Here is a 57,450-nt window from a genome sequence, read left to right on the forward strand (position 1 = left end):
GAGTTGACCTCTACTGAGGTTGACGCTGAGGGTGAGGACACTCCGGATGCTGAGAAGCCGAATGAGGTTGCTGAGCATAAGGACATTGATGATGAGGATCAGACGGTAATCTCTGATGATTCTAAGAAGGATCTGAAGCCGGAGATTTCGACGAATGCTGATTTTGCTCAGGGTTCGCATGAGGTTGTTGCTGGTGCTGAGATTGTTGATGAGGTCAGCTATGAGGGCTTGGTTCCTGGTAAGGAATACACGCTGCAGGCTGAGTTGATTAGCAAGGCCGATAAAGAGACTGTTTTGGGTAAGGGTGAGACGACCTTTACTCCGGAGAAGTCTGCTGGCACGGTTGATGTGAAGATCACTGTTGATAGTGATGTGACGGAGCCGGTTGAGGCTGCGGTTGCCTTTGAGGAGTTGACCTCTACTGAGGTTGACGCTGAGGGTGAGGACACTCCGGATGCTGAGAAGCCGAATGAGGTTGCTGAGCATAAGGACATTGATGATGAGGATCAGACCGTAACCTCTGATGACTCCGATGTCCCAGGCAAGCCATCCAAGGGCAAGATTCCTAAGTGGGCCATCCTGATTCCGGGCATTGGCTTGGGAATCGGCTTGGGCAAGATTATCTTCGGCCACCACGATCACGACCACGGCCACCATGATCACGACAAGCCGAAGGATAGTCCTGAGAAGGAGACCGAGGGCCACGGTGAGCACCCAAGCACCGAGGTGAAGGGCCAGGATACGCCGGATAAGGTTGACCAGAACTCCAGCGAAGAGCCTCGCCCCACCGAGGTGAAGGGTCAGGATACGCCGGATAAGGTTGACCAGGGTACCGACAAGGACGATCGTCCGGTCGAGGTTATGGGCCAGGAGCCTGGAAAGACTGGTAAACCGCTACCGTCCGACGCAGGACGTACAAAGATCAAGTCCGTACCGTCCGGTGCGACCGAGCTTGACCCAGGTATGCGGGACTACATTAAGTAGTGTGAGCGTACTGGTCAGGTAACAGGCGATAGCGCCTGGGCACAACATGTCCCCCTTCAGGGTGTCACCGCACACGCTGGAGGGGGCAACCCATCTGATGAACCATCGAGAAGACCACAATGAGGAGATTGGGCAATGTCTGAGGAGACAGGCCGCGAGGAACCCGTAAGCCGGGGTAAGAAGATCGGCTTTATCGTGCTGGTAGTGGCCGTAATTCTGATGTTGATCCAGCTGGCTCTCTACCTCACCACCGGTGGGGAAGATGATGAGGCTAGTGAGGGGGCATCGGAAAGCGTCTCGGCCGTTGACCCCCCGGACGATAAGGGCGATGCCTACGTCGATGATTCCGGTGCGCAGGAGCACGAATTCGAGCCGGCCCCGGGCCAATTCGAAGGCTTCGAAGGCATGTCTGTGGGCATCGACGGTGAGTACGCCGCCGTGGACCCAGTGCAGGTAACTGACCAGGGCGTGCTGCTGCCGCCACACGATGTCTCCCGCTTGGGCTGGTATTCCGCCTCGGCCGTGCCTGGCGATGCCGGCAATGTTGGCTCCAGCGTGATCACCGGTCACGTGAATTACCAGGGCCAGGGCACCGGCTATGCGGAGAAATTCACCCGGCTGCAGGAAAACCAGGAATTCACCGTGGTCATCGATGGTGAGGAGCGCACCTTCCGTGTGACGGAAAAGCCGTACCGCCTGCCCAAGGGCGGGGATTTCCCGGACGTGGTTAATGACACGGACGGTACCAACCGCCTGGTCCTTATCACCTGCGGCGGCAAGTTCGTCGGCGGTGCGCTGGGGTATGAGGACAACATCATTACCGTGGCAGAGCCAGTAGATGCCCCGGTTCCACCAGAGGCACCCCAGGCCTAGCAGTCTGCTTTAGAGCCCAACGAGCGCCCGGTTCGAGGATGAAAATCTTTGGCCGGGCGCTTGCGTTTATGCACTTCACGCATGTGCGCCCGGGGTGCGACGGGCATCTATGAAATAATTTGGGGAAGTATCTGCTGCTCGGAGCGGAATCAAAGGAGCAAAGTCATGGATATTCCAGGCAAAATCGCCGGTCATATCGGCACGCCGCTGACGGGCAATGCCACGAAGGTATTGCTGCTCGGCGCGGGCGAGTTGGGAAAGCAGCTGGCTATTTCCTTCCAGTCCCTGGGCCTTGAGGTGCACGCGGTGGATAAGTACAAGGGGGCGCCGGCGCACCAAGTGGCGCACTATAGCTATATCGCGGATATTACTGACTCCGCGCAGGTATCAGAATTGGTGCAGCAGATTCAGCCGCACTACGTGGTGCCGGAGGTAGAAATCGTCGCGGTGGAGGCCCTCGAGCAGGTTGAGCAGTCCACCGATGCCGTCGTCGTGCCCACGGCGCGTGCCTGCGCGCTCACCCAGGACCGCGAGCGGGTCCGCGCGGTGGCAGAAGACATTGGATTGCCGACCTCCGCCTATCGCTTTGCCTCCTCGGTGGAGGAGCTGGAGGAAGCGGCGACGGATCTGGGGTTTCCGTGCATCGTGAAGCCTGACGTGTCCACCTCGGGCAAAGGCCACATGCTGGCGCGGGATGTGGAAGACGTGCGCGAGGCGTGGGAGACGGTGCGCCGCGTGTCCTCGGACTCGCAGCGCGTGGTGGCGGAGCGCTTCGTGGATTTTGACCTCGAGGTCACGCTGCTGGCCATCCGGTCCATCGATCCGGCCACGGGCAAGCTGGCCACGTGGTTTAGCGAGCCCATCGGCCACCGCCACGAGAAGGGCGATTTGATCGAAGAATGGCAGCCCACCGGCATGAGCGAGATTGCGCTGGAGAACGCGCGCTCGGTTGCGGCGCGCATCTCCAATGAGCTGGGCGGGCGCGGCGTATACGGCGTGGAGCTTTTCGTCGCCGGCGATGATGTTTACTTTTCTTCGGTCTCCCCGCGGCCTTCGGATACGGCGATGCTTACCGCCTATACCCAGCGCTTTTCCCAGTTCGACCTGCACGCCCGCGCCATTTTGGGCTACCCCATCGATGCCACGTTGATAACCCCGGGAGCCAGCATGTTTTTGCACGCGCAGGAGCCGCTTGCCGATGTCGCCTTTACCGGCATCGCCTCCGCCCTCCACTACGCCGAGACGGACGTGAAGCTCTTTGGCAAGCCCGATGCCTATAAGGGCCGGCGCATGGGCCTTGTGACTACGACGGCGGAAACGGTGGAAGAGGCCCGCGACCGCGCCGCGTTGGCGGCGCATAAGGTGAGCGTGACCTCTACGCCTGGCCTGCTCGCGCAGGGCGGTGCGCGCGGCATTGACCCGCAAGCGGACAATGTGCCCGATATCGAGGTTGTTGAATACGAGGGCGGGGTCGAGCTCGACCCCAAGCTGACCTCAGGCGTAGACGATACCGACTAGCCCCGTGCGGCGCGGCGCTGGTTAGCGCTGCGGGGCACTGCCGACCGTGCCAGTCGGCGCCTAGTCAGGCCCGCAGTGCAGCGCTGGTTAGCGCTGCGGGCCGGCGTGCTTGACCATCTCGTCCCACTCGACGATCTTGATGCGCTCGCGGCCGTGCGGTTCGCCGGCGGCCTGCTCGGCGGAGTTGAGGCGGTGCCAGCCGTCCCAGGTCGTGACGGCGATATCGCGGCTGCTGAGCAGGTCGAGGATATCCTGCGGATCGCGCTTGGTGGCGGATTCGAGCTCGCCTGCCTTGTAATCCTCAAGCAGCATGCCGGTGGTGTCCTTGGCGTCGGATTTAGTATTGCCAATCAAGCCCACCGGACCGCGCTTGATCCAGCCGGTGGTGTAGAGGCCGGGTAGCTTGTCGCCGTCGACATTGGCAAGCACGTGGCCGCCGTCGTTGGGCATGGTGGCCGTGTCGTTGTTGAAGGGAATCCCCTCCACAGACTGCGGGTGGTAGCCCACAGCGCGGTAGACCGATTGCACTGGCCATTCGGTGAACTTGCCGGTACCGCTCACGGAGCCATCGCCATTGAGCTCGGTGCGCTCGGTTTTGATGGCGGTGACGTGGCCGGCATCGCCAAGCACCTCTACCGGGGACTCGAAGAAGTGGATGTAAAGCTTGTGCGGGGCATCGCCAGGCTCGCGCATGGCGTAGGACTCCAGGGTCTGGCAGACCAAGTCGGTGGACTTGGCGGCGCGGCGGGCCTCCTCGGAAGCCTCGTCATAGATGATGTCTTCCGGGTCCACGATGACCTCGATGGTGGGGGACTCATCGAGCTCCTTGAGCTCCTTCGGTGTGTACTTGGCCTGCGCTGGGCCGCGGCGGCCAAAGACGTGGACCTCCTTGGCGCGGTTTTCCTTCAGGGAAGCGTAGACATTATCCGGGATCTCCGTCACCAGCAGCTCGTCTGCGGTCTTGGCCAAGATGCGGGATACGTCGAGCGAAACGTTGCCCACGCCCACGACGGCGACGGACTCTGCCGACAGGTCCCAGTCGCGCTCGAAGTTGGGGTTGCCGTCATAAAAGCCCACGAATTCGCCGGCGCCGTGGTTGCCCTCGAGGTCCTCGCCGGGGATGCCCATTTCCTTATCGGCGGTGGCGCCGGTGGCGAAGATGATGGCGTCGTAGTAATCGCGCATCTCTTCGACGGTGATGTCCTTGCCCACTTCGATATTGCCCAGGAAGCGGATGTCTGCCTTCTCCATCACATTGTGCAGCGACTGCACGATGCCCTTAATGCGTGGGTGATCCGGGGCGACGCCGTAGCGAATCAAACCAAAGGGCGCGGGCATCTTTTCAAAGAGATCGATCTGCACGTCCACATCGGACTTTACGAGGAGGTCAGAGGCGTAAATGCCGGCCGGTCCGGAGCCGACCACGGCGACACGCATGGGGCTAGTCATCTGTTTAGGGTGTCCTTTCTTTAGGTTTTTCTCACATTCTACGCGGTGGTAGTGCGATAAATACCACACTGCTCTGAGTTATCTACCCCCAGTTTAGGAGGTTGCGGAAGGGCGGGGGAGGGGGTGATTCACGTACAGTGGAGTCGTCACCACGTGCTAGTAACTGTGATGTACGGCATGATGTTACGGCGCGTGTTCCCAGTGTTCCCGTGACGGCAAAGGAAAGGTAATCCGCATGTCTGCATCCCAGTCCACAGTGTTAAGCTCCATCGGCCGCGGCTTCGACGGCCTCGATATTCCCGCCTTGGCGGATAGCCTTGGCGCTGAACTGCTCCGCTTAGAAGATTTTGATCCCACCGTGGCGGATGTTTTGGCCAACGCGCCCACCGCCACTGCCGATGCCCTCTTGGTCCAAGGCACCGGCGAGATCTCCTTCGATGCGGAGGTCGCCGCCGCGCTGGGCCTGCCACTGGTCATTATCTCCGGCGCCCCAGAGCGCGCCGCGGAGCTGGCACAGCGCAAGGCAGAGTCCCTCGGCGCCACCGTGGCAGGCGTCTTCACCGACCTAGAGGCCGTGCCAGGTGCGTTAAGCGCGGCAGAGGAGACCGCGCCCGTCATGTCCGCAGACCTCTTCCAAAAGCAGCTCATCGACCAAGCCAAGTCGGCTGGATCCCACATCGTCTTGCCCGAGGGCGATGACGACCGCATCCTTGAAGCCGCCGATGCTTTGCTCCGCGATGAGGTTGCCCGGCTGACCATCCTGGGCAAGGAATCCGATATCCAGGCCCGCGCCAAGGAGCTGGGTCTGGATGTCTCGGGTGCCGATATCATTGACCACCTGGAATCGCCGCTTGCAGAGGAATTCGCTGCCGATTTCGCAGAACTGCGCAAGAAGAAGGGCGTGACCCTGGAGCAGGCCCGCGAGACCATGCAGGACATCTCCTACTTTGGCACCATGATGGTGCACAAGGGGCTTGCCGATGGCATGGTATCCGGCGCCGCCCACACCACCGCCCACACCATTAAGCCGTCCTTCCAGATCATTAAGACCAAGCCGAATGCTTCGGTGGTCTCCTCCATCTTCCTGATGGTCATGCGCGGGCGCCTGTGGGCCTTCGGCGACTGCGCCGTGAACCCGAACCCAACCGCGGAACAGCTGGGCGAAATCGCCGTGGTCTCCGCGCAGACCGCGTCCCAGTTCGGCATCGACCCGCGCGTGGCCATGCTGTCCTACTCCACCGGCGCTTCCGGCACCGGCCCGGACGTCGAGCGCGCCATCGAGGCCGTCGAGGCCGCCAAGAAGCTGGACTCCTCGGTGAAGGTGGATGGCCCGCTGCAGTTCGACGCCGCCTGCGATCCCGGCGTTGCCGCAAAGAAGATGCCGGATTCTGATGTCGCGGGTAAGGCCAATGTCTTCGTTTTCCCCGATCTGGATGCCGGCAATATTGGCTATAAGACCGCGCAGCGCACCGGCGGCGCCTTGGCCGTGGGGCCCATCCTGCAGGGCCTGAACAAGCCGGTCAACGATCTATCCCGCGGCGCTACCGTTCCGGACATCATCAATACCGTTGCCATTACCGCTATCCAGGCTGGAGAGAAATAAATGTCATACGTACTGGTCCTTAACTCGGGATCCTCGTCCATCAAGTTTCAGCTGGTGGACCCAACCGCTACTGCCACCGATGATCCACTCGTCTCTGGCCTGGTGGAACAGGTTGGCGAGCCGAGCGGCGCCATTACCATCAAGGTTGGCGGGGAAAAATTCACCGAGGAACTGGAAGTGCCCGACCATTCCTTTGGCCTAAAGCGCGCCTTTGACCTGATGGATGATCATCAGGTGGGCCCGAAGGACGTCGATATCATCGCCGTGGGCCACCGCGTGGTGCACGGCGGCCGCCTCTTTTCGGAGCCGCAGCTCATCGAGGATCAAATTGAATCGATGATCGAGGACCTCATCCCGCTGGCCCCGCTGCACAACCCGGCCAACCTGGACGGCATCCGAGTAGCGCGCAAGATCCTGCCGGATATTCCGCACGTGGCGGTCTTCGATACCGCATTCTTTAATACCCTGCCGCCGGCCGCAGCGCTCTATGCCATCAATAGCGAGGTCGCCTCCAAGTACGATATCCGCCGCTACGGTTTCCACGGCACCTCCCACGAGTTCGTCTCCCAGCAGGTGCCGAAGATTTTGGACCGCGATCCGGAACATACCCACCAGATCACGCTGCACCTGGGCAATGGTGCCTCGGCGGCGGCCATCCGCAATGGCCGTGCCATCGATACCTCGATGGGACTTACCCCACTGGCTGGCCTCGCCATGGGTACGCGTACCGGTGATATCGATCCCGGCATCATCTTCCACCTGGTGCGCCAGGCAGGCATGAGCATCGACGACATCGATAAGCTGCTCAACAAGCAATCCGGTGTCAAGGGCATCGCGGGCGTGAATGACTTCCGTACGCTGCGCGAACACATCGATAACGGCGATGAAGACGCATGGCTGGCGTATAACATCTACATCCACCAGCTGCGCCGCTTCATCGGCTCCTACATGATTGCTCTGGGCCGCGTGGACGCGATTACCTTCACCGCCGGCGTGGGCGAAAACGACACCGAGGTGCGCCAGGACGCGCTGTACAACCTGGATATGTATGGCATCGACTTTGATAAAGAGCGCAACCTCGTCCGCTCCGATGAGCCGCGGGTCATCTCCACCGATGACTCCCAGGTCAAGGTCTTGGTAGTTCCCACCAATGAGGAGCTGGCCATCGCACAGAAGTCCGCAGACGTAGCCGCCAAGGCGCGCGAGGAAGGCCTATTTAAGTAGGCCATCTAAACAGGCGCTAGAAGGTAGTGATGGGGCGGACTTGGTTGGCCAAGTCCACCAGCGCGTAGCGGTGGCGGCTAAACGGGGCCTGGCGGGCAAGAGCCCGCAGGGTCTCGGCCAGGCCGGTGCGAAGGCCGCGCTGGGTAAAGGCGTACTCGAAGAGATCATTCGGCGAGGATGCCCGCGCGAGATCGGCGTTGCGCAGGAAGTTAAGGCCCGCGGAGATGACGGCGATCTTGATTTGGAGGAAGCGCGGCTCGTTGGTGGGGACTTCTTCGAGGCGTCGGGCAGCGCGGCGAATGCGCGACTCCGATAAGTCGTGCACGATGAGCTGCAGCACGGTGGTCAGAAGCGCCATGCGGAAGTGCCGCGAGGCATTGGGCACCTTATCCAAGGTGGCTACGGACAGCTCCACCTGCCCTTCCGCGCGCAATTGGCGGGCAAGCCCAAAGGCGGAGGACACCGTCGTGGGGTTGGTGGCCCAAACGATGCCGTATAGGCGCATGGAATTAAACCGCAGCGCGCCCGGGTCTTGGGTGACGTGCGACCAAATCTCCGGCTGGCCCTCAAAGGCGGAAGAGGGAAGATCCGCCAGGGTGGTGTAGAGGTTGGAGCAGGCGCGGGCTACGGTGGCATCGATAAGCGATGTTTCACTGTAATCAATCTGTTGCAGGATGAGCTCATTGATGGCCGCGATGGCGAGCTTGGGGGCGGCCTCACCGGGCAATAAGTCCAAAACGGTGGCGAAGTACTCTTGGGCATCGACGTAATCATCGTGCAAGAGCTCCGTAATGCCGGCGTACCACTGGTAGCGCCAGTCCTGGCCCAGGCGGCCCTCGATGGAGCCCAACCACTGGCGCGCCTCGTCGGTATAGCCCAGGTCGATCATGGAGCGCACCACGCCGAGGGGAATCTCGGCGGAATGCTCGTATTCCGGGGTGCGCATGGCCTGGCGCAGGGTCTCGAGGGCTTCCTGCGGCTCGGCGTACGAGGTACCTTGCAGCAGGCTGGCGCCGACATCGTCGCGGTCCACCAAGGGCGTCGGCAAGGCAGAGACCACCTCGGGGGCGGTGATTTGGATGGTGCGGTCGATACCATCGATAAGCTGATCCGTGCGAAAGACCAGGTGCTTGGTGCCAAAGGTGGTACGTTGCGGCGAGAAGAGCGAGTGCTGGGAGGGGTACTGGCGGCCGTCGCGGATGGCGAGCACCTCGCGCAGCACGCCGTAGAGCTGGGTGCGCAGCTCCTTGATAGAGCTAAACCGGCGCTGCGGATCGCGGTGAGTGGCACGCAGCAGCAGGCGGTAGAGGGAAAGGAAGCGGCGCAGCTCCGGCTCCTTGGACGGGTTGGGGATACCGGGAAGGAAGACGCCGTCCTCGCAGGGCAGCTTGAGGCACAGCGCGGCCAGGGTGCGGCCGATGGTGTAGATATCGCTGGCGATGGACGGGCCCTTGGACGCGACCTCCGGGGCCTGAAAGCCCTGGGTACCGTAGATAAAACCGAAGGCCCCGATGCCGGAGACCGCGCCCAGGTCAATGAGCTTGACCTGGTCCTCGGTGACGATGATGTTATCCGGCTTCAGGTCGTTATAGACCACGCCGCGCGAGTGCAGGTACTCCAGCGCAGGCAGGATTTCCAGGATATAGCCAATGGCAATGTCAACGGGCAAAAGCTCGTTGGGCTGCTTATTGCGCCTGCTTCTTAGCGATGGCCCGCCCACGTACTCCATGACTATGAAGCCACCCGGCACGCGGTCATCGTCGATGAAGTTAAAAATCTTGACGATGCCCGGGTGGGTAATGTCTGCCAAAAACTCGCGCTCGGCCTCGGCAGCGGCGGTCTCGTCGGCAGACTTTTGGGCCTGCATGCCCTTGAGCACCACCACGCGCCCGGAGACATAGTGGTCATTGGCCAGGTAAATCCAGCCCATGCCGCCGTGGGCGATGACGCCGAGGATTTCGTATTGCTCCGCGACCATATCGCCCGGTTCTAGCTGCGGTGGCGGGACCTTTTTGCCCTTGATCTTCTCTTTCGGATCGATGAGGGCGGCGGTGGGATCGGCCGGGGTAATAAACGGCAGGCGCACCATGCCATCAGCAACCGGCCGCTCGGTGCGCTGCGTGCCGCGGCGCTCGCGGAAGGTATCGATCGCCTGCTGGCGCGAACGTTCCGAGGACTTTTCCTGCGCCGTTTTCTCATCGCGTTCGCTCTCGCGCTGAGCACGGATATTCTCTAAGTCCGCGAGCAGGCTGGAGAGGTGATCCGGGTCGATGGAACCGTCGTCGTCTTCATCGTCATCGGCAAACGGATCGAAGGCCACCGCAGAGGTTCCCGGATCCTCGCGGTGCTCGATGGGTTCGCTGGCGAACGGATCATACGCCACGGCTGCCGTGCCCACTCCGCCGGTGTCGCCGGTATCGCCCGTATCGCCGTCGTCGCTGCGGCCGCCGGGTCCGCCAGTGGTGCCGGTGGTGACTTGATCGTCGCTCGCATTGGCGTCGTTGCCGTTCCGCGCGCCCTGGGCTGCGGTGTCCTGGCCAGCAGCGTTTTGGCCAGCCGTGCTGCCGGGCGCTGCGCGCCTGCCCGTGGCCTCCGTACTCGGGAAGGCAGCGGCGGGGGCCGTGCCGGGAACCTGCGCCGCGGCAGTATCAACATCAGCTTCGCTAGTGCCCTTATCGCTATGGTCAGCGTTGGGGCGAGCAGCGGCGGTATCCGGACCAGCGGGGTCGGCGGCGTCGCCTGTGTTAGCTGCGTCAGGGGAGTCGGCAGCGCCGAGACCTCGGTCCTGGCTGCGGTCTTGGTCAGGGTCTTTGCCGTGGTCAGCGTCGCGGTAAGAAGCCTTGGTGGGCTTTCGGAATTGGCGCTGGGTATCGAGGTTTTCGGGCTCTAGGTACTCGAGCTCGTCTTCGCTGAAATTCGGGTTATGCTTCATGACTTATCTTCCTCGATGTATGTACCCGACGGCAGAGTGGGCTCGTCCAGGTAAGCACCTAGCCACCTGTCAAAGATGTCGGACCATGTCCCGTCGCGGCGGATACGTTCCAAGGTGGAATTAACCTGGCGCAGCAGCGGGCGGGTGTCATGATCTTTGCTGGGGCGGCGCGCGGCAACGCCGTAGTTCTCGGTCTTTAGGGGCTCGCCCACGATGGAGGTATAGGAATCCTGCGCGGCCATGCCGGAAAGCAGGGCATCATCAACCACCACGCCATCGGCCTGGTTGAGCTGCAGCGCCATGAGGCAATCGCCCCAGGAGCGGGTGATGAGGATATCGGACTTGGGGGCGCGCTCGCGGATGGTATCCAGCGCGGTGGAACCGCGCACCCCGCACAGCCTTTTGTCTTCCGCATCATCGATGGAATTCATCCCAGCGCTGGTAAGGACCAGCATGCGGGTCTGCGTGGTCATATAGGGGATGGAAAAGGCCACTTCCTTCTCGCGTTCGGGGCTAATGGTCATGGTGCGCACGATGATATCGACGGTGCCATTATCGAGCACGGCGGCGCGGTCAGAGGATTCGACGAAGCGGAAATCCACCTTATTGGGATCGCCGAAGATATCGCGGGCAATCTCGTGGGCGATATCGACCTCGAAGCCGCGGACATCACCGGAGGCGGCATCGCGGTAGCTCAACAGGTTATTGGAGCGGTCCACGCCCACGATAAGGCGCCCGCGCTTGACGATGTCCGGCACCCGCTCCTTCGCCGTTTTGCCATCCGGCCGGTAGGTGCCTCTGAGTTCGGTATCGTCTTCCTTCTTGGGCGCGGTGCTACCGGCTTCTTCTATGGTGGAGCCCTCCGGCAGCGGCGGGCCGGGGCTGGCATCGAGTGCCTGCTGTTCGGGCGATTCCAGCGGCGGGGCGGAGCGAATATCGCAGCCGGCCAGCGCGAGGACACTGCAGGTGGCAACTATGGCGGTAAGCGGTGCTCGGTAGCGCATTAGAGGTACTCCTGCAGTCGGGGACGAATGCCCAGCCACACCGCGAAGATGGCGCACAGGGTGAGCAGGAAGACGGCGGAGGAGACCGCGGTCATGGCGGTCAGCCCGCGCTCTAAGTAGGTGCGCATGGCGATGCGCGCCTGGCCAATGAGCTCCGAAAGCTCGCTATCGAGCTCGTTGAAGGACTGCGCGGCGGTGGTCTCGCCATCCTCAGGATCGGTGATGGTGGCCTGGTAGACCGCCTCATCGTAGTCGCCCTCGCTCAGCGCCTCCATGAGCTTTTCGTGCGAGTCTTGCCACTTTTCGGTGGCGGCGCGGGCGCTGTGGATGAGCTCGGGATCGTTGACCTCGACGTCATCATCATGCAGCGCGCTTTCATAGTCCCCCAGCGCCTTTTCAATGGAATCTACCGAGCCGGAAAAGCGCTCGAGCGTATCTTCCTCAGACGAGCGCAGCACCAGCGCGAGGGTTTCTGAGGTGCGCGCCTGCTGCGCCTCAATGCGCGAGGCCGTTAGCGAATCCCACGGGCGCGATGCGGTTTCAAAGCCCTGATGGCCGGTGGACCAGGTGGCCAAGTTAGACAGGGCCACCCAAAAAATGGCCAAGAAGAGCAGCACCGTTGCGGTTAAAAAGCCGCGGTTAAACCGGCGGCGCGTCTGGCGCCACAGCCACCATTGCGCGACGATGAGGAAGAAGACCGCGGCCAAAAGGCCAGAGAGCGGCACCCACTGCGGCGAGGTGAGCTTTTGCTGCTGCTGGTTGACCTTCGCGGTGGTCAGCTGGAATAGCTCGGAGGCCGCCGGCAGGATGTGCTCGCGCATGAGCGAGGAGGCATTGGACATATAGGAGTTAGCCACGGCATTGCCGGCGCGGTGGTTCGAGCGCGCCTTTTCAATCATCGCGGTATAAATGGGCAGCTCGCGCTGGATAAAGGTGACAAGGTCGCGCACGCGGGCATCGTCAGGCGTGGTGCCCAGCACGGATTCGGTCGCGGCGATGGAGGCGGCATCGATGGCATCGTTATAGCGCTCGCGGTTGCCCTCTGATTCCACGCCGGCCTGCACAAATCCGGTGGTGGCGATGGTATCGGCCACCGAGAGTGAGCTATAGAGGTGGTGGGCCGCATTGGACATCGGCTCGGTGGTATTAAGCAGCTCGTCGAGGTCGGAGTGGCGGGCGGCGGAAGATTGGGACATCGATAAGCCGGCGGCTCCCAATGCCACCGTGAGGATCAGGGTGACGGTAAAAAGCTTGCCCGGGGTGGTGGAGGCGAAGTAATAAAACCGCCGCAGCAGGCGCGCCGGGCCCGCAAACCATTCCATGGCCCGGTGGGTCAGCCCGCTTAGGGCCGGGCGAGAGGGCGCGGTAACCTCATCCAGCCAGTGATCGCTGGGGTGAGCGTCCTCTTCGCGCTCTGACTCTACCCGCACTGCCTGCTCAGTCATTTACTTAGAATAACGCCCCCAGTGTGCTGGGCGCCACCATTTACCCGCGTGTGTGGCTAGGATAGGAAATATGCATAACCCTCACAGTGGAGACGGCTGGGCGGCGGGCCCCAGTGGCATTCGCGTATGGGGAAAATTCGGTGCCGCCGGCCTCTTCCTCGTCGCCGGGCGCGAGGTGCTGCTGCAACACCGCGCCGCGTGGACCAATAACGGCAATACCTGGGGGATTCCCGGCGGCGCGCGGGACCTACAAGAAAGCCCCACTCAGGCCGCGCTGCGGGAAACACACGAAGAATGCGCCATCGCGCCTGCCGATGTCGAGGTGCTCGACACCCAGGTAACGGCTGGGCCCTATCCTCCAGCGGGGGATTTGCCGGGGGAGTGGACCTATACCACCGTGCTGGCGCGCACCCGCAGCGGCCTGCGCCTGCCCACCACCGCCAACGAGGAATCGCACGAGCTGCGCTGGGTGGGCCTGGATGAAGTGGAAAACCTGCCGCTTATCGCGCCATTTCGCCACGCCTTTCCCGCCCTGCGGCAGCGAGTGGAAAAACTGTACCGGTAAAGTATCCAAAATTATGGCACTGTAGTGCTCATGATTGAAGTACAGGGACTGACTAAGGATTACGGGTCTGTCCGCGCCGTTGAGGATCTCACCTTTCAGGTAAAGCCCGGTGTGGTCACCGGCTTCTTGGGGCCCAATGGTGCCGGCAAATCCACCACCATGCGGATGATTGTGGGCTTGGACGAGCCCACGGCGGGCCAGATTCGCGTAAACGGCAAGCACTACCGCGACCTGGAGCACCCGCTGCGCGAGGTGGGCGCGCTTTTGGATGCAAAGGCGGTACACCCCAACCGCACGGCCGCGAATCACTTGAAGTGGATGGCGGCGTCCAATGGCATTCCCGCCTCCCGCGTGGATGAGGTACTGGGGCTGGTGGGGCTTTCCGATGTCGCCGGTAAGAAAGCCGGCGGCTTTTCCCTCGGCATGGGCCAGCGCTTGGGCCTTGCTGGTGCTCTATTGGGTGATCCCGGAATCCTCATCCTGGATGAGCCGGTCAATGGCCTGGATCCAGAGGGCATCCGCTGGGTGCGTCAGCTCGTGCGCGCGCTAGCCGCAGAAGGCCGCACCATTTTGATTTCTTCCCACCTCTTGTCCGAGATGGCCCAGACCGCAGACCACCTCGTGGTCATTGGCAAGGGGAAGATGGTTGCGGATAAGCCCACCCACGAGTTCGTCCGCGGCCACTCGCAGTCCTTGGTGTATGTGCGCTCTAACCACCTCCCGGAATTCGGTGAGGCCCTAAAGAAGGAGGGCGTGTCCTTTACCGAATCTAAGGATGAGGAGGGCCGCCCGCGGCTCGAGGTCATCAACCAGACCACCGAGTTCGTGGGAGATCTGGCCTATTCCACCGGGGTGCCGCTGCACGAGCTCACCCTGAAAAGCGCATCGCTGGAGGATGCCTTCATGGATCTCACCGGCGATGCCGTGCAGTATCACGCAGGCACGCCTGGTGCCTCGGGCGCGCAGGCAGGCCAATCCGGTGGGTTCGCCCGCCCCAACGAGCAGGAGGTTTAATCCGCCATGTTGAATATCTTGAAATCCGAGTGGATTAAGCTGCGCACCACCCGTTCCTTCTGGTGGACCACCGCGCTATTCCTTCTGTTTTCGTGGGGTTGGGCTGGTGTCACCGCAGCGTTTACTGAGCCGCTCGATCCGGAAGCCGTTGATATGGGCTTTCAGCCTATTGGGGCCGAGTTCACCGTCGTATTCCTGGTAACCCTGGGCCTGCCGGTGCTGATGATTCAGGCCATCATGCTGGTGACCACGGAATACCGCTTTGGCACCCAAGCCATTACCTTCATGGCCTCCCCACGGCGCTGGAGCGTGGCCGTGGCCAAGCTGGTCTTATACGCGGTCATCGCGGCCGTACTGACCTTCATCGGTGTGGTGGGCGCGTACCTGCTTACGGATCTGCTTGCTGATAGCTCCATTTCCGCCACCTTTGACCCCTGGAACGATGAAGTCGGCCGCGAGCAGCTGTGGAAGTACCCACTGGCCGCGGTCCTCGTGGTGGCCTTTGCCCAAGGCATCGGCATGCTCATTCGCCAGACTGCGGGCTCTGTGGCGCTAGGCCTTATTTTGTACTTGGGCGTGGATCAAATCGTCAGCATGATGCCCGTGGTAGGCGATAAGATCGGTAGCTTTATGCCCTTTACCGCTTTCCAGAACTGGCTATTCAATGTCCCAGTGGATAACGCACTGTGGACGGAATCCGCAGGCAGCGGCATCGTATTCTTCATCTGGGCCGCAGCGCTGTGGGCCCTTGGCGTGTTGGTGCTGCACAAGCGCGATGCTTAGGCGAGGGTATCGTGTTTGTAGAGAGGAAGCTCTAATTAATCTGTGGACCCTCCGGGCGAAGTTATTCGGGTTCGCCCAGCGTGGGTAGGTCTGTTGTTTGAGACATGACTGGTAACCGGCTGATTGTGATCAGCCGGTTATTTTTATTGGTGGTGGTTAATAGCTCGCTCGGAAAAGCAGCCTTTCCGGATGGGAATCTATCCGAGATCCCGAAGGAAAGGGCACACCGCAGATTAAAATCTTGGCACCATTAAATATAATTTAAGTATATCGGAAATTCAGTTTAAATATTGTCTATACACTGACAATATTTTTCTTTTGCGTTAGGGTTGGAGGTGAAGAAAAAGAAATTGTGTAGAGCAATTTAGTCAAGTTCATCCGAGGGAGTGGTAAGCGTGTCCAATGAAATGCTTCCAGATTCTGTTGAAAAGTTTGTAGCCCCGACTATCGCGGGCGCAGCATTAGTGGGAGGAGGGGTAGCCGCAACTACCCCTCCAGCCAAGGCGCAAGGACCTATCGGTAACGCTTCTGAAGTGGTTAGCAACATGAAACCTGACGGGGTGCGTGCGCACTCTATTGTTAACGAAGTCAATGCAGCAAGGGCGGATCATGGTTTAAATCCCGTGACAGAAAACCCTGCGTTAAACAATATCGCTCAAGACTGGGCCGACCATTTGGTGGGAACAGGGGATTTGCAGCATCGGCCAAATCACTGGGAAACCTATCCGGATAGTATTCCTGCCGGTGGCGAAAACGTCCTTCAAGCATGGGACGATTTCGCAGATGCGAAGCTGGTGAATATGTGGCTGAATTCTCCCAGCCACAGGAAGATTTTGCTAGACCCAGAAGCGAAAACGGTTGGCACGGGCGTTGCCGTTGGGGCGAACGGTGAGCTTTTTGCCGTACAGAATTTTGGACGTTAAAGCAGCGCCTTTTAATAATCCTCTTCGGAATAGGCGCGATATGATCACTCTTGTATTCCCTAAGCTTTTGATACGCTCTCGCGCATAGGCAATGTCAGAAGCTAGGATCAGGCTTTACAGTAAAAGCAATAGACAAGAGGGAAATCTGCGGAGAATCCGGCGTATCTTTCGCAATTAGTTCCAATAATGAACGCCGAGCCGGAGTCAATTAAGTAGGCTACAAACTCATCTCTGCGGTAACACAGTGCGCGGTTTAATGCGCGGTGTTTTATCCTGGCTCTGCAAAAGAAAGCTTGTGTTTAGGTAGCCTATGAGCGGGCTATTGGGGCATCGGCAAGCAAAGCTTATTGCAGGGCCGAAGTTAGCCGCATGACGTTATCGACGTAGCGGCGGACAAAACCGCGCTGGTTCCACTCCTCGAGGGTGAGCTCATGGCACACCGCGCGGTAATTGGCGGCGAGCTGGTTGAACTGGGCGAGGAGATCGCCTTTGGCCACGAGCATGGTGGTCTCATAGTTGAGGCCGAAGGAGCGCGGATCCATATTGGACGAGCCGAACATGCACAGCGGATTGAACTCCTGGTCATCTGGATCCGTGATGATGAACTTGGAGTGCAAAACGTAAGGGTAGGGGAATTGGTAGATATGCACCCCGGCCTCAAGCAGTGCCTGGTAATACGAGGACTGGGCGTGGTTGACCATGAATTGGTCTGCGGTATCGGAGACATAAAGCTCCACATCCACCCCGCGGTAGCAGGCGGTGGTCACGGCCTCTAAGAGGGATTCATCCGGCACGAAATACGGCGAGCACAGCACCAGGCGCTGCTTGGCGTGGTGCACCAGGGAGTTAAACATGCGCAGGTTCGGCTCGGTGGTATAGCCGGGGCCGGAGGGAATCATCTGCAGGTAGTTGGCATCGACGGTTTGGGCATCGTCATAGGGCAGCTCATCTAGTGGGAGGTTCTCGCCGGATTCGGTGTACCAATCCACCGCGAAGACCGCGTTCATGGCGGTGACAATGGGCCCGGATAACTCCACCATGTAATCGATCCAAAAGCGGTCAGTGGTTTTATATTGGCGCTTGATCAGGTTGATGGAACCGATAAAACCTACCTCGCCATCGATGATGACGAGCTTGCGGTGGTTGCGCAGATCCGGGCGGCGGAAGCGGCCCTTGTGTAGCTGGATGGGCAGCATGAGGCGCCAATCCACGCCGATTTCTGTGAGCCTATCCCCCAGCGAGGAGTAGCCCTTGTACTTAAAACTGCCAATCTGATCCAGCAATAGGCGGACCTTGACGCCGCGGGCGGTGGCGCGGGCGAGGGCCTGGAAAAATACATCCGTGGTCTCGTCCCAGGATTGGATATAAACCTCGATGGAGATGTACTTTTCGGCGCGGTCCACAGCGGCGGCGATGGCGCGAATGCATTCATCGTAATCCGCATGCAGGCCCAGGTTATGGCCAATGAGCGCCGGAAAACCGGTTAGCTCGCGATTGAGCTTGATGACGGATTCCACCTCGGCCGATAGGATGCCCTTCGGGTGATCCGGGGTGCGGGCGGAAATATCCTCGAGGCGCTCATTGGCCTCTTGCTGGATCCGGTGGCGGCGCCGGTTGATATACGGCGAGCCCATGAGCAAAAACAGCGGCAGGCCGATGACGGGCAGCACCAGAATGGCCAGCAACCACGCCGTGGAATTGGAGGGCCGGCGGCCTTCTGGCACGAAGCCGACGGCAATGATCTTGATGGAATAATCAATGATGAGGAAGATCAGCTGCCAGAAGCTGAGATCGAGCGACCAGGTCATTTAACGCACGGAATCGAAATCGGGCAGATCGAAATCTGCACTGAGCGGGCAGTGATCGGAGGTCTTTTCGCCAGCGCGTTCTTCCATGTCTACGTGCGCGCCGGTGACGTGCTTGGCCAGCGGCGCCGACGCTAGCTGAAAATCGATGCGCATGCCCTCGTTCTTGTGAAAGCGCATCCCCTTGTAATCAAAGTAGGTATAGCGCTGATCCTCGGTAAAACAGCGCGTGACCTCTTCGAGGCCTGCCTCCTCGAGCATCTGGAAGGCGGCGCGCTCGGGTTCGGTGACATGCGTCTTGCCGCGGAAGGCCTCGATATCCCACACGTCCTCATCGTGCGGGGCGATATTGAAATCGCCGGTTAAAAGCAGCTTGGATTGGGCGCGGCCGGCGGCGTAGTGGGAGAGCTGGTAGAGGAAATCCAGCTTGTAGTCGTAGTGGCGGTCCGTAATCTCGCGGCCGTTGGGAATATACAGCGACCAGATTTCTACCCCGCGGATGCGCGCACCAAGCGCCCGGGCCTCGCGGTCCTGGGGCTTTTCAGGGTCCTTGGCAAAGCCAGGCTGGTGGGGGAATCCGGTAAAGACTTCTTCCGGTTCTTCTTTGGAAATGATGGCCACGCCATTCCATTGGTTCAGGCCATGGCAGGTGACATGGTAGCCGGCATCCTCGAAGGCCTCGCGGGGGAATTTATCGTCCTTGACCTTGGTTTCTTGTAAGCACAGCACGTCAATATCGTGCGTGTGGAGAAGATCCAGCGCCCGCTGGATGCGGGTGCGAACGGAGTTGATATTCCACGTGGTGATGCGCATGGATAATACAGTACCGCGCGGGCAATGGCCCGGACTAGTCCAGGCCGCGGCCGGCGGGCTAGGCGGACTAACCCAGCTGGGGCTAGTCGCGCAAACGGGCGTAGATCTGGCGGTGCTGCTCGATGAACCCCAGCTTTTCATACAGGCGAATGCCGGCGGTATTAGATGCCAAGACATCGAGGTAGGCGTGCTTCGCGCCCTGCTCGCGACCCCAGCGCAGCATGTGCTGGCCCAAAAGGGCGCCTAAGCCCTGGCGGCGATGCGAGGGTGCTACCTCCACGGCGGAATACCCCAGCCAGGCGGTGCCGTCGCCGGATTCGGTGATGGTGCCGCGGGTGATGGCAACGGTCTCCCCGCCAATAATCAGCCGCCCAAAGCCCATCGTGCCCTCGATGCGGGCGCGCAGGTATTCCAAGGCCTGGGCAGGCAGCGCCTGGCCGCGGAAGTGGTACATCTCTAACCACGCGTCATCGGGCTGGTCATCGATGCGGAACTCCGCGCCGCTGGGGTGGGAGCCCGGGACCTCGGCGGATAGACCCTCGAGATCGCGCAGGACCATGACGAGGATTTCGGGTTCGGTCTCCCAGGTGGCATCGGCAAGCAGGCGCTCTGCAGGCTTGCCAATGCGCTCCGGGATAAGCAGGCGCACCGGCAGATCGTGGCGGCGGTAGAACTCCGTGATTTCCTCGAGCGGGACCGGATTAAAGCCCGCGGAGGGCCCGAGCGGGACGGCGGAATTGGACCGGCCCGTCACGCCATCGCCGGCGCGCATGAGCCAGGAGCCGTCCGCGGTCCACGTGTGCTCCTTGCCGGGAAAGGCCTGGGCGGTGGCGTATTCGACGGCGCGAATATCGGAATTGCGCACCATGCGCGGCGAAAGCCGCTTGATGATCTTCAGCTGCTCGGGCGCGATCTCCACGGCCTCGAGATCGGAAGGATAGCCGCCGACCTGCTGCGGACGGATGACCAGCGGCTTAAGGCTAAGGACGTGGCCAATGACATCGCTGTGCACATCACCAAACTCGCGCCGGGCCACGACGCGATCGCCTACCTGCACGTCATCGGAACGAAAGATGCGGGACATGATTAATCGTCGTGCCCGAAGGGATCTTCGTCTTCACCCGGCATCCAGGTGTAGCCCGGCTCGGTCCAGCCATTGCGCTTAATGGCCTTCTTGGCCTGGCGCTTGTAGCGGCCGATGAGGGTATCGGTATAGACGTAGCCATCGAGGTGGCCGGTCTCGTGTTGCAGGCAGCGGGCAAAAAAGCCGTAGCCCTCCACGGAAATGTCGTTGCCGTGCTCGTCCTTGCCGGTTACGCGCGCCCAGTCGGCGCGGCCGGTGGGAAAGCCCTCACCCGGCACGGAGAGGCAGCCTTCGTCGTCGGAGCCGTCATCGGCAGGCATGGTCTCTGGAATCTCGGAGGTCTCCAGCACTGGATTGATGACGCAGCCCTTGCGCATGCCGGCCTTATCGGCGGGCAGCTCGGTGCCGTCCGGGCCTTCGGTATCGGGGCAGTGGTACACGAAGAGCCGCTTGCCGATGCCCACCTGGTTCGCAGCCAAGCCCACGCCGTGGGCGACCTCCATGGTCTCGTACATGTCCGCGATGAGCTGTTGCATCTCAGGGCTGGAAATCTCGGATTCTTCCACCGGCGTGGTGGGCTGATGAAGCACGGGGTCGCCGTGGATAACGATGGGGCGAATAGTCATGCTTTACAGTTTAGGCATGAACCCCTTGTCTGACCTAGACGCCGCCATCTTAGATTTTGAGGAAACCGCCCCGCGCAGCATTGGCCGCAAGGAAGAGGCCATTCGTGCGCAGCTGGATATCTCGCCGGTGCGCTATCACCAACGCCTCAACCTGCTTCTTGATGCCCCCGCTGCCGCCGAATCCCATCCCCTCTTGGTGGCCCGGCTAAAACGCCTGCGGGAGGAGCGCGAAAACACGCGGCGCGCCGCGCGGGGAAATACCCCACCGCGTTAGAACTGGCTACTAATGTTACTGAAGTGACTAAAGAGAATCCGGATAATCTATACGACCAGCAATTCGACGACGCCGCAGACGGTGCCGCTGCGGAGGATGCCGCCGCGGCCGATTATGGCGATGCTTATTATGACGACGCCTACGACGGCGCTAATGACGATGAGATAGGCGGCGAAGACGCTGCTGCTGGCGCTGCGGGTGCCGGCGCAGGAGCCGCTGCGGCCGCAACCGGCGGCGGTGGGGGAGGCGCCCACGCCAAGAAGGGTGGTTTACCACTGCGCGGGCTTGCCATGGTGTTGATCGCCGTGGCCGTGATGCTTGGCCTCTGGGGCCTTTATGCCATGACCTCGGAGGATGACGATTCGACCGTCGCTTCCGATTCCGAGCAGTCGAAGTCAGACGGCTCCGCCAATGGTGGCCAGGAGGGCAACGGCGCGGGCGGTCCTGCCGCGGATGGCGCGCGCGGCGATGGCTCCCGCGACGGGGCTAATAACCAGCCGCCTCGCGAAGGCGAGGGCGATAACGCGCACCCGAACGCCGGCGCCGAGGGCGAGGCTAACCGCGATGCCGGCCGCGATGCCGGTGCACGCGGCGGAGGTAACGATCGCGGCGGGGATGAAGCTCGGGCTGGCGGCAACGATGCGCCGTCCGCTGCGCGCGACCGCAATGACATTAAGGTCAGCGTTCTTAATAACTCCGGTGAATCCGATAAGGCCAAGAACGAAGCCGACGTGTTGAAGGACGGCGGCTTCAAGGTGGGCTATGTGGGCAACCTGCCAGGCGACGTCCTGACCGTGCCCAAGACCACCGTCTTCTACCCAGAAGGCGATACCTCCGCGGAGTCCTTGGCTAAGGAAGTCGCCGCGCGCTACCAGGCGGAAATTAAGCCCATGAATAAGGACCTGCCCAAGGAAGCTACCGAGGACGGCGCCGTTGTGGTCGCCCTCGCCGTCCCCCAGGCCTAAATAAAATTCATGGAATATTACCTGCCACCCGTTAAGCTGGACCAGTGAAGATTCCGGCAGAAGTATTCGCCCGTTCCCCCGAGCCCACGCTCGGGGTGGAATGGGAAGTCGCGCTCGTGGACCGCGACTCGCGCGATCTCGTCCCGCGCGGGGCTGAGCTTATTGATCTCGCCACTGCCGCCCACCCAGATATTCACGTGGAAAAGGAATTCCTCCAGAATACGGTGGAACTAGTCACGGGCATTTGCACCACGGTGCCAGAAGCCATCGCGGAGCTAGAAACCTCGCTGGCGGCCGTGGAAGAAGCAGCTGCCAAGCTCGGCATCGATGTGTGGGCCTCTGGCGGGCACCCGTTTACGGATTTCCGGGAAAACCCGCTTTCAGATAAACCCAGTTATCAAGAGATCATCGCCCGCACCCAGTATTGGGGAAAGCAGATGCTGCTGTGGGGCACACACGTCCACGTTGGCATCAGCCACGAGGATCGCGTCTGGCCCATCATCAATGCGTTGATGACGAAGTACCCCCACCTCTTGGCCATTTCTGCGTGCTCGCCCGGGTGGGAAGGCCTCGATACGGGCTACGCCTCCAACCGCACGATGCTCTATCAACAGCTGCCTACCGCTGGCATGCCGTATCAATTCTTCACGTGGGACGAGTGGCAGTCCTATATGCGGGATCAGGCCATCTCCGGGGTCATCAACCACACCGGCTCGATGCACTTTGATATCCGCCCAGCCTCGAAGTGGGGCACCGTAGAGGTCCGCGTATCCGACGCCACCTCGAACCTGCGGGAGCTATCCGCCGTCGTCGCGCTCACGCACTGCTTGGTCGTGCACTATGACCGCATGATTGATGCGGGCGAGGAGCTACCCGTCTTGCAGCCATGGCACGTGGCGGAAAATAAGTGGCGCGGTGCGCGCTACGGCATGGATGCCCTCGTTATTACCTCGCGCGATACGGACGAGGCTTGGGTCAAAGATGAATTGGCCCAGATGGTAGAAGAACTCACGCCCTTAGCCCGCGAGTTGGGCTGCGCGGAAGAGCTGGCCTTGGTGCACGAAATCATCGACGGCGGCGCCGGATACGAACGCCAACGCCGCCTCTTCCAAGAAACCGGCAGCTGGCGCGATGTCGTCGAAGAAACCTGCCGCGAGCTCCACACCTTCCGGCCGGTGCGCTAATTAGCTAAGCGATGATCGGCTAGCCGTGCGCTCAGTGATCGCACGCTTAGAGCCACACCGGCAGTCGCTGGGCGCGGCCGCCGCGGGGTGCACAGATGGCTGCCGCGCCCCGCTGCTGCGTACCGCTTAGTCGTTATCTAGGGCGTGGCGGCCGCCGTGGGACGGGGGAGCAGGAATATCGGTATAGCCCTCGGTGGACGGAAACTCGCGGGTCTCAGGGTTAAATACTGGGAACTCTGCGGTTTCGTCGGTAGTGGCAGAACCCCGTGCGGTAGCGCCAGACGCGTGAGCTCCGGCTGTCTGAGTGCGTTGCGGCTGGGCGTGCTGCGGCTGGGCGTGCTGGGGCTGCTGGGCGCGGTGCTGTTGGGCGTGCTGCGGCTGAGCAGCACGCTGTGCCGCGTGCCGGCCCCTGGGGGCATCTTCCTCGCTGGGTTGGGTGCCGGGGATAAATCCCCACAGGGCATAAAAGGCGATGTAGAGGATGCCGGAGGCGGTGAAAAGGAGCATGGCCCAGGGCTGGAAGTCCAACTGGTTCAAAGAGCGGTTGGAGCCCTCGAGCCAGAAGGCTGCGGAGACGTACGGCAGCAGCACCACGCACATGGCCGCGAAGGAAATGAGTGCTGCTACTTGCGCGCCGATGACCCCGCGCAGGCGCTTGCCCAGTGCCTGGTTGACGGAGATGAGAACCACGATGGACAACGGGAAGACCCAGACCCAGTGGTGGTACCAGGAAAAGGGCGAAACCAAGCACGCGCTAATGCCGGCAAGGGACATGGCGGCGGAGTTATTCTTGTGCTTCATCGCTGTGCGCAGGGCCAAGCAAGTCAAGACGAAGACCACCGCTACGGCGGCGAGCCACATCCAACCGCCATCGATGCCCCACGCGCGCACCATGATCGAGCGGATGGATTGCGCACCCGGGTTAGTGTGTTCACCCACGCGGGAGGAATTGAAGATGGCATCGGTCCAGAACACCCCGGCATCCGGAATGGTGACGAAACCAATCGCAACGGTCACCGCAAAGGTAAGGACGGAGATAACCGCCTGCCACCAGCGCTTTTGAAATAGGAGCACCAGGCCCATAAAGGCCGGCGTGAGCTTTAAGCCTGCGGCGAGGCCGATGCCAATGCCGGGTAGGGCCCTCTTCTTAGGAACGACGTCGAGGGCGACCAAGAACATCAGAAAGACGTTGATCTGGCCGTAGAACAAGGTGCCGTACATCGGCTCCACAGCCGGGGCGCACAGCACTAGTAGGATGGCGACGACCCAGGTCAACGGCGAAAGTTTGAGGCCGCGCTCGTGGAAGACCATGAGGATGACTGCCAATAAGGCAAGGATGGTGCCGCCTTGCCAGAGGATGATAAGGGGGTCATCGGCAAGCGCGGAAATCCACTTGAACAGCGTGCCGGCAAAAGGAGGGTAAGTAAAAGGCAGGTTGCCAATATAGGCGTTGTCATAAAGGTTGGCGCCGTTAGCCACCTCGCCGCCGGCGAGCCAGTAAATCTTCAGATCCAGCGGCACGCGCCAGATGAAGGCATTGGGACCGTCGTATTGGCTATAGCGGGAGATGCTGAAAATAAAGAAGGCAACCAAAAGAGCGGCCAGAGTAGGCAGTCCGTAGAGCTTTTTCACGGTGAAAGGTGCCTCCTATTTGCGGCGCAGCGAACGGCCGGCGGGGCGGTCATTGCGCGACATCGATTCCTCGGAACCATACAGGCCTTCACGGCGTGCAATGCGTGAGGTGCGCTGCGCGGTTACCGGGCTGGTAAACATCGCAAACAGTACCAGCAAAATAAGCATACCCAAATCACCACGCTCGGCCATACTGAAAGATTCGGCGCCGGTAATGCGGATGAACGCACCCATGATGGTAAGGATGAGCCCGGTGGTCTGCGGCTTGCTCACGGCGTGAACGCGGGACATCGTGTCTTTAAAGCGTGCCAGGCCAATGGCGGCGGCGAGGATGAGGAGGCTGCCGCTGATGACGAGGATGAGCGAGAGGATATCGGCGATTAGAGACCAACTCATTGGTTATCCCTCTTCCTAAACCTGGTAACAGACACGGTGGAGATGAAGCCGAGCAGCGCGATGACCAGCATGGCCGAGACTACGGAGGTATCTAGTGACCAGCACATGTAGGTCGCCAGCGCGCATTGGAACATGGCGGTAAAACCGTCCATTCCCACCAGCCGGTCGAGGGAGTTGGGCCCTACGATAATGCGCCAGACGGTAATTAATACGGAGACCCACAGCAGGAATGCGGGAACCAGCAGGATGGCGTGATAGATCTGCGGATCCATTATGGGTGGCTCCTTTCAAAGATCTCGATCATGGAAGATTCTAGACGGGACACGGCATCAATTTCGCGCTGGATCTGCGCCTCATCCCGGGCATCCAGGATGTGGATGGTGATCATGCGATTGGCGATGTCAATGTCTGTCACCGTTCCACCCGGCTGCAGGTTGTACAGCGTCACCGCAAGGGAGAGGATGAACTCATTTTCCAGGCGCATCGGCAATTCCAGGATGGCGGTTTGAGGCAGCGGCTGCGGCCGGGAGGCCAGCCAGCCCACCTTGAGGGAGGCATAAAACAGTTCCCAAAACCAGCGCAGCATGTAGCGCAGGAATTTGCCCCACGCGACCTCGACGCCGGCAATGGGCATCGCCGGCAGCGGCAGGGCAAAGACGATGACCAAGGCAACGAGGAGGCCGCCCACCACATTGCCCACCGTGATTTCGCCCATGAGCATGCACCACATGACCGTAATCCAGACGGTAAACCACGGCCGGAAGCGGTAGCGCACACCGGCAAAGCGGCTCTTAGTCATCGCGGGCCTCCTTCTTTAGTGGGGTGGGGCTTTCGTGTGTCCCCGATTTCGCCGGCGCGTCCGATTTTGGCGTTTTCGAGCTCGGCGTGTCCGCGCTCGTCGTCTCCGGGGCGGCGGATTTCGGATCGTGGGCCGGGCCGGGATCCGGCAGCAGTTGGCTGCGCTCCTTGTAGGAGTCCGCACCGCCTTCGTAGCGGTCCTTCTGGTCAAGGTGCCGGGTAGGGTTATCGGCATTTTCGCCCAGTACGGCGTACTGATAAATGGAGGTATCCTGCGCGGATTCGGCAGCGCGGGAGGTGACACCGGAAATCGGGCCGGCGAGGAAGGTAATCGAGGTCGAGGCGATGACCAGCAGCGTCGTGGCGCCCACCATGCCGAACGGCACCCGGCCGACGTCCTGGCGGGAGGAAAACTCGACCTCATCGGTGATATCAGAAAGCGGGGCCGGGCGAGCCAGGGCGACATTGCCTTCGGGGGCATCGGCGCGGTCGCGCTGGAAGCCCTTGGCCCAGACCAGCATCATGACATAAAGGGTCAGCAGCGAGGTCACCAGCGCGCCGCCGATGAGCACCCATGCCAGCCAAGAGCCCTCATTGGCACCCGCCTGAATGAGGATGATCTTGCCCAAAAAGCCAGAGAACGGCGGCACGCCGCCCAGGTTGATTGCCGGGATGAAATACAGCACGGCGATAAGCGGGGCGGAATACATCAGCGAGCCCAGGCGCCGCAGGGAGGACGTACCGGCCTGGCGCTCGATAAGGCCCACGACCAAGAAGAGCGCGGTCTGCACCAGAATGTGGTGGATGGCGTAGAAAATGGCGCCGGATAGCCCCTGGGCGGTGCCCAAAGAGACGCCGAAAATCATATAACCAATGTGGCTGACCAGCGTAAAGGACAGGAGGCGCTTAATATCGGTCTGCGCGATGGCGCCCAAGATGCCCACCAGCATGGTGGCCAGCGCCACCCACATCAGCACGGTATCGAGCCCACCATTGGTGAAGATGGACGTGCGCGCGCGGATGATCGCATATACACCGACCTTGGTAAGCAGGCCGGCGAACACGGCCGTGACCAGCGAGGGCGCTGTGGGATAGGAGTCCGGTAGCCACGCGGCCAGCGGCACCACCGCGGCCTTAATGCCAAAGGCCACGAGCAAGGTGGCGAAGATGGCGGTGCGGGTGCCCTCCGGGATGTCGTGCATGCGTTGGCCAATCTGGGCCATGTTCATGGTGCCGACGGAGGCATAGACATATGCCAGCGCCAGAAGGAAGATCATGGACGAGGCCATCGAGACCATCACATAACCCACGCCGGCGCGAACGCGGCCTGCCGATGCCCCCAAGGTCAACAGCACATACGAGGCCACGAGGAAGACCTCGAAGCCGACGTACAGGTTAAATAGGTCGCCGGCCAAAAAGGAGATATTTACACCCATGGTCAGCAGCATGTAGGTGGGCAAGAAAACCGCGACCGGTTCATCCTTGGTGCCATCGCGCACACCCTGGGAAATGGCGTACCAGATGACGGAGAATAGCACCACAGACGAGGTAAAGAGGATCATCGTGGACAGCCGGTCCGCCACCAACGTGATGCCCACGGGCGCGTCCCAGCCGCCTATCTGCAGGGTCTGTATGCCATGGAAATCCACTATTATGATCAGGCTCGCGTTGACCGCAGCCGTAATCAGCAGGGAGAAAAAGGCGATCTGGCGCTGCACATTAGGCATGCGGGCAAAGAGCAGCGAGAGTGCTGCGGCCACCGCCGGGATGATGATGGGCAGCGGGATAAGCGCGCCGACGTACGGGTACATCGTCTCGGCCGCCTGGTGGAATGGCTCAGTCATCGTCGGCTCCCTTCACCGGCTCCTCGAAGGATTCGGGGCCGAAATTATCGCCCTCCTTGGTAGCCCGCCCGGTGGCGGGGTCATTGGAGGCATCATGATCCGCGCTCGCCGCTGCGCTGCCGGGCTTGGAGGCCTTGGCGGCAATGGCGGTATCTTCGGCGTCATCTTCAATGACGTCGGCGGTGCGGTAGCGGTACTGGCGGTAGGCCAAGGTGAGAATGAAGGCCGTCAGCGCCATGGAAATGACGATGGCTGTAAGGATCATCGCCTGAGTGAGGGGATCCGCAGTATCGCTGCCGTAAGGCTGGGCCTCGCGGCCATCGATGGGCGGTGAGCCCGCCGGGCCGCCGGCCTGCAGCATGAAGAGGTTGGCGCCATTGCCCAGCAAGAGCAGCCCGAGCATCATCTTGGTCATGGCGCGGTCGAGCAAGAGGTAGATGCCCGCAGAAACCATCACTCCGGCGGCGAGCAGGAGGAAGAGGTTGGCTTGCATTTATTTCTCCTTTCCTGCGTTGTCCCCGGAACCTGTGCCGGAGGAGCTCGTTGAGGCTGGTACCTTTTCTTGTTTCTTCTCTTGTTTTTGCGCCCGCTGGGCCTTTTGTTTGGTGCTGCGCTCCCGGTTTTTCCGCGCCAGGGAACGGGCGCGGTCGCGGGCGCGTTGCTTACGCATCTCTTCTTCCTCATCCAGCTTGGCGCCGAGCGAGCTGAGCACGTAGAGCGTCAGCCCCACGACGATGAGGTAGACGCCCAAGTCAAAGACCAGCGCTGAAGGCAGTGAGACCGCGCCGATAAGCGGGATTTCGGGCGAGGTATATCCGCTGGTAAGCGGCGGGTAACCAAAGAACATCGGGACCACCACCGCCAGGGCGGACAAGGTGAGGCCTGCGCCCATGGTGCGCCCGGCATCGATGGGCAGGGCTTCATCGAGCTCCGCGCGGCCACCAGCCAGGTAGCGCAGGATGAGCGCGAGTGCGGCCACCAGGCCACCGGCGAAGCCGCCGCCTGGCGCATTGTGCCCGGCAAAGAAGAAGTAGAACGACAGCGCCATCATGGAGGGGAAGAGCACGCGGGTGGAGACATCGATCATCAGCGAGCGGTTGAGCGCCTGCTCCGATTCCGAGCCCGCGGCTAGCCAGCGCCGGCCAGTGACCTGCAGGGTAGGCCGGCGGCTGTCTCTGGAGAAGGATTGGGTGCGGTAAATCAGGGAGGCCACACCGAGCGCGGCGATGATAATGACTGTGATCTCGCCGAAGGTATCCCAGGCGCGCAGGTCCACCAGCAAGACGTTGACGGCATTGGCGCCGTGGCCGATTTCCTTGGCCAGCTCCGGCATGTACTGCGAGATGGGTTCGGCAGACCGCGCGTTGATGGCGAACATCGCCACGATGGTGACGGTCAGGCCAGTGCCGACGGAGAGCCAGGCGCGCAGGCGGCCCATCTTTGGGTCCTGCTTCCACTCGGTAGACGCCGGGATACGGCGCAGTACCAGCATGAATAGCACCATGATGATGGTTTCTGTGAGCAGCTGGGTTAGCGCCAAGTCCGGGGCACCGTGGATGGCAAAGACGAAGGACAAGGAATATCCGGTAATACCGACGATGATGACGGCGGACAAGCGGTTATCGGTCACCGTCGCGGCAATGGCGGCCACCATCATGATGATGGCGGCGACGACCTGCCAGGGGTTTTCTGCAACCACCATGCGGATATCCGTGAGATCGCCGGTAATCAGCATCGTCAGCGGCAGCACCATAAGGGTAGCGAAGATGACGGTCAGGTTGAGCTGCAGCGAACCGCGCTGGGTAACGGCCGTGGTGCGCAGGGAGAGCTTGCGCAGGGTGGAGATGACCTTGTCGTAGACAGCGTTGGCATCGCCAAGCGCGGGGTACGCAAACTGCCATTGCTCCAGCACCTGGCGGCGCCAGTGAACGATGATTCCGGCCACGATGATGATGGCGGATACGCCCAAGGTCACCGACCACCCGTGCCAGAGGGCGAGGCCCTGGTGCTCGCCTGCCTCGAAGGTGGAATCGAGGTGCTGATCGATGGCCGCCGAGAGCGCCTGCGGCGCGAGGCCAAGCGCGATGGTCAGCGCGGTGAGCACGGCCGGGGCGAGCCACAGGCCCACGTTGACCTTGTGCATCGTGGCCACGGCCTTAGAGACGCCGTCCTTATCGTCCGGCAGGTTCTTGGAGGCAAAAGCACCCCACAAAAAGCGCAGGGCATAGGTCATGGTGAGGATGGATCCTGCCACATAGGCCACCAGGATCATATTGCGCGGCATGCCAATGAGCAGCTCTTCGTGCATGGTGGATTCCAGCACGGCCTCCTTGGACACGAAGCCAAAGAGCGGGGGAACGCCCGCCATGGACAGGGCAGAGATAATGGCGATGCCGTAGAGGAAGGGCTGCCTGCGGCCAAGTCCGGATAGCTTCGTAATATCGCGCGTGCCCGAGCAGTGGTCGATGGCGCCGACCACCATGAAGAGTGCGGCCTTAAAGAGCGAGTGGGCAAAGGTCAGCGCCAGGCCCGCCTGCATGGCCTCCCGGGAGCCAACCGCCACGATGGAGGTAATAAAACCCAGCTGGGAGACCGTGCCATAGGCCAAAATGAGCTTGAGGTCCTTTTGTTTTAGCGCCATCCAGCCGCCGAGCAGCATGGTAAATACGCCCAAGGAAATGACCACGAGGTGCCAGGTGGCTACCTCGTACATATCCGGTGCCAGGCGCGCGACCAGGTAAATTCCGGCCTTGACCATGGCCGCGGAGTGCAGGTACGCCGAGACCGGCGTCGGCGCTGCCATCGCACCCGGCAGCCAGAAGTGCGCCGGCACGATGGCGGATTTGGTCAGGGCGCCGACCAGGATGAGCACGATGGCGACGGTGACGTACGGCGTTTGGGGAAAGTGATGGTAGGCGTGGATTTCACTAAACGTCCACGCCCCGGTCTGCCGGCCGAGCAGGCAGATGCCCATCAACATGGAGAGGCCGCCCATGACGGTGACCATAAGGGCCTGCTGTGCGGCGCGGCGCGAGGAGGCGCGCTCGGCATAGTAGCTGACCAATAGGTACGACAAGAGGGAGGTGATCTCCCAGAAGACGTACATGAGCAGCAGGCTATCGGAGGTCACAAGCCCAAACATGGCGGTGGCAAAGCCCACCATTTGGCCGGCGAACATGGCAAGGCGGCGGCGCGTGGAATCGAAATAGCCCCAGCAATACAGCAGGACCAAGGCGCCCATGCCCAAAATGATGAGGCTAAAGAGCCCGCCCAGGGCATCCATGCGCAGATCCACGGCGAGGTGCGCGGCCGGCATCCACTCGATGGTGTAATTCAGCGCGCCGCCGTCGCGGAAGGTGCCCCGGGCAAAGTGCGCGAGGGTCCACACGAAACCGACACCGGGAACTATTGCCAATAAACCAAAGGCTGGGCGGCCCACATTCATAATGAGCAGCGGTGCAACCACGGTGGCAACGATGAGGGCACCCAGAAGTATTAGCACGTTGGAATCTGCGCTCCTTAGGTTGTGTCAAGTTCTCAGACCCTCGTTGCCGCGGGGCGTGGCGATATGCGCCGGGAGCATATACACACCAAGACAGTCCGTACTTGGCCGAGTACGAACTGTCCCACTTGTGCAAGCAGCGTGGCCGGAAACGGGGTCAACTCGTCGAGAGTTTACCGGTTTTTCCACAACTTCGAAAGATTACTTTTCGTGCACAGTATTATATGCCGCCGTTGCGCGCTTTTTAAGCGTAGCGCTGCAAGAAAAGAGCCTCCGCGGCGGCGACGTGCTCGATCTCGGTGGGATCGACGGACTCATTGGCGGAGTGGATGGTGCACTTGGGCTCCTCCACGCCGTAGAGGGCTATTTCCGCGTTGGGGTGTGCCTCCTGCAGCTCGGTGGTCAGCGGGATGGAACCGCCCATGCCCTGTGCCGCGGTGTCCTTGTCGTAGGCCTCGGAGAGGCACTGACCCAATAGTGCGACTGCGGGCTTTTCCGGGTCGGTGGAAAAACCTGCATTGGCTTCCACGACCTCCGCTTTGACGTGCGCGCCCCACGGCGCGTGGTTCTTCACGTGCTCGCAGACGGCCTCGCCAATGGCGCGGGCATCGGTGCCTGCCGGAACGCGCAGGTTCAGCTTGGCGGCCGCGGTAGCGGGGACGGCGTTGACGGCCTCAGCCACTGGGGTAGAGGTAAAGCCGGTCACGGAAATGGCCGGGCGGGACCACACCATGTCAGCCACCGGGGTAGCACCCTCCGGATCCTTGGAGCCCATGATCTCGGTGCCCTCGAGCAGCTGCGCATCGCCGCGAAAGGCCTCGGCAGGGTATTCCTGGCCCTGCCAGTGGGCGCTGGTATCCACGCCATCGATGGTGGTGCGGCCGTACTCATCCGTGAGCGAATCCAGCGTGCGCATGAGCGCCTTCACCGCATCCGGGGCCGCGCCGCCGAATTGGCCGGAGTGCACGGGTGCGGCCAGGGTATTGACCTCGACCTCAATCTGCGCGCCGCCGCGCAGGGAGGTGGTTAAGGTGGGCTGGCCCACCGCGGCATTGCCGGCATCCGCGATCAGGATGGCATCGGCAGCGAAAAGCTCCGGGCGGTCCTTGATGAGCTGGGACAGTCCCTCGCCGCCGCGCTCCTCGGAGCCCTCGATGAGGTACTTGAGGTTCACCTTGGTGCCGCCATTGGCCTCCAGTGCCCGCAGGGCTGCTAGGTGCATGGCCACATTGCCCTTGCAGTCCGCCGCGCCGCGGCCGTACCAGCGGGTGGTGCCCTCGGCATCGGCGCGCTCGGTCATGGTAAAGGGATCGGATTCCCAGGCCGCGCGGTCTCCTGCGGGCACGACATCGTAGTGCGAGTACAACAGGACGGTCTTGGCGCCTTCCGCGCCCTTGCGCTCGCCCACAATGGCGGTGGAACCATCCGCGGTGGTGATGGTTTCTACCGTTGCCCCTGCTTCTTCCAGCGCGGCCTTCACCCACTGGCTCGCGCCTTGGGCCTGGTCTTCCAAGCCCGGCTCATTGTGCACGGAGTTGAATTCCACGAGCTCGCTGAGCTGGCGGAAGATGGTGTCGCGGTCGCTACGAATGCTGTCAATCATATCTGTCATGCAATCCACGGTACCTTGAGCGTTTGGGCCGCAATACAGATCCGCGCGACAATCCCTATACATTCCTGCCCGCGCTTGCCGATGCCCCCTTCCTTCCGCCTTCGCCACCCCTCCCGGGGGAAGTGTCACCGCGGTGTGCGGCGGGCAAAAGATCGCTACAGGCAAGCGCGTTGTTTCTTGCAGTAGGGGTAGGAGAGTGCCAGAATGGGCGTTAGCACTCGGACAGGATGAGTGCTAGATAAATCTCCATCGTTGTGGTTGAGGTTGGTCCACACTCACCAGCCATGCCGTCGCGGGCGTCCGCAGCGAGAAAGACGTGAGTGTCGTCCTCAATAAATCCAAGGAGCACAAACACTATGGCAAAGATTATCGCTTTTGATGAAGAGGCCCGCCGCGGCCTTGAGCGCGGCCTGAATACTCTGGCTGACGCAGTCAAGGTCACCCTGGGACCCAAGGGCCGCAACGTCGTCCTAGAAAAGTCCTGGGGCGCCCCGACCATTACTAACGACGGCGTTTCCATCGCTCGCGAAATCGAGCTCGAGGATGCTTACGAAAAGATCGGCGCCGAGCTGGTCAAGGAAGTTGCCAAGAAGACCGATGACGTCGCCGGCGACGGCACCACCACCGCAACCGTTCTGGCACAGGCACTCGTCCGCGAAGGCCTGCGCAACGTAGCCGCTGGTTCTAACCCAATGGGCATCAAGCGCGGCATCGAGACCGCAACCAAGAAGGTTGTGGACTCCCTGCTGTCTTCCGCCAAGGAAGTAGAAACCCAAGAGCAGATCGCTACCACCGCTGGCATTTCCGCCGCGGACCCGGCAATCGGTGAAAAGATCGCCGAGGCTATGTACACCGTGGGCAACGGTTCCGTAAACAAGGACTCCGTTATCACCGTGGAAGAGTCCAATACCTTTGGCGTGGACCTCGAGGTTACTGAGGGTATGCGCTTTGATAAGGGCTACATCTCCGGCTACTTCGCTACCGATATGGAGCGCCAGGAGGCGGTGCTGGAGGATCCGTACATCCTGCTGGTCTCCTCTAAGATCTCCAATATCAAGGACCTCGTCCCGCTGCTGGAGAAGGTCATGCAGTCCGGTAAGCCGCTGCTGATCATTGCTGAGGACGTTGAGGGCGAAGCCCTGTCCACCCTCGTGGTGAACAAGATCCGCGGCACCTTCAAGTCCGTTGCCGTGAAGGCCCCGGGCTTCGGTGACCGCCGCAAGGCCACCCTGCAGGACATGGCCATCTTGACCGGCGGCCAGGTCATCTCCGAAGAGGTTGGCCTCTCCCTCGAGACCGCCGAGCTGGAGTACCTGGGCCAGGCACGCAAGGTCGTTGTCACCAAGGATGAGACCACCATCGTCCAGGGTGCTGGCACCCAGGAGCAGATCGATGGCCGCATCAAGCAGATCCGCGCTGAGATCGAGAACTCCGATTCCGATTATGACCGCGAGAAGCTGCAGGAGCGCCTGGCTAAGCTCTCCGGTGGCGTGGCCGTGCTCAAGGTCGGTGCAGCCACCGAGGTTGAGCTCAAGGAGCGCAAGCACCGCATCGAGGACGCTGTCCGCAACGCCAAGGCAGCCGTGGAAGAAGGCATCGTTGCCGGCGGTGGCGTTGCCCTGCTGCAGGCCGCTACCGTTCTTGACTCCATCGAGGCTGAAGGTGATGAGGCAACCGGTGTAAAGATCGTCCGCGAGGCACTGTCTGCACCGCTGAAGCAGATCGCTCACAACGCTGGCCTGGAGCCAGGCGTCGTTGCAGATAAGGTCTCCGGCCTGCCCGCCGGCGAGGGCCTCAACGCCGCTACCGGCGAGTACGTCAACCTCATGGAATCCGGCATCAACGACCCGGTTAAGGTCACCCGCTCTGCACTGCAGAACGCCGCCTCCATTGCGGCACTGTTCCTGACCACCGAGGCTGTTGTGGCTGATAAGCCAGAGCCTGCCGGCTCCAACAACGCTATGCCTGACGCTGACGCTATGGGCGGCATGGGCTTCTAAGAGCTCTCCACCACGCCTGGCGCATACTGAGCTCCCGCTCTTATATGCGCTTGAGTCTGGCGAAACTGCGCCCCTCCACTGTGTGCTGAACGCACGCGGGGAGGGGCGCAGCGGCGTTTTATGCCCCTCTGCAAAGCGCTGAGGCGGATACCCCTTTGAGGGGACAGGGGATACGAACGGATCCGTTTGTATAGCTTGGAATCTACTTTTCGTTACATCGGCAGTCTTCTCAATCGCCTTTAGTTACCGGAACTAACCCCGTAATAGGGTAAAAAGTGGGCAAAAACCGCGGTAATGAAAACTAATTCCATATAAATCTCCAGTTCTGCATTTATAGGAAAATTCATCACCAATCTTTACGGTGTTAATTTTTCCTTAACCTTGCGGCGAGGCGGCGGCGCGGTAGTCCCAGTTCAGCGGCATACAGTTGTAATTAAGGTAAACGATTGAAGTAAAAATCCAGTGTAAAATTTTTATGAAAACTTAAGGCGCTGAGAAGGTTTCTAGAAATCTGGGGTTGCTTCGCTGAAGCCCTATGGCAAAATACTCCTCGTAGCGCCCACCGAGGGTGCTTGCACATTGCAAAGCCCCTTCGGGGTACAAGCTTCGGACCTATTCGAGGAGAAAAACATGAACGTGGATCTCGCCACCATCCAGATGCACCTTGACAACTTCGTAAACACTCAGCAGGGCTGGTACAAGGTACTGTCCGGCGTCACCGAGATTCTTTCCGGTCAGAACCTGAAGGACGGCGCCAAGGAGCTTATCGATTTCCCAGAGCTGCCAGAGCTGTCCTCCAAGTAATCTAACCCGGATCACTTTCCATACCTTTTCACTAGGAGATAAAAATGAAAGAAGCCATCGTCTTTTCCTCTGAGTTCAACGGTGCAGCCAACGGTGTTGTTGAAGCTGTTCACGCTGTAGTTGAGCCGTTCATCAACATTGCTGACGGTGCATCCCAGCTGATCGGCATGTTCGTCTAAGAGCATCCTCGGGTGAGCCTTAAGGCTTACTAAACAAAGAAGACCTACCGGTTTCGGTAGGTCTTTTTTCGTTTTCCTTTCCTTTATTTATGGGGTGCACCTGCGAAAAGTTAGCGCGCTAGATGTCTACATTCGGGTTACACTTGGTGCATGGCTGATATTAAAGACGACGACCTTCCTGAGATTGACCTTGCAAAAACCGACGGCTTCGTCGTTGACGGAACGGATGAGGATGATCCGTCGCTGATCATGCCGGATGGCTCTCCGGTGCAGACGTGGCGAGAGAATTACCCTTATGAAGAGCGTATGACTCGCAATGAATACGAGTCCATTAAGCGCGCACTTCAAATTGAGTTATTGAAGTGGCAGAACTGGACCAAGGAAACTGGCCAGCGCCACATCATTTTATTTGAGGGCCGCGATGCTGCCGGTAAGGGCGGAACCATCAAGCGTTTCAATGAGCACTTGAACCCGCGTGGTGCGCGCACCGTCGCGTTGGAAAAGCCATCCCCACGTGAGTCCACCTCCTGGTATTTCCAGCGCTATATCGAGCATTTCCCGGCTGCCGGCGAAATCGTCTTCTTTGACCGCTCGTGGTACAACCGCTCCGGCGTTGAGCGAGTGATGGGCTTTTGCACCGAGTCCCAGCACGCGGAGTTCCTGCGCGAGGTGCCCATGCTAGAAAACATGATCCTGGGATCGGGCATTTCGCTGACCAAGCTGTGGTTCTCTGTTACCCGGAAGGAACAGCGCACGCGCTTTGCTATCCGCCAGATTGACCCGGTGCGCCAGTGGAAGCTTTCGCCGATGGATCTGGCTTCTCTGGATAAGTGGGATGACTACACGCGTGCGAAGGAAGAGCAGTTCCGTTATACGGATACTGAGGAATCGCCGTGGATTACCATCAAGTCCAATGACAAGAAGCGCGCTCGCGTCAACGCGATGCGGTATGTCTTGTCCAAGTTTGAATACACCAATAAAGATTATGACGTGGTGGGTGAGCCGGACGGGAACATCGTCAAGCGCGGCCGCGACCAGATTGGTGATTAGTAGCGTTAATTTCTAGCGGCGTTGAGCGGGAAGATCGAGGAGATCGGTCTTCCCGCTTTGCTATGTCTAAGGCCTATGATGTCGCTCAACCATCTTTATGGCGGCAGCCTGAGGGCGCCTGATAATTCTCACAGCTATTTCTTAAAAAGTTGGCAGCCATAAATAAAAAATACTTGAATTACGTTCCCGGGGAAACTACTATCAAGGTGACCTAAAAGTCATCCTATCAATATGCGTGACACAAACCACTAAAAGGAGTACGTACATGATGAGGAAGAAACTGTGCGTTCTGGCTACCGCAACCGCGGTATCCATGGCACCCATCGCAGTATCGGGAACGCTCACCGCTACCGCCTTTGCAGAAGGCGGCCAGCCAGTAGCAGAGGTGGCGGCAGATAAGACCGACGTGCTCGGTCGCTCCACCGTTTCTGATAAGCAGATCGCCGACGAAGACGGCTACTTCGATAGCCACGACGGCGAGGGCGTGAAGATTTACTACCGCAAGCAGCTGGTAGAAAACCCACGCGGCAACGTCGTGTTGGCACACGGTGTGTCTGAGCACTCTGGCCGCTATGACTACGTGGCCAAGCGTCTGCTGGACGCTGGCTACAACGTCTACCGCCTGGACCACCGTGGACACGGCAAGTCTGCGTCTGGTAGCACGCCGCTGGGGCACATCGATAACTTCCAGTACATCCTCAATGACTTCGACCGCGTCGTCGACATGGCCAAGGGCGAGCACCCCGATGTAAAGACCTTCCTGCTGGGCCACTCCATGGGCTCTCTGACCGTTCAGGCATACGGCATTCGTGAACCTGGCAAGGTCGATGGCATCATCACCAACGGCGGCGGTGCACCGTTGAACCTGTCCGGTAAGAAGGCAACCGGCCGGACCATCACCCCGGACGAGATTTCTGAGGTGCAAAAGCAGCTCGACCCCACCCTGTTCGAGCGCCTGCCGTTAGCGGATATCACCAGCTTCAACGCCCACTACGCGCAGAACCTGATCCCGCACCGCACCCACATTGGTGCGCAGTCGCCGGAGCTTTCGAAGAAGATCATGCTGTCCAACCCCTTCACAGAGGGTATTTCCACCAGCCAGGCCGTGAAGGATGAGTACGCGTCTAGCCCGCTCATCGCGCAAAAGACCAGCGCCGGTACCGCGCTGCAGTTGGGTGCTATCGCTACCTACGATGCTGTGAACGCGGACCTGTTCACCGCGCCGACGCTTATCATGCACGGCACCAAGGACGGCATCGTTCCGCCGTACTTCTCCCAGGACTGGTACAACTCCATTTCCTCTGATGACGTGGAATACATCAACTGGGAGGGCCAGAAGCACGAGGTCTTCAACGAGCCAGCCGCTGACCAGGCCCTCGACACCGTGGTGGACTGGCTGGACCGCCACGTGTAGAAGATAGCGTGTCTCGGGTTCAATAGGCCCGGCACATAATGACCTGCTTTCCCTGCCGTTGGGTTGGTACTTAGGCTTTAGCGGCCTGGGGAAGGTGGGTCATTTATGATTTGTTTGAATTATTTAGACCTGCGTAGAAGGTGTCCAACTCGGTGAGAATTGCTGTTGTGGGCAGGTTTTCCGTGAGGTAAGAGGCTAAATCACGGTCCAACATCGCTGCTACATCTTGGCAGGCCTCGTGGCATTCTCTAGGCCGTAAACGAGTATCTGTGCCCGTGACAGGGATGCCTCGAAGGACTACAGACTCGTGATGCGCAACCCTATTTCTAATTTTCTTTATCTCGAGGATTTTGGAATGAACCCACTTACGGGTCAGACCGTGAGTGGAATATTCTGGATCTTTCTTCCGAGCTACTGAATTCGCACCTGGGAAGACAGAAATTAAGGCTTGGCGGGACCAAATTCTGTCATGATCAGCATTGTTGAAAGGGGCTGGTAAGCCCGTGGAGCCTCCTGTATCGAGGATATTTGTCCAAGTTCTAAACATCGAAGCAGCAATGACCCTTCCTCCTAGCCTTCTGCTTCGTTCGGTATTCTTGGTGAAGTCTCTTGGCAGGCTATTCCATGCTTCTGTGATATTGTCTCGAACCCGTTTATCGAACCCCATCTCGAGCTTGCAATACCAATCATCTCCGTATTCGGTGCTGAGATATCCAGAAACTGAGTTACGTAATGCTACTTCGATGAAGGCTATCTCGTGAAAAAGGGAAGCACTAAGGTGGCGATCGAGTTCGTAAAGCTCAAAAGCCTTATCTGTGGATCCACCGGTTTTGTAAGGTAGGGCTCCAACCTGTTTTCTGATAACCACTCTTTTTTAATCCGTTTACTACTCATGGCTACCAACTTAAGGGCTCTTTAAAAATATTTTTGATTGAGGCGGCACGTCCGATTATACTCGGTATAGTATTCCCCTCCTTGTGGTGGTCAACCGTTCAGCGGCTTGGCTGAGGAGGGGTCTTTTGCTTACAGAACCCCGGCTTGAGGTTGACCTTGTGGTGGTCCCTCTAAAGCCGGGGTTCGGTGTTTGCGTGGGCTAACCCCACGGCTCGATGGGGTTGCCCTGCCAGGTGGCGTTGGCGGGGACGCGGTCACCGCGCATGACCAGCGAACCGGGGCCGACGGTGCTGGATTCGCCAATGAGCGAGGCGGGCAGCGCCACCGAATGAGAGGCAAGCGTGGAGCCGGCCTCGATGGTGACGGTATCCAGGCTCATCACGCGGTCCTGGAATAGGTGGGTCTGCACCACGGTACCGGGCCCCACGGAGGCGCCGGCGCCGACGTGGCACAGATCGGTTTCGGGGAACCAGTAGGAATCGATCCAGGCGCCCTTGCCGATGTCCACTCCCAGCCCCCGCAGGCCCAGGTTGATCTCTCCTGTGCCGTAGGTGTGCTGGAAGAACCACGGGGCGGCGACGACCTCCACGAAGGTGTCCTGTAGCTCGTTGAGCCAGACGAACACACTCCACAGCGGGTGGTCGGCCGCGCTGTGCGTGCCCACGCAGATCCACTTCACGGCGATGGTCACCGCCATGGCGATAGCGCCCATGGCCATGAGCACGAGGCCGGAAAGGGCCCAGGTGGTGGGGAAGCCGACATCGGCAAGCAGGTAATACAGCGTCCCCAGGGTGGCGGCGAGCAGCATGGCCGAGAACATCGGCGCGAGCAGGCGCATGGTCTCCACGACGCCGCGGGCGGCCTTGAGCTTGAAACCCGGGTTATAGGTCAGCGCCTCGGCGGACTCGGCGGGGGCATCGATCTGCGCGGTAACGCGCCGCATGCGCTCTGGCGGGGAACCCCACCAGTTGGCCCCGGACTTCGTCTTCTTCGGGGTGGAGGACAGCACCGCGACCAGGGAGTTCTTGGAAAGTTTGCGCCCAGGTGCGGTAATGCCGGAGTTGCCCACGAAGGAGCGCTTGCCCACCTTGGCCTCGCCGGAGTGAATCCAGCCGCCGCCGAGCTCGTAGCCGCCGATCATGGTGTCATCGGCAAGGAAGGCGCCGTCTTTGACGTCCGTGAGTGCGGGGATCATCACGGCGGTGGAAATCTCCACGTCCTTGCCAATACGCGCGCCCAGAGCGCGCAGCCACCGCGGGGTCAGCTGCGAGGCATAGAGCGGGAAGAGCTGCGTGCGGGCCTCATCCATGAGGCGCTCGATGGCCCACAGGCGCCAGCCGGCGGCAGAGCGCACCGGGTTCACGCCGGGCGAGATGCCGATGGACAAGATGCGCACGCCCAGCCAGGTCTGCAGCATGTAGGTGGCAAAGGCCGCAAGCGCCGCGAGTGGAGCGAAGAGCACCGCGCCGACGAAGCGGTTCCCGTCCGTGGAATGCACCAGCGCCAAATCCACGATGGCGCCGACAAGCACCGCGATGAGCGGCTGCGCGGCCAGGAACAGCGAGGTCGCACCGTAAATAGCCACCCACCAGGGGCGGCGCTTCGGCGGCTTGGAGGGGAAGCGGTGCTTGGAGCGGCCCACCTTCTTCGCAGGAGAGCCGGACCAACGCTGGCCGTCCTTGATCTTCTTGCGGCCGGTGACGGTGGAACCCGCCTCCACGTGGGCGTACTTGCCCACCACGGTGCCGGGCAGCAGGGTGGAGCGCGCACCCACGCGGGCGCCTTCCTTGATGTCGATGGCGCCGACGTGGAGCACGTCGCCGTCGAGCCAGTAGCCGGCGAGATCGACCTCCGGTTCCACCGCGGCGTGCTTGCCCAGGGTGAGCAGGCCCGTTACCGGGGGCAGCGAGTGCAGGTCCACGCCGCGCTTCATCTTCACGCCCAAGGCGCGGGCGTAGTTATTGACCCAGGTAGCGCCCGCAATGGAACGCGATCCGGAGGCATCGGCCCACCGCTCCGCGGCCCAAATACGCAGGTGGGTCGAACCGCCGCGCGGGTAATCGCCGGGCTTAATCCCGGCGGTAATCAGGCGCGCGCCAAAGCCGCCGATGGGGATGCGGCCCAGCGGCGTGGCAAAGATGAGCACCAGCGCAATGACCAGCCACCACGGGAAGGGCTGCGCCCACTCGACGCCCAAGGCGGAGGCCACGGTCGAGCCCAGCATGAGCCAGGCCAGCCAGGTGGTCGCCGCCAGCGTCATGGCGGGGATCTGTAGCAGCGTTTGCGCCACGCGGGTCTTCGCGCCGACGGGGGTGACCTCGCGCAGCGGTTTCTGTTGCTCCGCCACGGGGCGCGGTTCGGCGCCGGCGATGAGTTCTGCCAGCGAACCAAGACGTGGGTGATCGTAGAGATCGCGCACGGCCACGGTGGGGTAGCGATCGCGGATGTGGCCCACCAGCGTCGCTGCGGCCAGGGAGGTACCGCCGAGGTCGAAGAAATCGGCGTTCTCATCCTCCACGGATACGCCGAGGGTCTCGACCCAGAGCTCGGCTAGCCACTTCTCGGTCTCCGTCAGCGTGGTCGATTCCACGCCAACGCCGGGCAGCGGCCACGGCAGCGCCTTCTTATCCACCTTGCCGGAGGTGCGCACCGGCAGCTCATCCATCACACAGATGCGCGGGACCAGCGCCGCAGGCATGGTTTCCGCCAGGCGTTCATGGGCCACGCCGTGGTTAAAACCGCGCGCCTCATCTTCCAGCGAGACGTATCCCACCAGCACGGATTCACCGCCCGGGGTCTTTTGCACGGCCACGGCGGAGTTGTAGACGTTATCCAGCGCGGCGACGTTCGCATCGACCTCACCCAGCTCGATGCGGCGCCCGCCAATCTTTACCTGGTCATCCACGCGGCCCACAAAGTACAGGCCGTCTTCTTCCAGGCGCACGTGGTCACCGGTGCGGTAGGCGCGCTGCCAGCCCATGGATTCCAGCGGCGCGTACTTCTCCGCATCCTTCTGCGGGTCCAGGTAGCTGGCCAGGCCCACGCCACCGATGACCAATTCGCCGGTTTCACCCAGGCCAACGGGTTGCCCCTGCTTATCGATGACCACCAGGTCCCACCCATTCAGCGGCAAACCGATCGAAACCGCGCGCCCCGGAATCATCCGTTGCGCGCAGGCGACGACGGTGGCCTCAGTGGGGCCGTAGGTATTCCACATCTCGCGGTCCTCGGTGGCTAGCCGGTCCACCAATTCCTGGGAGCAGGCCTCGCCGCCGACGATGAGCAGGCGGATATTATCCAGTGCTTCCGCTGGCCACAGGCCCGCCAGGGTGGGAACCGTGGAGACGACGGTGATATCGCGGCGAATCAGCCACGGACCAAGGTCCATGCCGGACCGCACCAAGGAACGCGGTGCCGGGACCAGGCAGCCGCCGTGGCCCCAGGCCAGCCACATCTCCTCACAGGATGCGTCGAAGGCAACCGAAAGCCCGGCCAGCACGCGGTCTTCCGGGCCGAGCGGGCCGTGGGGGTGATCGACGAGGAAGAGGCTGGCCTCCGCGTCCACAAAGGCGGCCGCCGAGCGGTGGCTGACGGCAACGCCCTTCGGCTTGCCCGTGGAACCGGAGGTAAAGATGATCCAGGCGGTGTCTTCGGGCCGCGGGGTTTCGACGCCTTTGGCCGCGTGGCGCGGTTTTTCGCGCAGGAAGCGGAAGCCGTCATCGCTAAACAAGCCATCGATATCGGCCTCACCAAAGACCATCTCCGCGCGTTCATCCGGATCGTCCGCATCCACCGGCACGTAGGCCGCGCCGGCGGCCAGAGTGGACAGGATGGCGAGGTAGAGATCACGCTTGCCAGACGTCATCCGGATGCCGATGCGATCGCCGCGGCGCACGCCATTGACGTGCAGCTCTGTGGCCCACAGCTGGACCTCGTGGACGAGTTCGGCGTAGGTGATGATCTCGCCATCATCAAGCGCGGCGGCTTCTGGGTGAATCTCCGCGGTGGTCGTGATGATGTCCCACAACGTCCGCGGGCGCGGGGCCAGATCGCGCAGGAGGTACTGCTGCGGGACGCTGGGAAGTTCTGTATTAGACCTACTACATTCTTCGGGCTCGTCCATGCTTATGCCTCGTCCTCGTCTGCGGCGATGATGGCCTTGGCCAGCTTGCGCAGGTGCTTGAGCTGCTTATTGGTGGATACGTCGAGCGCGTCATCCTCGGCGTTGGCGACGAGCTCCGCCAAGTCCTTGTGGGTCTTGGTGCCCTTCTTGGTGCACGCCACGATCTGGCGGCGGCGGTCCTTGGGATCGCGCTCGCGCTTGGCCCAGCCGCGCTCCTCGAGGGCATCAATAAGCCGTACCATATCGGAGGCATCGATGGCCAAGGTCTCAGACAGGAAGGACTGGGAGGCGGCATCCGCCTCGACGAGGCAGGTAAGCACCCAGAACTCGCGGATGGTCGTCTGCTTGGTCTGCAGAGCCACCTCGACGCCATCGCGGGTGCGACGGCGCAGGCGCTCTAGCTGGAAGGACGGGGATTCGAGCAGGGAGGTTGGTATGCCAGAATTATTAGTGGAAGCCATACCATCATCATAATCTCAAAAGATGGGTAAAGGCCAATTAATCGCGAACGACGGGCAGGCCATCCGCCTCCCACTTATCGGTGCCGCCCTCAACATTAATAACGTCCCAGCCCAGGGAGTTCTCCAAATACTGGCAGACCTGCGCGCTGCGCCCGCCTAAGCGGCAAATCACATAAATATCGCGGTCCGGGTCGATTTCCTGGATGCGACCCGTTATCTCGCTCATGGGAATATGGGTGGCGCCCTCCGCATGCACGGTGGCCCATTCGTCGTTTTCGCGCACATCGATAAGCTGCGCGCCTGCTGGAACTTCGGTTGGCTGTACGTTTTGCATACCCCGCAGTCTACGTGCCGCGCGCTAGCCGCCGTAGGTGGCCGCGGACAGATACTGCAAGATTGCCTTCACGCGGCGGTTATCCTCGCTGGGGTCCAGGCGCAGCTTGGTAAAGATATTGGAGACGTGCTTGGCCACCGCAGCGCCCGAGAGCACCAGCTCGGCGGCGATGTCCTTATTGGACTTCCCGCGCGACATCAGCTCTAGGACCTCGCGCTCGCGCGGGCTGAGCTCGCCCAACCCGCTGCGCCCAGAGCGCATCAGCGCCTGCGCCACCGTCGGATCAATGACCGTGCCGCCCTGGGCCACCACCTCGAGGCTGGCCAGGAAATCGCGCACCTCAGAGACGCGATCCTTGAGTAGGTACCCGGTGCCCGCATCCGGGGAATCAAACAGCGCTACCGCATACGCCGGCGCCACGTACTGCGATAGCACCATCACCGGCAGGCCCGGATAGGCGCGGCGCAGCGCCACCGCCGCCTTCAGCCCATCATCGCCCATCTTCGGTGGCATGCGCACATCCGTTATCACCACATCCGGTAACTGGGCACTCAGCTTGCCGATGACCCCCTCCAGCTCCACCGCCGTTCCCGCCCTGCCCAGGACCTCGTGGCCGCGGCGCTCCAAGAGCCCGGCAAGGCCCTCGCGCAGGATCGCGGAGTCATCCGCAATCACAATCCTCAATCCACTCATGCTGATACTCCCGTCTGCCCACGCTCCAAGAGGAGCGGAATCGTGCACCTTACCCGCGTTGGGCCGCCTTCCGGCGAGGACAGCGACATCTCCCCGCCAAAGGCCGCCAGCCGCTCGGCCATGCCGGAAAGCCCGCGCCCCGGCTCCACCCGTGCTCCGCCCGGGCCCTCATCCACCACCGAGATATGCAGCGCCGCATCCGAGGTGATGAGCACCGAGACCGGCGCGCCCGGCGCGTGTTTCGCGGCATTGGTCAGCGCCTCGGTACCGAAGAAATAACCGCAGGCCAGCACGCTGGCGGAAAGCCGCGGCAACGGGTGTGGGGCGTAGACGCTGACGTGGGGGCCGTGGGCGGAGGCGGCATCGGCAAGCGCGGCGACCAAACCGTGATCCTGGAGGACCTGCGGGTGAATGCCGTGCACCGTCGCGCGCAGCGAGCGCAGGCCGCGATCCACGTCCCGCTTCGCGGCCTCCAGCAGCTCGGCCTCAGAGCCGGTGGCATCCAGCAGGGCCTCGCCCAGCTTCATGCTGGCCGCCACCAAATATTGTTGCGCGCCATCGTGCAGGTCCCGCTCGATGCGTGCGCGCTCTATCTCGTAGGCATCCGCAATCGCGCGGCGCGAGGCCGTCAGCTCCGCGATGACCCGCGCCTGCCGCTCCTCATTGCTGGTGGCCTGCTTCTTGCTGAAAAACACGCCCCTAAGCCTAATCGCACGCGCCCCGGGCCGGGGTAAATCTAGCACTACCCGGAAAGTATCCTTAGCGCTGTAGGAATAGCGCGCCCGGCACGGTGAAATGAACAGCATGACACAGACACTTTCCCTCCACGACATCACGAAGGATTTCGGCGGCGGCCCCGTGCTGGCCGGCATCACCCTAGACATCACCCCTGGCGAGCTCGTCGCCATCATGGGGCCCTCCGGCTCCGGCAAGTCCACGCTGCTGCACTGCATGTCCGGCGTGCTCACGCCCACCGACGGCAGCGTCCGCTTTGGCGACGAAGTCATCTCCACGCTTTCCGATGCCGCCCGCTCCCGCACCCGCCTCCGCCACTTCGGCTTCGTCTTCCAAGACGGCCAGCTGCTGCCGGAGCTGACCAACTTGGACAACGTCGCGCTGCCCGCGATGCTCAACGGTCTGGGCCGGCGCGCGGCCCGTTCGAAGGCCATGTCCCTGCTCGACCAGCTCGGGCTCGGCGACCTCGCGGACCGCCGCCCCGCCCAAGTCTCCGGCGGCCAAGCCCAGCGCGTGACCATCGCCCGCGCTCTCGTGGCCAACCCCGGCGTCATCTTTGCCGATGAACCCACCGGCGCCCTCGACCAAGCCACCGGCCACGAGGTCATGCAGATGCTGACCACCACCGTGCGCCAATCCGGCGCCAGCCTGGTCATGGTCACCCACGACCCCAAGGTGGCGGACTGGATGCAGCGCCGCGTGGAAATTCGCGACGGCATCATTCACGATGACCGCCGCCTGGGGGTGCAGCCATGAATACCGCGACCCTAGTCCTCGGCCTCCAGCGCGAATCCGTCCGCGCCCGCTCCGGTGCGGGCATCGTCAGCGTGCTCGCCATCGTGAGCCTGACGCTGGGCTCCGCCGTCGCCTTCCTCGTCGCCGGCGGCACCTGGATGTTCTGGCAGCGCGCCCACCACCCAGAAGACGCCGTGCCCGCCCTGCGCGCCGCTGCCGGCGACACCCCGGAAGATTACTTCCTGCCCTGGTTTGTCCTCGCGCTCATGGCCTGCGCCTTCATCGTTCCCGCACTCTTCAACCTGACCGCACAGGCCGCCGTCCTCGGCGCCTCCGGCAGGGAACAGCGCCTGTCTACCCTCCGCCTGCTGGGCCTAAGCTCCCACCAGGTCGAGCGCATGGCCGCGGTGGAGACCGGCATCCAAGCGCTTATCGGCATCGTGCTGGGCTGGCTCATCAGCGTACTTATCGCCCCCGTCTTCACGCACGTGAAATTCCAAGACCGCCCCGTTGCCTTCGAGGAAATCATCCTGCCCTGGTGGGGATACCTCGCGGTGGCCGCAGTCCTCTTCCTCCTCGCCCTCGCCGCGGCGCTTGCCGGCATGCGGCGTGTGCGCGTTAGCCCTCTCGGCGTGGCTAAACGCCAGATGCCCGCCGCTTTCCGATGGTGGCGCCTCATCGCCTTCCTCCTCATCGTCGCCATCGGCGGTGCCCTGCTCAAAGGCCAATCCGGCCCGCCCGAAATCTCCGTGGCCGTCGTACTCTTCGCGGTGGTCATGAGTATCAACCTGGTCGCGCCCTACCTTTTGCAAATAGGTGCGCGCCTTTTGGCTTTGCTCCCCGGCACCGCACACCTCGTGGCCTGCCAGCGCGTGGGCGCCAACGCCCGCCGCGCCTGGCGGCAAAGCGCGACAATCGGCTTCTTCGGTTTCCTCGCCGGCTTCCTCATGGGCGCGCCCATGGGCACCGATGCATTGACTACGGCGATCAAGGAAGAACAAGAAACGGGCATCATGTTCCGGGACGTCTCCACCGGCGTCATCCTGACCTTGCTCTTCGGCTTCGCGCTGACCAGCATGTCCATCTTCCTCGGCCAAGTATCGTCCGCCTTCGAGGACAAGGAACTTATCCGCTCCCTCGACCTGATGGGCGTGCCGCGCCGCTTCCAATTCCGCACGAACACCCTCGCCGTGATGGGACCCATCGTCGCGCTCAGCCTCTTCGGCTTCCTCTTCGGCGGCGGCATCGCCGGCCTGATGTTTTTTAGCACCGTTTGGGAAGAAGGCGTCGACCTCGCCGGGCGGCTCCTCATTTCCTTCAGCTTCCTCGCCGTGGGTTGGGCGGTGACCTTCCTCGCCATCGCGCTCGTCGAGCCCCTGCGCGGCCACGTTCTCCGCAGCGGCCGCCGCAAGGAATAACCGGTTTCCTGAGCTTAGCTCGCCCTGTGCCCGGGCTTGGCCCTAGCCCAGGCTCTGGCCAGGCTGGGCCTGTGCCAGACTTTGCGCTGGTCAGCTGTTGCGCCAGCTTTGCTTCAGCGCCGCGCGCCTTCATGCCTCCACAAGCGGTGCCACTGCCACGGCGGCCGCGCAAAGGGCCGCTTATTCTTCGCCGTGGCCAGTACCTGCTGCACCACGAAATCCGGGTAGTGGTCAATCGTCGTCGCGGTGAAGTGGAGGGGCTTCCAGCCGCGATGGACGGCATCGTTAAGCTTGTGCCTGTCCAACTCAAACTGGCGGCGGTTTTCGCCCCGGTGGTAGGCGTAGCCATCGACCTCGATGGCTATCTTGTGCTCCTCAATCACCAGATCCCAGTGGTAGGGGCCTATTTTTATGTTGTTTTGCACCGTGAAATGCGGCGCGAGGGCGCGCGTTAATTGGCGCTCCGGCACGCTATCCGTGCCGATGATTGCCCTGTCCAGGGCGCGCTTTACCGGCCGCGGAAACCGCTGGTAGTCCAGCTTATTCAGCTCCAGCCGGCTGACCCCATCCTTGCCGGAGTAAAAGTCCTCGAGGAAGGCGACCGCATCATCCTCCGGCATCGCCTCGACCGCCTGCAGTGGATTGCATACGGTGACGCCGTCCCAGGTCAACGCGCCCTTCGGCCGGGCGCGGCGTGAAGTGAAGTACTTACTCGACGGCAGCGATGAGCTGCGCAGGAACTCCAGCGGAAAGTGCAGCGGCTTTTCGACGTGCTTGAGCGCCGCCGAGTAGCCGTCGAGCGCGCAATCCGGCCATTGCTCGCTCATGATGCGTGCGAGCTGGTTCGGCGTCGGCTCCTCTGACAAGCAGAAGCCGTTCGCAATCCGGACGGCGCCGTGTCGTACCGCTTGCTGAGCGGCACTTTTCCCCCGAAAAATTTCCATTCGTATCCCTCGATCCCCCGAAACGAAGGTTGTGCGGCCCGTTTGGGCGGTTTTCAGCGCGGCTGGGCGTTTGGGTGGTGCTTGGTTGGTGCGTTTTGATGCCTGTTTGGTGCGTTTTGACAAATAGTGGCCGCAAACCCCATGGTTTCCGTGGCCTATTTGCAAAAACGCATCAGCTGGCCGCCAAGAACGCATCACGCGGCCACCAAAAACTCATCAGCTGGCCGCCACAGCAGGTTTCTTGGCCGCGAAAATCCGCGGCCAACCCCCGAAGCCCCCGAGAAACCCCCGCAGCCTACTTCAGGCGAGCCTTGGCGTCTTCCAGAATCTTCTCGGCCTCGGCCTTGTCGCCCCAGCCGGAGCCGGAAACTTCCTTGTTGGGCTCGAGGTCCTTGTAGTGGACGAAGAAGTGCTCGATTTCGTCCTTGATGTGCTGTTCCACATCATCGATGTCCTGGTAGCGCTCCCAGCGTGGGTCATCGATGACGGCAAGCAGCTTGTCGTCGCCGCCGGCCTCATCGGTCATCTTGAACACGCCGACGATGCGGGCTTCAACGATGACACCGGGGAAAACGGGCTCGGGGAGGATGACGAGGGCGTCGAGGGGGTCGCCGTCTTCGCCAAGCGTGTGGTCGATGAAGCCGTAGTCGGCGGGGTAGGCCATTGGGGTGAACAGGTAGCGGTCCAGGTAGACCTTGCCGGACTCGTGGTCCACCTCGTACTTATTGCGGGAGCCCTTTGGGATTTCAATGGTTACTTCAACGCTCACAGCGATGTCCTCCATGTGGGATTGGGTGTTAATTACCGTCAATAGTCTAGCGCGTCGCCCATCCGCGCTAGGGTTGGTGGCGATGAAAGCTAAGAAGGTTTGGTGGTCAGTAACCGCGCTGGTGGTCACGGCGGCGGTCGGGGGCACGGCTGCGCTGGGGGTTACCATCCAGCGCGAGTACGGCGATCTTTCGCATGGCGAGGCCGAAACGGTCCAGGCCCCGGAGAATCCCCTGCAGCCGGCTAAGGCGCAGGACGTGGATTTTGCGGCGCTCAGCGCGAAGCTCGATGAGCTGGGCAAGAACGAGGATTTGGCCACCTTTGGCGGGCAGGTCATCGATAGTGAGACCGGCACGGTGGTGTGGGAGCGCGATGCAGATAAGGCGCTGACCTCGGCGTCCTCGACGAAGGTGCTGACCACCGCCGCGGCAACGCTCGCCCTGGATGAGTCGAAGCGGATTACCACCAAGGTCTACCGCGGCAAGGACCCGAACAACGTGGTGATCAAGGCGGCTGGCGATGCCTGGATGACCAACGAGCAGCTCGATGACCTGGCGGATCAGATTAAAAAGACCGGTACCCAGGTCGCGGGCGTGTACATCGATACCTCCGCGTGGGCGGGCGAGCCGCAGGCACCGGGCTGGGATCCGGAAAACGTCGATGAGGGCTTCGTCGCGCCCATGGAACCGGCCATGCTGTATGGCGGGCGCATTGGCGCTACGGAGGGCGATGTGCCGCGCAGTCACACCCCGGCCCTCGACGTCGCGGGCGAGCTGGCCAAGCGCCTGGGCACGGATAAATTCGCCGCGGGCACGATGGCTGACGGTGCGGAGGAGCTGGCCAGCGTCGAGTCGGATCCCCTGGGCGAGCGTGCGCTGGAGATGGTGCGGCATTCCGATAACGTCATGGCAGAGGCAATTGCCCGCGAGCTTGCCGATGCCCGCGGCAAGCAGCCCAGCTTCCAAGCCGATACCCAAGCCACGCTGGACGTGCTGCGCGAGCACGGGTTCGATGTAAGTGGCGTGGATATCAAGGACAACTCGGGTCTTTCGGTAGATAACCGGTTGAGCGCGAGCGTGCTGGCTGAGATTGTCAACGGCGCGGTGGAGGACCCGCAGCTGCGCCCCTTGGCTGCGTATTTGCCGGTAGCAGGAGGTGACGGCACGCTGCACGAGCGCTACGGGGAGTCCACGGCGCGCGGGTTTGTCCGGGCGAAGACCGGCACATTGACCGGCGTATCCGCGCTGGCGGGCACCGCGCAAGGCCAATCCGGACGCGTGTATTCCTTTGCGTTCTTGGTCAATGATGGCGAGATTATGGCGGCTCGCGCGGCCCAAGACGACCTCGCTGCGGCGCTGCATGAGTTCTAAATGAGCCCACAGCCTGGAGTAACGCCGTTTTGGCCGCGGGTCTCACCGCACTTTTTGGCCTGCCGGCGCGCGGTCCGCGCGGCAAAGATGGAACACACCGTGGCGGTGGGGCTTTCCGGCGGCGCGGATTCTTTAGCGCTGTGCGCGGCGATGATCGCGGAGGGCCACGATGTCATCGCGCTGTGCGTCGACCACGGTTTGCAGGACGGTTCGCGTGCGCAGGCTGAGAAGGCGGCTCGGCAAGCAGAGAGCTTGGGCGCGCGGGCGCGGGTGCTCGTGGTACAGGTGCCGGACGAAGCGGGGAATTCGCTGGAAGCGGTGGCTCGGCAAGAGCGCTACCGAGCGATGTCCGCGGCCGCGCGCGAAGACGGAGCTTCGCGCAGAGGAGGAAGGTCGTTGGAGATTGCCGTGGCGCATACGGCCGATGACCAGGCGGAAACGCTCCTTCTTGGAGCCCTGCGCGGCCGGGTGGCCGGCATGCCGGAGCGGACAGTAGTGGAAGGCGCGCGGGTAGTGCGGCCATTTCTGCAGGTGCGCCGTGCCGATACGGAGGGCGCGTGCGCGGAGCTGGGGTTAGAGGTGTGGCAGGACCCGCAGAACGCGGATACGGATTTTCGGCGGGTAGCGCTGCGCCGGGAAATCATCCCGGAGCTATCGCGGGTAATGGGCGGTGATGCGGTACCGGCGTTGGCGCAAGCGGCGATGGATACCGCGCGCGATGAAGGATACCTCGCCACGCCGGCCACCGCGGACTGTGCGGAATTGGCCGCGCTGCCGGAGCCGCGACGCCGGCGCGCTATTGCGGCCTGGCTTGTCGAGCGGGGAGTGAAGGTGACGAGGGAGGGGCTTGGGGGCATCGGCAAGCTGTGTACCAACTGGCACGGACAAGGGCCGGTGGCTGTGAGTTCGGCGCGGCAAGCGGGGCAGAGGTTGGAAGTAGCACGTATAGGTGGCAAACTGGCACTATTGTCTGGTCATTAAAGGAGCGCACTCGTGCACGACAAGAAAGACTTCGCCGTCCCCGCAAACCGCTACGGAGACGATGTAGAAGCAATCCTCATCACGGAAGAGGAAATTAAAGACCGCGTCCAGCAGCTGGCGGATGCGGTATCTGAGAAATATGCCGACGCCGAGCAGGACCTGCTTTTGGTCTGCGTATTAAAGGGTGCGGCCTTTTTCCTGACGGACTTCGCGCGCAAGCTATCCATCCCCTCGGAGCTGGAGTTTATGGCCGTCTCCTCGTACGGCGCCTCCACGTCTTCTTCAGGGGTGGTGCGCATCTTGAAGGACTTGGACCGTGATATCGCCGGGCGCGATGTGGTCATCGTGGAAGACATCATCGACTCGGGCCTGACGCTATCCTGGCTCATTCGCAACCTGCGGGGGCGCAACCCGAAGTCGCTCAACGTGGTGACCTTGTTGCGCAAGCCGGAAGTGGTAAAAGCGCAGATCGATCTGCTCGATGTCGGCTTTGATATCCCCAATGAATTCGTCATTGGCTATGGCCTTGACTACGCGGAACGCTACCGCGACCTGCCCTTTGTGGGCACCCTTCACCCTGATGTCTATACCACCAACTAAAATCGCGCAGTAATGAAAAACAATAAACTCCTTCGCTACGGCGGCATTGCGGCGCTGATCCTCGTAGCGCTGTATGCCTTTACGTTCTTTAGCAACGAGACCCGCGGATATGTGGACACGGATACCTCCGTGGCCCTGAAACAGCTGCAGGATAAAAACGTTGACGAGGTAGAAATTGATGACCGCGAGCAGCGCCTGCGCATCAAGCTCAAGGACGAAATCACGGTAGAAGAGCGCGAGGGCGTACAAGAGATCGTGTCTCAGTACCCCGCGCGCGCCTCCGAGCAGGTCTTTGATGCGGTCAAGGATTCGGGTGCGGAGAAGTATCAGACCAATGTCACCCAGGATTCCTTCTTGGGCTCCATGCTCAGCTTCCTGCTGCCGATGGTCATCCTCTTCGCCCTGCTGTTCTGGCTCATGTCCCGCATGCAGCAGGGTGCAGGCGGCATGTTCGGCATCGGCAGCTCCAAGGCCAAGGAGCTGACCAAGGATATGCCGACCAATACCTTCGAGGACGTTGCCGGCGCCGATGAAGCCGTGGATGAGCTGCAGGAAATCAAGGACTTCCTTGATGATCCTTCCCGTTATTACGAGCTCGGCGCGAAGATTCCGCGTGGCGTGCTGCTTTATGGCCCTCCGGGTACCGGTAAGACCCTGTTGGCCCGCGCCGTTGCGGGCGAGGCCGGCGTGCCTTTTTATTCCATCTCCGGTTCGGACTTCGTGGAGATGTTCGTCGGTGTCGGTGCCTCCCGCGTGCGTGACCTGTTCAAACAGGCCAAAGAGCACAGCCCGTGCATCATCTTCGTGGACGAGATCGACGCCGTGGGGCGCCAGCGCGGATCCGGTACCGGCGGCGGGCACGATGAGCGCGAGCAGACCCTGAACCAGCTGCTGGTGGAGATGGACGGCTTTGGCGATCGCGAGGGCGTTATCCTCATCGCGGCCACCAACCGCCCAGATATTTTGGACCCCGCATTGCTGCGCCCGGGCCGTTTCGACCGCCAGATTCCGGTCACCAACCCGGATCTGGCCGGCCGTGAGCAGATCCTGCGCGTCCACGCCAAGGACAAGCCTTTGGCGGAAGAGGTCGATGTGGCGCAGCTGGCCAAGCGCACCGCCGGCATGTCCGGTGCGGACCTTGCCAATGTGCTTAACGAGGCCGCGCTTCTCACCGCCCGCATCGGCGGCAATGTCATTACCTATGACGCGCTGGAAGAGGCCACCGACCGCGTGGTGGGCGGTCCACGGCGCCAGGGCAAGATCATCTCCGAGCACGAGAAGAAGGTCACCGCCTACCACGAGGGCGGCCACACCCTGTCCGCGTGGGCGCTCAAGGATATCGAGCGCGTGTACAAGGTCACCATCCTGGCCCGCGGCCGCACTGGTGGCCACGCCATGACCTCGCAGGAAGACGACAAGGGTATGTACACCCGCGACGAGCTGTTTTCCCGCTTGGTCTTTGCCATGGGTGGCCGCGCCGCCGAGGAATTGGTCTTCGGCGCTCCCACCACGGGTGCGTCCTCCGATATCGAGAACGCCACCAAGATCGCCCGCGCGATGCTGACCGAATACGGCTTTTCTCCTGACTTGGGCACCGTCAAGTACGGCCAGGAGCAGGGCGATCCGTTCAGCCAGATGGGCGGGGGTGGCGGCTCCATCGATTACTCGGATGACCTTGCCTCCAAGATCGACCAGCAGATGCGCTACCTCCTCGAGCGCGCGCACGAGCAGGCCTACGACATCCTGCGCACCAACCGCGAGTTCTTGGACAAGCTGGCCGAGGCCCTCCTGGAGAAGGAGACCCTGCGCCGACCGGATCTGGAGAGCATCTTCGACGGCATTGAGCCGCGCGATGCCTATGATGTCTTCCCCGGCGAAGACGATCGCTTCCCGCGCCAGATTGGTTACGCGCCGGTCAAGACCCCGGTTGAGCTGGCCAAGGAGCGCGGCGAGGAACTTCCCAAACGCATGACGCTTCTCGATGCCTCCCGGGCCGCCCGCAAGCGCCGCCTCGCCGGCGAAAAGATCGAGGGCGAGGTTGGCTTTAACTTTGGCCAGCACGCCGGCGACTACGTGAACCCCGAAACGGTGCGCGAGCTGCACGGCGGTGGCAGCAGCCACCGCGAAGACCGAACTGACCAGAGCGGCCGCAGCGATGGACGCAGCGGCCGAAACGACCAGAACGACCGCGCGGACCAGAGCGACCGCGGCGACCGCGCCGACCAGAGCGACCACGGCAGCAGCGACGGTGGGGAAGGGCGATCGGATTCGGCATCGGAAAGCAGGGGCAAGCACCACAAGCCAGAGGGAGAAACCAGCCAATGGTTCACCCCAGGCTGGAATGAGTCTTCCCGCCGCGATAACCCCTACGCGCGCGATGCGGAAAAACCGCGCGATGATAAAGAGTAAGAAGTACGTGCATGTCTGAAAATCACACTGATAACCAGCAGGTGCCCGCCCGCGCACCGTATGACCAGGAGCGGGCGGAGGCGGCCGTCCGCGAGCTACTCTTTGCCGTGGGCGAGGACCCTGATCGCGAAGGACTGCGCGAAACCCCGGCCCGTGTGGCCCGCGCTTACCGTGAGGTCTTCGCCGGCCTGCACGAGGACCCGACGGAGGTGCTGCACAAGACCTTCGCCGAGGACCACCAGGAACTGGTCTTGGTGCGCGATATTCCTATCTATTCCACCTGCGAGCACCACCTCGTGCCGTTTTATGGGGTGGCGCATATTGGCTATATCCCCGGCAAGGACGGTCACGTCACCGGGCTGAGCAAGCTGGCGCGCCTGGCGGATATGTACGCCAAGCGTCCGCAGGTCCAGGAACGCCTGACCCAGCAGATTGCCGATGCACTCGTGGATGTCCTCGAGGCCCAATCCGTCATCGTGGTCATCGAGTGTGAGCACCTGTGCATGGCCATGCGGGGCATCCGCAAGCCGGGCGCGACCACAACGACTTCCGCGGTGCGCGGCGGGTTTAAAAATAACGCCGCCTCCCGCGCGGAAGTGCTCAGCTTCATTCGTACGTAGCGCGTACGCAGTCGAGTTTGTCGAGCGAAAAGGAGAACGCAGTGCACCCGGCTTCCTCAGTTGGAGAATTGACCATCCCGAAACGCACGCTCGTCATGGGCATCGTGAATGTTACGAAGGATTCCTTTTCCGATGGCGGGCGGTGGCTCGACTTCGACGCCGCCACCACTCATGCCCGTGAGCTGGTGGAACAGGGTGCGGACATGATCGATGTGGGCGGCGAATCCACCCGCCCGGGTGCGGTGCGCGTGGAGGCGCAGGAAGAGGCCGACCGCGTGGTCCCGGTCATCCAGGCGCTGCACGAGCAGGGCATTCGCACCTCGGTGGATACGATGCGCGCCTCGGTTGCCGCCGCGGCGGCTGCGGCCGGGGTGGACATGATTAACGATGTCTCCGGCGGCCTCGCCGATCCTGAAATGTATGCCGCCATGGCTGATGCCGGCGTGCCCGTCTGCCTCATGCACTGGCGCACGCTGCAGGAAGGCGCGTTCGGATCCGCGGCGGGCACGGCCGATCACGGCGGCGACGTGGTCCGCGACGTGCACGAGACCCTCGCCCAGCTGAGCCAAAACGCCCTGGATGCAGGCGTGAAAAAGGACAATATCGTGCTGGACCCGGGCCTCGGCTTTGCCAAGAGCCCGCAGGATAACTGGGCGCTGCTTAAGGCCCTGCCCGAGTTCCTGGACGGCGAGTTCCCCATCCTGGTGGGCGCCTCGCGCAAGCGTTTCCTCGCCGCTATCCGGGAAGACCGCGGGGTAGAGGCGAGCCCTTTGCTTGCTGATCCCGCCACCGCCGCCGTGACCGCCATTTCCGCCCAGATGGGCGCGTGGGGCGTGCGCGTGCACGAGGTGGGCGTATCCCGCGATGCCGTCGACGTGGCCGCCGCGTGGAACGCCGGCGAGTCCTATGTCGGCGGCGCCAATGCCACCGGCAGCTACCGCAATGCCGCCACCGGCACGGGCACAGTGACCTCTACCGCGATGGGTACGGAAAGGAATTAACCATGGCAGATCGCATCGAATTAACCGGCCTGGAGTGCTTTGGCTACCACGGCGTCTTTGATGAGGAAAAGCGCACCGGCCAGCCCTTCATCGTCGATATCACCTGCTGGTCCGAGTTTGCCGAGGCCGCAGCTCACGATGATCTGACCAAGACCATCAATTACGCAGAGCTTGCCGATGTCACCGCCAGCATCGTCGAAGGCCCCTCCCGCGACCTCATTGAGACCGTCGCCAGCGAGGTGGCCGATACCATCATGGAATCCTTCGCCGACCTGCACGCGGTGGAAGTGACCGTGCACAAGCCCAAGGCGCCGATCCCGCGCACTTTTGCCGATGTCGCCGTCGTCGCCCGCCGCTCCCGCAAGCACGCGCGCACCGGAGCCCCACGGTCCGCCTCGCAGGCAGGCACTTCGCAGGCCGAGGCACAGCGAGCCGACGCGCAGTGCCCCGGCACGAACCCCGGGAGTATGTAATGCGCGCGGTACTATCCATCGGCTCCAATATGGATGACCGCGTGGAGCTTTTGCGCACGGTATTTACCGAGTTCCGCGAGGACATCGTGGCGGCCTCGCCCGTCTATGCCACCCCGCCGTGGGGAGTAACGGACCAGGATGAATTCTTGAATGCGGTGCTCATCGTGGACGTCGAGGAGAGCCCGCTGGAGCTCTTGCGGCGCGGCCAGAAGCTGGAAGAGGCGGCTGAGCGCGTGCGCGTGCGCCACTGGGGCCCGCGCACCCTGGACGTGGACATCGTCGATATCGAGGGCTATAGCTCCTCCGATGCGGAACTTATCGTTCCGCATCCCTATGCCCACGAGCGCGCATTCGTGCTTATACCCTGGTTGGCCGCCGATGCGGCTGCTAAGTTGAAGGGACAGGATGTCTCCGCGCTGGTTGCCGCGTTGGACCCGCAGGAAACCGTCAATATCCACCGCTTGGGCCTGATGGAGGAGTTATGAAACGAACCTCGCTCGGTGCGCTTATCGGTGTTGGGATATTCATGGCAGCCGCGGCGGCCATCCTCACCACGCGCTTTTATGGCTCCATGATGTCCATCCCGGTCACG

Annotated in this window: 52 protein-coding genes and 1 pseudogene (1 of these 53 only partly in view); 28 read left to right on the plus strand and 25 right to left on the minus strand. The window is 61.7% G+C overall.

Annotation, left to right across the window (positions count from 1 at the left end):
• The 3 genes from ABRP86_RS03105 to purT all read left to right on the plus strand — a co-directional run.
• Positions 1-984 (plus strand): VaFE repeat-containing surface-anchored protein (locus ABRP86_RS03105; protein WP_349862427.1); only part of this gene is annotated, 984 nt, incomplete at its 5' end.
• A gap of 135 nt (positions 985-1,119) precedes the next feature.
• On the plus strand, positions 1,120-1,857 hold the full coding sequence (locus ABRP86_RS03110; RefSeq protein ID WP_239268538.1) for a class F sortase: 738 nt from the start codon (positions 1,120-1,122) through the stop codon (positions 1,855-1,857).
• A 165-nt stretch (positions 1,858-2,022) separates the two neighbouring features.
• Positions 2,023-3,375 carry a formate-dependent phosphoribosylglycinamide formyltransferase gene (purT, locus tag ABRP86_RS03115; RefSeq protein WP_349862429.1) on the plus strand — a complete coding sequence of 451 codons (1,353 nt, stop codon included), beginning with the start codon at positions 2,023-2,025 and terminating at the stop codon, positions 3,373-3,375.
• 87 nt (positions 3,376-3,462) lie between these two features.
• Here purT and ABRP86_RS03120 read toward each other — a convergent pair whose 3' ends face one another.
• Positions 3,463-4,824 carry an FAD-dependent oxidoreductase gene (locus ABRP86_RS03120; protein ID WP_349862431.1) on the minus strand — a complete coding sequence of 454 codons (1,362 nt, stop codon included), beginning with the start codon at positions 4,822-4,824 and terminating at the stop codon, positions 3,463-3,465.
• A 235-nt stretch (positions 4,825-5,059) separates the two neighbouring features.
• Here ABRP86_RS03120 and pta point away from each other — a divergent pair, with 235 nt between their 5' ends.
• Positions 5,060-6,427: a phosphate acetyltransferase gene (gene pta, locus ABRP86_RS03125; protein ID WP_349862433.1), complete on the plus strand. Its 1,368-nt coding sequence runs from the start codon at positions 5,060-5,062 to the stop codon at positions 6,425-6,427.
• Complete coding sequence (locus ABRP86_RS03130) at positions 6,428-7,651, plus strand: acetate kinase (RefSeq protein WP_349862435.1); 1,224 nt, start codon at positions 6,428-6,430, stop codon at positions 7,649-7,651. It abuts the gene before it with no gap.
• A gap of 16 nt (positions 7,652-7,667) precedes the next feature.
• On the opposite strand, the gene ABRP86_RS03135 is transcribed toward ABRP86_RS03130, so the two are convergent.
• From ABRP86_RS03135 to ABRP86_RS03145, 3 genes are read right to left on the minus strand one after another with little or no spacing between them, the layout of a single operon-like run.
• Positions 7,668-10,583 (minus strand): serine/threonine protein kinase, encoded by a 2,916-nt coding sequence (locus ABRP86_RS03135; RefSeq protein ID WP_349862437.1) that lies wholly within the window; start codon positions 10,581-10,583, stop codon positions 7,668-7,670.
• Positions 10,580-11,587: a glutamate ABC transporter substrate-binding protein gene (locus tag ABRP86_RS03140; protein WP_349862439.1), complete on the minus strand. Its 1,008-nt coding sequence runs from the start codon at positions 11,585-11,587 to the stop codon at positions 10,580-10,582. The genes ABRP86_RS03135 and ABRP86_RS03140 overlap by 4 nt, the downstream gene beginning before the upstream one ends.
• On the minus strand, positions 11,587-13,032 hold the full coding sequence (locus tag ABRP86_RS03145) for a GlnX family signal transduction membrane protein (protein ID WP_284770450.1): 1,446 nt from the start codon (positions 13,030-13,032) through the stop codon (positions 11,587-11,589). Before ABRP86_RS03145 ends, ABRP86_RS03140 begins: the two co-directional genes overlap by 1 nt.
• Before the next feature lie 70 nt (positions 13,033-13,102).
• Here ABRP86_RS03145 and ABRP86_RS03150 point away from each other — a divergent pair, with 70 nt between their 5' ends.
• From ABRP86_RS03150 to ABRP86_RS03165, 4 genes are all read left to right on the plus strand, one after another.
• Positions 13,103-13,597, plus strand: coding sequence for an NUDIX domain-containing protein (locus ABRP86_RS03150; protein WP_023024031.1), 495 nt, complete (start codon positions 13,103-13,105; stop codon positions 13,595-13,597).
• A 30-nt stretch (positions 13,598-13,627) separates the two neighbouring features.
• Positions 13,628-14,611 (plus strand): ATP-binding cassette domain-containing protein, encoded by a 984-nt coding sequence (locus ABRP86_RS03155; RefSeq protein WP_349862440.1) that lies wholly within the window; start codon positions 13,628-13,630, stop codon positions 14,609-14,611.
• A 6-nt stretch (positions 14,612-14,617) separates the two neighbouring features.
• Entirely contained in the window at positions 14,618-15,394 is a 777-nt protein-coding gene (locus ABRP86_RS03160) for an ABC-2 transporter permease family protein (RefSeq protein ID WP_298693632.1), read from the plus strand.
• Between the two features lie 395 nt (positions 15,395-15,789).
• Positions 15,790-16,317 carry a CAP domain-containing protein gene (locus ABRP86_RS03165; protein WP_023024025.1) on the plus strand — a complete coding sequence of 176 codons (528 nt, stop codon included), beginning with the start codon at positions 15,790-15,792 and terminating at the stop codon, positions 16,315-16,317.
• Between the two features lie 344 nt (positions 16,318-16,661).
• Here the strand turns inward: ABRP86_RS03165 and ABRP86_RS03170 are convergent, their stop codons facing one another.
• The 4 genes from ABRP86_RS03170 to ABRP86_RS03185 form a co-directional block, all read right to left on the minus strand.
• Positions 16,662-18,125, minus strand: coding sequence for a phospholipase D-like domain-containing protein (locus tag ABRP86_RS03170; protein ID WP_349862442.1), 1,464 nt, complete (start codon positions 18,123-18,125; stop codon positions 16,662-16,664).
• On the minus strand, positions 18,126-18,935 hold the full coding sequence (locus ABRP86_RS03175; protein ID WP_349862444.1) for an exodeoxyribonuclease III: 810 nt from the start codon (positions 18,933-18,935) through the stop codon (positions 18,126-18,128).
• Positions 18,936-19,017: 82 nt separating this feature from the next.
• Entirely contained in the window at positions 19,018-20,019 is a 1,002-nt protein-coding gene (locus ABRP86_RS03180; protein WP_349862446.1) for an N-acetylglutamate synthase, CG3035 family, read from the minus strand.
• 2 nt (positions 20,020-20,021) lie between these two features.
• Positions 20,022-20,645: a peptide deformylase gene (locus tag ABRP86_RS03185; RefSeq protein WP_023024016.1), complete on the minus strand. Its 624-nt coding sequence runs from the start codon at positions 20,643-20,645 to the stop codon at positions 20,022-20,024.
• Between ABRP86_RS03185 and ABRP86_RS03190 the strand changes: the two genes are divergently transcribed.
• Genes ABRP86_RS03190 through ABRP86_RS03200 form a run of 3 tightly spaced genes read left to right on the plus strand, consistent with a single transcriptional unit; the run spans position 20,644 to position 23,068 of the window.
• The gene (locus ABRP86_RS03190) at positions 20,644-20,919 is read left to right on the plus strand and encodes a DUF3263 domain-containing protein (protein ID WP_084529689.1); all 276 of its coding nucleotides are present in this window, start codon (positions 20,644-20,646) and stop codon (positions 20,917-20,919) included. The genes ABRP86_RS03185 and ABRP86_RS03190 overlap by 2 nt on opposite strands.
• 23 nt (positions 20,920-20,942) lie before the next feature.
• Complete coding sequence (locus ABRP86_RS03195) at positions 20,943-21,884, plus strand: LytR C-terminal domain-containing protein (RefSeq protein WP_349862448.1); 942 nt, start codon at positions 20,943-20,945, stop codon at positions 21,882-21,884.
• A gap of 44 nt (positions 21,885-21,928) precedes the next feature.
• The gene (locus tag ABRP86_RS03200; RefSeq protein ID WP_284869428.1) at positions 21,929-23,068 is read left to right on the plus strand and encodes a glutamate--cysteine ligase; all 1,140 of its coding nucleotides are present in this window, start codon (positions 21,929-21,931) and stop codon (positions 23,066-23,068) included.
• Between the two features lie 126 nt (positions 23,069-23,194).
• Here the strand turns inward: ABRP86_RS03200 and ABRP86_RS03205 are convergent, their stop codons facing one another.
• From ABRP86_RS03205 to ABRP86_RS03245, 9 genes are all read right to left on the minus strand, one after another.
• A complete protein-coding gene (locus ABRP86_RS03205; RefSeq protein WP_349862449.1) occupies positions 23,195-24,700 on the minus strand; it encodes a glycosyltransferase 87 family protein in 1,506 nt (501 codons plus the stop codon).
• A 15-nt stretch (positions 24,701-24,715) separates the two neighbouring features.
• Positions 24,716-25,096: a monovalent cation/H(+) antiporter subunit G gene (locus ABRP86_RS03210; RefSeq protein ID WP_005279458.1), complete on the minus strand. Its 381-nt coding sequence runs from the start codon at positions 25,094-25,096 to the stop codon at positions 24,716-24,718.
• Positions 25,093-25,368, minus strand: coding sequence for a monovalent cation/H+ antiporter complex subunit F (locus ABRP86_RS03215; RefSeq protein ID WP_005279460.1), 276 nt, complete (start codon positions 25,366-25,368; stop codon positions 25,093-25,095). Before ABRP86_RS03215 ends, ABRP86_RS03210 begins: the two co-directional genes overlap by 4 nt.
• A complete protein-coding gene (locus ABRP86_RS03220; RefSeq protein ID WP_349862451.1) occupies positions 25,368-25,895 on the minus strand; it encodes a Na+/H+ antiporter subunit E in 528 nt (175 codons plus the stop codon). Before ABRP86_RS03220 ends, ABRP86_RS03215 begins: the two co-directional genes overlap by 1 nt.
• Entirely contained in the window at positions 25,888-27,738 is a 1,851-nt protein-coding gene (locus tag ABRP86_RS03225) for a Na+/H+ antiporter subunit D (protein ID WP_349862453.1), read from the minus strand. The genes ABRP86_RS03220 and ABRP86_RS03225 overlap by 8 nt, the downstream gene beginning before the upstream one ends.
• Positions 27,731-28,231 (minus strand): Na(+)/H(+) antiporter subunit C, encoded by a 501-nt coding sequence (locus ABRP86_RS03230; RefSeq protein WP_349862454.1) that lies wholly within the window; start codon positions 28,229-28,231, stop codon positions 27,731-27,733. The genes ABRP86_RS03225 and ABRP86_RS03230 overlap by 8 nt, the downstream gene beginning before the upstream one ends.
• On the minus strand, positions 28,232-31,240 hold the full coding sequence (locus ABRP86_RS03235; protein WP_349862456.1) for a Na+/H+ antiporter subunit A: 3,009 nt from the start codon (positions 31,238-31,240) through the stop codon (positions 28,232-28,234).
• A gap of 244 nt (positions 31,241-31,484) precedes the next feature.
• Positions 31,485-32,852: a dipeptidase gene (locus ABRP86_RS03240; RefSeq protein ID WP_349862457.1), complete on the minus strand. Its 1,368-nt coding sequence runs from the start codon at positions 32,850-32,852 to the stop codon at positions 31,485-31,487.
• A 211-nt stretch (positions 32,853-33,063) separates the two neighbouring features.
• On the minus strand, positions 33,064-33,207 hold the full coding sequence (locus ABRP86_RS03245) for a hypothetical protein (RefSeq protein WP_156904629.1): 144 nt from the start codon (positions 33,205-33,207) through the stop codon (positions 33,064-33,066).
• Position 33,208: 1 nt separating this feature from the next.
• Here ABRP86_RS03245 and groL point away from each other — a divergent pair, with 1 nt between their 5' ends.
• The 5 genes from groL to ABRP86_RS03270 all read left to right on the plus strand — a co-directional run bounded on the left by groL (position 33,209) and on the right by ABRP86_RS03270 (position 38,299).
• A complete protein-coding gene (gene groL, locus ABRP86_RS03250; protein ID WP_023023995.1) occupies positions 33,209-34,852 on the plus strand; it encodes a chaperonin GroEL in 1,644 nt (547 codons plus the stop codon).
• Positions 34,853-35,482: 630 nt separating this feature from the next.
• Positions 35,483-35,656 (plus strand): hypothetical protein, encoded by a 174-nt coding sequence (locus ABRP86_RS03255; protein WP_349862459.1) that lies wholly within the window; start codon positions 35,483-35,485, stop codon positions 35,654-35,656.
• A 44-nt stretch (positions 35,657-35,700) separates the two neighbouring features.
• Positions 35,701-35,835, plus strand: a complete 135-nt coding sequence (locus ABRP86_RS03260; RefSeq protein WP_349862461.1) for a hypothetical protein — start codon at positions 35,701-35,703, stop codon at positions 35,833-35,835.
• 150 nt (positions 35,836-35,985) lie between these two features.
• The gene (gene ppk2 / locus ABRP86_RS03265) at positions 35,986-36,885 is read left to right on the plus strand and encodes a polyphosphate kinase 2 (RefSeq protein WP_023023989.1); all 900 of its coding nucleotides are present in this window, start codon (positions 35,986-35,988) and stop codon (positions 36,883-36,885) included.
• A gap of 265 nt (positions 36,886-37,150) precedes the next feature.
• A complete protein-coding gene (locus ABRP86_RS03270; RefSeq protein ID WP_349862463.1) occupies positions 37,151-38,299 on the plus strand; it encodes an alpha/beta hydrolase in 1,149 nt (382 codons plus the stop codon).
• Between the two features lie 103 nt (positions 38,300-38,402).
• Here ABRP86_RS03270 and ABRP86_RS03275 read toward each other — a convergent pair whose 3' ends face one another.
• The 6 genes from ABRP86_RS03275 to ABRP86_RS03300 all read right to left on the minus strand — a co-directional run bounded on the left by ABRP86_RS03275 (position 38,403) and on the right by ABRP86_RS03300 (position 45,610).
• Positions 38,403-39,167 (minus strand): Abi family protein, encoded by a 765-nt coding sequence (locus ABRP86_RS03275; RefSeq protein WP_023023986.1) that lies wholly within the window; start codon positions 39,165-39,167, stop codon positions 38,403-38,405.
• A gap of 225 nt (positions 39,168-39,392) precedes the next feature.
• Positions 39,393-43,316 (minus strand): Pls/PosA family non-ribosomal peptide synthetase, encoded by a 3,924-nt coding sequence (locus ABRP86_RS03280; RefSeq protein WP_349862464.1) that lies wholly within the window; start codon positions 43,314-43,316, stop codon positions 39,393-39,395.
• Positions 43,317-43,318: 2 nt separating this feature from the next.
• Positions 43,319-43,777 carry a MarR family winged helix-turn-helix transcriptional regulator gene (locus ABRP86_RS03285; protein ID WP_023023982.1) on the minus strand — a complete coding sequence of 153 codons (459 nt, stop codon included), beginning with the start codon at positions 43,775-43,777 and terminating at the stop codon, positions 43,319-43,321.
• Between the two features lie 37 nt (positions 43,778-43,814).
• Positions 43,815-44,111: a rhodanese-like domain-containing protein gene (locus ABRP86_RS03290; RefSeq protein ID WP_349862466.1), complete on the minus strand. Its 297-nt coding sequence runs from the start codon at positions 44,109-44,111 to the stop codon at positions 43,815-43,817.
• 24 nt (positions 44,112-44,135) lie between these two features.
• A complete protein-coding gene (locus ABRP86_RS03295; protein WP_349862468.1) occupies positions 44,136-44,804 on the minus strand; it encodes a response regulator transcription factor in 669 nt (222 codons plus the stop codon).
• Positions 44,801-45,610: a sensor histidine kinase gene (locus ABRP86_RS03300; protein ID WP_349862470.1), complete on the minus strand. Its 810-nt coding sequence runs from the start codon at positions 45,608-45,610 to the stop codon at positions 44,801-44,803. Before ABRP86_RS03300 ends, ABRP86_RS03295 begins: the two co-directional genes overlap by 4 nt.
• On the opposite strand from ABRP86_RS03300, the gene ABRP86_RS03305 reads away from it, so the two are divergent.
• Both ABRP86_RS03305 and ABRP86_RS03310 read left to right on the plus strand, forming a co-directional pair.
• On the plus strand, positions 45,609-46,295 hold the full coding sequence (locus ABRP86_RS03305) for an ABC transporter ATP-binding protein (protein WP_349837727.1): 687 nt from the start codon (positions 45,609-45,611) through the stop codon (positions 46,293-46,295). The two genes, ABRP86_RS03300 and ABRP86_RS03305, sit on opposite strands and share 2 nt — an antisense overlap.
• Positions 46,292-47,692 carry an FtsX-like permease family protein gene (locus tag ABRP86_RS03310; protein ID WP_349862471.1) on the plus strand — a complete coding sequence of 467 codons (1,401 nt, stop codon included), beginning with the start codon at positions 46,292-46,294 and terminating at the stop codon, positions 47,690-47,692. Before ABRP86_RS03305 ends, ABRP86_RS03310 begins: the two co-directional genes overlap by 4 nt.
• 113 nt (positions 47,693-47,805) lie before the next feature.
• Here the strand turns inward: ABRP86_RS03310 and ABRP86_RS03315 are convergent, their stop codons facing one another.
• Positions 47,806-48,558 carry an endonuclease domain-containing protein gene (locus tag ABRP86_RS03315; RefSeq protein ID WP_232208559.1) on the minus strand — a complete coding sequence of 251 codons (753 nt, stop codon included), beginning with the start codon at positions 48,556-48,558 and terminating at the stop codon, positions 47,806-47,808.
• 373 nt (positions 48,559-48,931) lie between these two features.
• On the minus strand, positions 48,932-49,405 hold the full coding sequence (locus tag ABRP86_RS03320) for an inorganic diphosphatase (protein WP_023023967.1): 474 nt from the start codon (positions 49,403-49,405) through the stop codon (positions 48,932-48,934).
• Between the two features lie 82 nt (positions 49,406-49,487).
• Here ABRP86_RS03320 and dacB point away from each other — a divergent pair, with 82 nt between their 5' ends.
• The 9 genes and pseudogenes from dacB to ABRP86_RS03365 form a co-directional block, all read left to right on the plus strand.
• Complete coding sequence (dacB, locus tag ABRP86_RS03325) at positions 49,488-50,774, plus strand: D-alanyl-D-alanine carboxypeptidase/D-alanyl-D-alanine endopeptidase (RefSeq protein WP_349862474.1); 1,287 nt, start codon at positions 49,488-49,490, stop codon at positions 50,772-50,774.
• Positions 50,775-51,755 carry a tRNA lysidine(34) synthetase TilS gene (tilS, locus tag ABRP86_RS03330; protein WP_023023963.1) on the plus strand — a complete coding sequence of 327 codons (981 nt, stop codon included), beginning with the start codon at positions 50,775-50,777 and terminating at the stop codon, positions 51,753-51,755.
• 12 nt (positions 51,756-51,767) lie between these two features.
• Positions 51,768-52,355: a hypoxanthine phosphoribosyltransferase gene (gene hpt / locus ABRP86_RS03335; protein WP_005279498.1), complete on the plus strand. Its 588-nt coding sequence runs from the start codon at positions 51,768-51,770 to the stop codon at positions 52,353-52,355.
• Between the two features lie 12 nt (positions 52,356-52,367).
• A complete protein-coding gene (ftsH, locus tag ABRP86_RS03340) occupies positions 52,368-54,764 on the plus strand; it encodes an ATP-dependent zinc metalloprotease FtsH (RefSeq protein WP_349862476.1) in 2,397 nt (798 codons plus the stop codon).
• An 11-nt stretch (positions 54,765-54,775) separates the two neighbouring features.
• Positions 54,776-55,384 (plus strand): GTP cyclohydrolase I FolE, encoded by a 609-nt coding sequence (folE, locus tag ABRP86_RS03345; RefSeq protein ID WP_023023959.1) that lies wholly within the window; start codon positions 54,776-54,778, stop codon positions 55,382-55,384.
• 95 nt (positions 55,385-55,479) lie between these two features.
• Complete coding sequence (folP, locus tag ABRP86_RS03350) at positions 55,480-56,385, plus strand: dihydropteroate synthase (protein WP_051138413.1); 906 nt, start codon at positions 55,480-55,482, stop codon at positions 56,383-56,385.
• Positions 56,386-56,387: 2 nt separating this feature from the next.
• A pseudogene (gene folB / locus ABRP86_RS03355) lies at positions 56,388-56,762 on the plus strand (dihydroneopterin aldolase); the annotation flags it as partial.
• 95 nt (positions 56,763-56,857) lie between these two features.
• On the plus strand, positions 56,858-57,343 hold the full coding sequence (gene folK, locus ABRP86_RS03360) for a 2-amino-4-hydroxy-6-hydroxymethyldihydropteridine diphosphokinase (RefSeq protein ID WP_349837732.1): 486 nt from the start codon (positions 56,858-56,860) through the stop codon (positions 57,341-57,343).
• A protein-coding gene (locus tag ABRP86_RS03365) for a DUF3180 domain-containing protein (RefSeq protein WP_023023950.1) crosses the window boundary here: on the plus strand, positions 57,340-57,450 show its start. 363 nt of this gene lie beyond the right edge of the window; 111 of the gene's 474 nt are visible here — the first part of the coding sequence; it begins with the start codon at positions 57,340-57,342; the stop codon falls past the right edge of the window. The genes folK and ABRP86_RS03365 overlap by 4 nt, the downstream gene beginning before the upstream one ends.

The sequence above is a fragment of the Corynebacterium sp. KPL3927 genome, assembly GCF_040225835.1.
Lineage (GTDB): Bacteria > Actinomycetota > Actinomycetes > Mycobacteriales > Mycobacteriaceae > Corynebacterium.

Bases quoted from the DNA above. Each gene is read 5' to 3' on its own strand.
- ABRP86_RS03240 (WP_349862457.1), bottom strand. From the start codon at position 32,852: ATGACAGATATGATTGACAGCATTCGTAGCGACCGCGACACCATCTTC.
- ABRP86_RS03270 (WP_349862463.1), top strand. From the start codon at position 37,151: ATGATGAGGAAGAAACTGTGCGTTCTGGCTACCGCAACCGCGGTATCC.
- ABRP86_RS03185 (WP_023024016.1), bottom strand. From the start codon at position 20,645: ATGACTATTCGCCCCATCGTTATCCACGGCGACCCCGTGCTTCATCAG.
- ABRP86_RS03175 (WP_349862444.1), bottom strand. From the start codon at position 18,935: ATGCGCATCACCACGTGGAATATCAACTCCGTTCGCACCCGCATCCAG.
- folE (WP_023023959.1), top strand. From the start codon at position 54,776: ATGTCTGAAAATCACACTGATAACCAGCAGGTGCCCGCCCGCGCACCG.
- ABRP86_RS03310 (WP_349862471.1), top strand. From the start codon at position 46,292: ATGAATACCGCGACCCTAGTCCTCGGCCTCCAGCGCGAATCCGTCCGC.
- ABRP86_RS03305 (WP_349837727.1), top strand. From the start codon at position 45,609: ATGACACAGACACTTTCCCTCCACGACATCACGAAGGATTTCGGCGGC.
- tilS (WP_023023963.1), top strand. From the start codon at position 50,775: ATGAGCCCACAGCCTGGAGTAACGCCGTTTTGGCCGCGGGTCTCACCG.
- ABRP86_RS03295 (WP_349862468.1), bottom strand. From the start codon at position 44,804: ATGAGTGGATTGAGGATTGTGATTGCGGATGACTCCGCGATCCTGCGC.
- ABRP86_RS03255 (WP_349862459.1), top strand. From the start codon at position 35,483: ATGAACGTGGATCTCGCCACCATCCAGATGCACCTTGACAACTTCGTA.
- ABRP86_RS03145 (WP_284770450.1), bottom strand. From the start codon at position 13,032: ATGACTGAGCAGGCAGTGCGGGTAGAGTCAGAGCGCGAAGAGGACGCT.
- ABRP86_RS03260 (WP_349862461.1), top strand. From the start codon at position 35,701: ATGAAAGAAGCCATCGTCTTTTCCTCTGAGTTCAACGGTGCAGCCAAC.
- ABRP86_RS03190 (WP_084529689.1), top strand. From the start codon at position 20,644: ATGCTTTACAGTTTAGGCATGAACCCCTTGTCTGACCTAGACGCCGCC.
- ABRP86_RS03230 (WP_349862454.1), bottom strand. From the start codon at position 28,231: ATGCAAGCCAACCTCTTCCTCCTGCTCGCCGCCGGAGTGATGGTTTCT.
- ftsH (WP_349862476.1), top strand. From the start codon at position 52,368: ATGAAAAACAATAAACTCCTTCGCTACGGCGGCATTGCGGCGCTGATC.
- ABRP86_RS03225 (WP_349862453.1), bottom strand. From the start codon at position 27,738: ATGACTGAGCCATTCCACCAGGCGGCCGAGACGATGTACCCGTACGTC.
- ABRP86_RS03130 (WP_349862435.1), top strand. From the start codon at position 6,428: ATGTCATACGTACTGGTCCTTAACTCGGGATCCTCGTCCATCAAGTTT.
- ABRP86_RS03210 (WP_005279458.1), bottom strand. From the start codon at position 25,096: ATGAGTTGGTCTCTAATCGCCGATATCCTCTCGCTCATCCTCGTCATC.
- purT (WP_349862429.1), top strand. From the start codon at position 2,023: ATGGATATTCCAGGCAAAATCGCCGGTCATATCGGCACGCCGCTGACG.
- ABRP86_RS03110 (WP_239268538.1), top strand. From the start codon at position 1,120: ATGTCTGAGGAGACAGGCCGCGAGGAACCCGTAAGCCGGGGTAAGAAG.
- folK (WP_349837732.1), top strand. From the start codon at position 56,858: ATGCGCGCGGTACTATCCATCGGCTCCAATATGGATGACCGCGTGGAG.
- ABRP86_RS03300 (WP_349862470.1), bottom strand. From the start codon at position 45,610: ATGCTGTTCATTTCACCGTGCCGGGCGCGCTATTCCTACAGCGCTAAG.
- ABRP86_RS03150 (WP_023024031.1), top strand. From the start codon at position 13,103: ATGCATAACCCTCACAGTGGAGACGGCTGGGCGGCGGGCCCCAGTGGC.
- ppk2 (WP_023023989.1), top strand. From the start codon at position 35,986: ATGGCTGATATTAAAGACGACGACCTTCCTGAGATTGACCTTGCAAAA.
- ABRP86_RS03160 (WP_298693632.1), top strand. From the start codon at position 14,618: ATGTTGAATATCTTGAAATCCGAGTGGATTAAGCTGCGCACCACCCGT.
- ABRP86_RS03280 (WP_349862464.1), bottom strand. From the start codon at position 43,316: ATGGACGAGCCCGAAGAATGTAGTAGGTCTAATACAGAACTTCCCAGC.
- ABRP86_RS03290 (WP_349862466.1), bottom strand. From the start codon at position 44,111: ATGCAAAACGTACAGCCAACCGAAGTTCCAGCAGGCGCGCAGCTTATC.
- ABRP86_RS03285 (WP_023023982.1), bottom strand. From the start codon at position 43,777: ATGGCTTCCACTAATAATTCTGGCATACCAACCTCCCTGCTCGAATCC.
- ABRP86_RS03220 (WP_349862451.1), bottom strand. From the start codon at position 25,895: ATGACTAAGAGCCGCTTTGCCGGTGTGCGCTACCGCTTCCGGCCGTGG.
- ABRP86_RS03135 (WP_349862437.1), bottom strand. From the start codon at position 10,583: ATGAAGCATAACCCGAATTTCAGCGAAGACGAGCTCGAGTACCTAGAG.
- ABRP86_RS03180 (WP_349862446.1), bottom strand. From the start codon at position 20,019: ATGTCCCGCATCTTTCGTTCCGATGACGTGCAGGTAGGCGATCGCGTC.
- ABRP86_RS03140 (WP_349862439.1), bottom strand. From the start codon at position 11,587: ATGCGCTACCGAGCACCGCTTACCGCCATAGTTGCCACCTGCAGTGTC.
- ABRP86_RS03170 (WP_349862442.1), bottom strand. From the start codon at position 18,125: ATGACCTGGTCGCTCGATCTCAGCTTCTGGCAGCTGATCTTCCTCATC.
- groL (WP_023023995.1), top strand. From the start codon at position 33,209: ATGGCAAAGATTATCGCTTTTGATGAAGAGGCCCGCCGCGGCCTTGAG.
- folP (WP_051138413.1), top strand. From the start codon at position 55,480: ATGGGCATCGTGAATGTTACGAAGGATTCCTTTTCCGATGGCGGGCGG.
- pta (WP_349862433.1), top strand. From the start codon at position 5,060: ATGTCTGCATCCCAGTCCACAGTGTTAAGCTCCATCGGCCGCGGCTTC.
- ABRP86_RS03155 (WP_349862440.1), top strand. From the start codon at position 13,628: ATGATTGAAGTACAGGGACTGACTAAGGATTACGGGTCTGTCCGCGCC.
- ABRP86_RS03120 (WP_349862431.1), bottom strand. From the start codon at position 4,824: ATGACTAGCCCCATGCGTGTCGCCGTGGTCGGCTCCGGACCGGCCGGC.
- ABRP86_RS03215 (WP_005279460.1), bottom strand. From the start codon at position 25,368: ATGGATCCGCAGATCTATCACGCCATCCTGCTGGTTCCCGCATTCCTG.
- dacB (WP_349862474.1), top strand. From the start codon at position 49,488: ATGAAAGCTAAGAAGGTTTGGTGGTCAGTAACCGCGCTGGTGGTCACG.